The sequence below is a fragment of the Azospirillum sp. TSH100 genome (genome assembly GCF_004923295.1).
In the GTDB taxonomy this organism is placed as follows: domain Bacteria; phylum Pseudomonadota; class Alphaproteobacteria; order Azospirillales; family Azospirillaceae; genus Azospirillum.
This window is the reverse complement of sequence record NZ_CP039638.1, coordinates 504,493-559,618: the sequence shown is the minus strand read 5'-3', so window position 1 is coordinate 559,618 and position 55,126 is coordinate 504,493. Positions and strand designations below refer to the sequence as shown.

52 protein-coding genes (2 of these 52 running past the window's edge) are annotated in these 55,126 nt (G+C 68.8%); 12 read left to right on the top strand and 40 right to left on the bottom strand.

What is annotated here, in order from left to right; translation table 11 throughout:
* On the top strand, positions 1 to 1,623 hold the 3' portion of the coding sequence (locus tag E6C72_RS27965) for a DUF4347 domain-containing protein (RefSeq protein WP_136700862.1). 954 nt of this gene lie to the left of the window's left edge; only the last 1,623 of its 2,577 coding nucleotides appear in the window; the start codon falls outside the window, past its left edge; its stop codon occupies positions 1,621 to 1,623.
* 48 nt (positions 1,624 to 1,671) lie between these two features.
* Here the strand turns inward: E6C72_RS27965 and hydA are convergent, their stop codons facing one another.
* The 5 genes from hydA to E6C72_RS27935 all read right to left on the bottom strand — a co-directional run bounded on the left by hydA (position 1,672) and on the right by E6C72_RS27935 (position 7,951).
* A complete protein-coding gene (gene hydA, locus E6C72_RS27960) occupies positions 1,672 to 3,114 on the bottom strand; it encodes a dihydropyrimidinase (RefSeq protein ID WP_109085867.1) in 1,443 nt (480 codons plus the stop codon).
* A 14-nt stretch (positions 3,115 to 3,128) separates the two neighbouring features.
* A complete protein-coding gene (locus E6C72_RS27955; protein WP_109085868.1) occupies positions 3,129 to 3,839 on the bottom strand; it encodes a TetR/AcrR family transcriptional regulator in 711 nt (236 codons plus the stop codon).
* Between the two features lie 176 nt (positions 3,840 to 4,015).
* Positions 4,016 to 5,299 carry a Zn-dependent hydrolase gene (locus E6C72_RS27945; protein WP_109085869.1) on the bottom strand — a complete coding sequence of 428 codons (1,284 nt, stop codon included), beginning with the start codon at positions 5,297 to 5,299 and terminating at the stop codon, positions 4,016 to 4,018.
* Positions 5,300 to 5,336: 37 nt separating this feature from the next.
* Positions 5,337 to 6,623, bottom strand: coding sequence for an NAD-dependent dihydropyrimidine dehydrogenase subunit PreA (gene preA, locus E6C72_RS27940; RefSeq protein WP_109085870.1), 1,287 nt, complete (start codon positions 6,621 to 6,623; stop codon positions 5,337 to 5,339).
* 17 nt (positions 6,624 to 6,640) lie between these two features.
* Positions 6,641 to 7,951 (bottom strand): NAD(P)-dependent oxidoreductase, encoded by a 1,311-nt coding sequence (locus E6C72_RS27935; RefSeq protein WP_109085871.1) that lies wholly within the window; start codon positions 7,949 to 7,951, stop codon positions 6,641 to 6,643.
* A 344-nt stretch (positions 7,952 to 8,295) separates the two neighbouring features.
* Between E6C72_RS27935 and ogt the strand changes: the two genes are divergently transcribed.
* Positions 8,296 to 8,841 carry a methylated-DNA--[protein]-cysteine S-methyltransferase gene (gene ogt, locus E6C72_RS27930; protein WP_109085872.1) on the top strand — a complete coding sequence of 182 codons (546 nt, stop codon included), beginning with the start codon at positions 8,296 to 8,298 and terminating at the stop codon, positions 8,839 to 8,841.
* Between the two features lie 7 nt (positions 8,842 to 8,848).
* Here the strand turns inward: ogt and bdcA are convergent, their stop codons facing one another.
* Positions 8,849 to 9,562, bottom strand: a complete 714-nt coding sequence (bdcA, locus tag E6C72_RS27925) for an SDR family oxidoreductase (RefSeq protein WP_109085873.1) — start codon at positions 9,560 to 9,562, stop codon at positions 8,849 to 8,851.
* 73 nt (positions 9,563 to 9,635) lie between these two features.
* On the opposite strand from bdcA, the gene E6C72_RS27920 reads away from it, so the two are divergent.
* Entirely contained in the window at positions 9,636 to 10,238 is a 603-nt protein-coding gene (locus E6C72_RS27920) for a TetR/AcrR family transcriptional regulator (protein ID WP_109085874.1), read from the top strand.
* A 22-nt stretch (positions 10,239 to 10,260) separates the two neighbouring features.
* On the opposite strand, the gene E6C72_RS27915 is transcribed toward E6C72_RS27920, so the two are convergent.
* From E6C72_RS27915 to uxaC, 4 genes are all read right to left on the bottom strand, one after another.
* Entirely contained in the window at positions 10,261 to 11,181 is a 921-nt protein-coding gene (locus tag E6C72_RS27915) for a sugar kinase (RefSeq protein ID WP_109085875.1), read from the bottom strand.
* A gap of 43 nt (positions 11,182 to 11,224) precedes the next feature.
* Positions 11,225 to 12,208, bottom strand: coding sequence for a DMT family transporter (locus tag E6C72_RS27910; RefSeq protein ID WP_109085876.1), 984 nt, complete (start codon positions 12,206 to 12,208; stop codon positions 11,225 to 11,227).
* A 42-nt stretch (positions 12,209 to 12,250) separates the two neighbouring features.
* On the bottom strand, positions 12,251 to 13,774 hold the full coding sequence (locus E6C72_RS27905; RefSeq protein WP_109085877.1) for a UxaA family hydrolase: 1,524 nt from the start codon (positions 13,772 to 13,774) through the stop codon (positions 12,251 to 12,253).
* Between the two features lie 63 nt (positions 13,775 to 13,837).
* The gene (gene uxaC / locus E6C72_RS27900) at positions 13,838 to 15,238 is read right to left on the bottom strand and encodes a glucuronate isomerase (RefSeq protein ID WP_109085878.1); all 1,401 of its coding nucleotides are present in this window, start codon (positions 15,236 to 15,238) and stop codon (positions 13,838 to 13,840) included.
* A 304-nt stretch (positions 15,239 to 15,542) separates the two neighbouring features.
* On the opposite strand from uxaC, the gene E6C72_RS27895 reads away from it, so the two are divergent.
* Positions 15,543 to 16,325 (top strand): GntR family transcriptional regulator, encoded by a 783-nt coding sequence (locus tag E6C72_RS27895; protein WP_109085879.1) that lies wholly within the window; start codon positions 15,543 to 15,545, stop codon positions 16,323 to 16,325.
* A gap of 3 nt (positions 16,326 to 16,328) precedes the next feature.
* On the opposite strand, the gene E6C72_RS27890 is transcribed toward E6C72_RS27895, so the two are convergent.
* The 3 genes from E6C72_RS27890 to kduI form a co-directional block, all read right to left on the bottom strand.
* Positions 16,329 to 16,712, bottom strand: coding sequence for a cupin domain-containing protein (locus tag E6C72_RS27890; protein WP_109085880.1), 384 nt, complete (start codon positions 16,710 to 16,712; stop codon positions 16,329 to 16,331).
* 69 nt (positions 16,713 to 16,781) lie between these two features.
* The gene (gene kduD, locus E6C72_RS27885) at positions 16,782 to 17,540 is read right to left on the bottom strand and encodes a 2-dehydro-3-deoxy-D-gluconate 5-dehydrogenase KduD (protein ID WP_109085881.1); all 759 of its coding nucleotides are present in this window, start codon (positions 17,538 to 17,540) and stop codon (positions 16,782 to 16,784) included.
* 45 nt (positions 17,541 to 17,585) lie between these two features.
* On the bottom strand, positions 17,586 to 18,422 hold the full coding sequence (kduI, locus tag E6C72_RS27880) for a 5-dehydro-4-deoxy-D-glucuronate isomerase (RefSeq protein WP_109085882.1): 837 nt from the start codon (positions 18,420 to 18,422) through the stop codon (positions 17,586 to 17,588).
* A 245-nt stretch (positions 18,423 to 18,667) separates the two neighbouring features.
* Here kduI and E6C72_RS27875 point away from each other — a divergent pair, with 245 nt between their 5' ends.
* Positions 18,668 to 19,123 carry a methylglyoxal synthase gene (locus E6C72_RS27875; RefSeq protein ID WP_109085883.1) on the top strand — a complete coding sequence of 152 codons (456 nt, stop codon included), beginning with the start codon at positions 18,668 to 18,670 and terminating at the stop codon, positions 19,121 to 19,123.
* Positions 19,124 to 19,154: 31 nt separating this feature from the next.
* On the opposite strand, the gene E6C72_RS27870 is transcribed toward E6C72_RS27875, so the two are convergent.
* The 5 genes from E6C72_RS27870 to E6C72_RS27850 form a co-directional block, all read right to left on the bottom strand.
* Positions 19,155 to 19,913, bottom strand: coding sequence for a GntR family transcriptional regulator (locus tag E6C72_RS27870; RefSeq protein ID WP_109085884.1), 759 nt, complete (start codon positions 19,911 to 19,913; stop codon positions 19,155 to 19,157).
* A 153-nt stretch (positions 19,914 to 20,066) separates the two neighbouring features.
* Positions 20,067 to 21,083, bottom strand: a complete 1,017-nt coding sequence (locus tag E6C72_RS27865; protein ID WP_109085885.1) for an ABC transporter substrate-binding protein — start codon at positions 21,081 to 21,083, stop codon at positions 20,067 to 20,069.
* A 72-nt stretch (positions 21,084 to 21,155) separates the two neighbouring features.
* A complete protein-coding gene (locus E6C72_RS27860) occupies positions 21,156 to 22,271 on the bottom strand; it encodes an ABC transporter permease (protein WP_109085886.1) in 1,116 nt (371 codons plus the stop codon).
* On the bottom strand, positions 22,268 to 23,140 hold the full coding sequence (locus E6C72_RS27855) for an ABC transporter permease (protein ID WP_109085887.1): 873 nt from the start codon (positions 23,138 to 23,140) through the stop codon (positions 22,268 to 22,270). Before E6C72_RS27855 ends, E6C72_RS27860 begins: the two co-directional genes overlap by 4 nt.
* Positions 23,130 to 23,972, bottom strand: a complete 843-nt coding sequence (locus E6C72_RS27850) for an ABC transporter ATP-binding protein (RefSeq protein WP_109085888.1) — start codon at positions 23,970 to 23,972, stop codon at positions 23,130 to 23,132. The genes E6C72_RS27855 and E6C72_RS27850 overlap by 11 nt, the downstream gene beginning before the upstream one ends.
* Before the next feature lie 354 nt (positions 23,973 to 24,326).
* Between E6C72_RS27850 and E6C72_RS27845 the strand changes: the two genes are divergently transcribed.
* Positions 24,327 to 24,983 carry a MarC family protein gene (locus E6C72_RS27845; protein ID WP_109085889.1) on the top strand — a complete coding sequence of 219 codons (657 nt, stop codon included), beginning with the start codon at positions 24,327 to 24,329 and terminating at the stop codon, positions 24,981 to 24,983.
* Positions 24,984 to 25,132: 149 nt separating this feature from the next.
* Here E6C72_RS27845 and paaK read toward each other — a convergent pair whose 3' ends face one another.
* The 12 genes from paaK to E6C72_RS27785 all read right to left on the bottom strand — a co-directional run bounded on the left by paaK (position 25,133) and on the right by E6C72_RS27785 (position 37,303).
* Positions 25,133 to 26,458, bottom strand: coding sequence for a phenylacetate--CoA ligase PaaK (gene paaK / locus E6C72_RS27840; RefSeq protein ID WP_199228754.1), 1,326 nt, complete (start codon positions 26,456 to 26,458; stop codon positions 25,133 to 25,135).
* Between the two features lie 74 nt (positions 26,459 to 26,532).
* Positions 26,533 to 27,741, bottom strand: a complete 1,209-nt coding sequence (gene pcaF, locus E6C72_RS27835) for a 3-oxoadipyl-CoA thiolase (RefSeq protein ID WP_109085890.1) — start codon at positions 27,739 to 27,741, stop codon at positions 26,533 to 26,535.
* The gene (gene paaI, locus E6C72_RS27830) at positions 27,734 to 28,192 is read right to left on the bottom strand and encodes a hydroxyphenylacetyl-CoA thioesterase PaaI (RefSeq protein ID WP_109085891.1); all 459 of its coding nucleotides are present in this window, start codon (positions 28,190 to 28,192) and stop codon (positions 27,734 to 27,736) included. Before paaI ends, pcaF begins: the two co-directional genes overlap by 8 nt.
* A complete protein-coding gene (paaH, locus tag E6C72_RS27825; protein ID WP_109085892.1) occupies positions 28,189 to 29,853 on the bottom strand; it encodes a 3-hydroxyacyl-CoA dehydrogenase PaaH in 1,665 nt (554 codons plus the stop codon). The genes paaI and paaH overlap by 4 nt, the downstream gene beginning before the upstream one ends.
* Complete coding sequence (gene paaG, locus E6C72_RS27820; protein WP_109085893.1) at positions 29,853 to 30,644, bottom strand: 2-(1,2-epoxy-1,2-dihydrophenyl)acetyl-CoA isomerase PaaG; 792 nt, start codon at positions 30,642 to 30,644, stop codon at positions 29,853 to 29,855. The genes paaH and paaG overlap by 1 nt, the downstream gene beginning before the upstream one ends.
* Complete coding sequence (gene paaN, locus E6C72_RS27815; protein WP_109085894.1) at positions 30,641 to 32,320, bottom strand: phenylacetic acid degradation protein PaaN; 1,680 nt, start codon at positions 32,318 to 32,320, stop codon at positions 30,641 to 30,643. The genes paaG and paaN overlap by 4 nt, the downstream gene beginning before the upstream one ends.
* Positions 32,321 to 32,360: 40 nt before the next feature.
* On the bottom strand, positions 32,361 to 33,440 hold the full coding sequence (paaE, locus tag E6C72_RS27810; protein ID WP_109085895.1) for a 1,2-phenylacetyl-CoA epoxidase subunit PaaE: 1,080 nt from the start codon (positions 33,438 to 33,440) through the stop codon (positions 32,361 to 32,363).
* A gap of 44 nt (positions 33,441 to 33,484) precedes the next feature.
* Entirely contained in the window at positions 33,485 to 34,006 is a 522-nt protein-coding gene (gene paaD, locus E6C72_RS27805) for a 1,2-phenylacetyl-CoA epoxidase subunit PaaD (protein WP_109085896.1), read from the bottom strand.
* Between the two features lie 7 nt (positions 34,007 to 34,013).
* Positions 34,014 to 34,778, bottom strand: a complete 765-nt coding sequence (gene paaC / locus E6C72_RS27800) for a 1,2-phenylacetyl-CoA epoxidase subunit PaaC (RefSeq protein ID WP_109085897.1) — start codon at positions 34,776 to 34,778, stop codon at positions 34,014 to 34,016.
* Between the two features lie 15 nt (positions 34,779 to 34,793).
* On the bottom strand, positions 34,794 to 35,081 hold the full coding sequence (gene paaB / locus E6C72_RS27795; RefSeq protein ID WP_109085898.1) for a 1,2-phenylacetyl-CoA epoxidase subunit PaaB: 288 nt from the start codon (positions 35,079 to 35,081) through the stop codon (positions 34,794 to 34,796).
* Between the two features lie 38 nt (positions 35,082 to 35,119).
* Positions 35,120 to 36,133 carry a 1,2-phenylacetyl-CoA epoxidase subunit PaaA gene (gene paaA, locus E6C72_RS27790; protein WP_109085899.1) on the bottom strand — a complete coding sequence of 338 codons (1,014 nt, stop codon included), beginning with the start codon at positions 36,131 to 36,133 and terminating at the stop codon, positions 35,120 to 35,122.
* A 345-nt stretch (positions 36,134 to 36,478) separates the two neighbouring features.
* Positions 36,479 to 37,303 (bottom strand): Crp/Fnr family transcriptional regulator, encoded by an 825-nt coding sequence (locus E6C72_RS27785; RefSeq protein ID WP_109085900.1) that lies wholly within the window; start codon positions 37,301 to 37,303, stop codon positions 36,479 to 36,481.
* 301 nt (positions 37,304 to 37,604) lie between these two features.
* Between E6C72_RS27785 and E6C72_RS32665 the strand changes: the two genes are divergently transcribed.
* Entirely contained in the window at positions 37,605 to 37,823 is a 219-nt protein-coding gene (locus E6C72_RS32665) for a hypothetical protein (RefSeq protein WP_136700860.1), read from the top strand.
* Positions 37,824 to 37,868: 45 nt separating this feature from the next.
* Here the strand turns inward: E6C72_RS32665 and E6C72_RS27775 are convergent, their stop codons facing one another.
* From E6C72_RS27775 to E6C72_RS27765, 3 genes are all read right to left on the bottom strand, one after another.
* Positions 37,869 to 40,166, bottom strand: a complete 2,298-nt coding sequence (locus tag E6C72_RS27775; protein WP_109085902.1) for an ATP-binding protein — start codon at positions 40,164 to 40,166, stop codon at positions 37,869 to 37,871.
* Between the two features lie 6 nt (positions 40,167 to 40,172).
* A complete protein-coding gene (locus tag E6C72_RS27770) occupies positions 40,173 to 41,267 on the bottom strand; it encodes an ABC transporter substrate-binding protein (protein WP_109086031.1) in 1,095 nt (364 codons plus the stop codon).
* Between the two features lie 373 nt (positions 41,268 to 41,640).
* Positions 41,641 to 42,066, bottom strand: coding sequence for an OsmC family protein (locus E6C72_RS27765; protein WP_109085903.1), 426 nt, complete (start codon positions 42,064 to 42,066; stop codon positions 41,641 to 41,643).
* A gap of 337 nt (positions 42,067 to 42,403) precedes the next feature.
* Here E6C72_RS27765 and E6C72_RS27760 point away from each other — a divergent pair, with 337 nt between their 5' ends.
* Positions 42,404 to 44,404 (top strand): methyl-accepting chemotaxis protein, encoded by a 2,001-nt coding sequence (locus tag E6C72_RS27760; protein WP_109085904.1) that lies wholly within the window; start codon positions 42,404 to 42,406, stop codon positions 44,402 to 44,404.
* Positions 44,405 to 44,422: 18 nt separating this feature from the next.
* On the opposite strand, the gene E6C72_RS27755 is transcribed toward E6C72_RS27760, so the two are convergent.
* From E6C72_RS27755 to rimO, 4 genes are all read right to left on the bottom strand, one after another.
* On the bottom strand, positions 44,423 to 44,674 hold the full coding sequence (locus E6C72_RS27755; RefSeq protein WP_014189516.1) for a hypothetical protein: 252 nt from the start codon (positions 44,672 to 44,674) through the stop codon (positions 44,423 to 44,425).
* 118 nt (positions 44,675 to 44,792) lie between these two features.
* Positions 44,793 to 44,963, bottom strand: a complete 171-nt coding sequence (locus E6C72_RS31910) for a hypothetical protein (RefSeq protein WP_169055308.1) — start codon at positions 44,961 to 44,963, stop codon at positions 44,793 to 44,795.
* A 68-nt stretch (positions 44,964 to 45,031) separates the two neighbouring features.
* Entirely contained in the window at positions 45,032 to 45,379 is a 348-nt protein-coding gene (locus E6C72_RS27750; protein ID WP_109085905.1) for an HNH endonuclease, read from the bottom strand.
* 22 nt (positions 45,380 to 45,401) lie between these two features.
* Complete coding sequence (rimO, locus tag E6C72_RS27745; RefSeq protein ID WP_109086032.1) at positions 45,402 to 46,721, bottom strand: 30S ribosomal protein S12 methylthiotransferase RimO; 1,320 nt, start codon at positions 46,719 to 46,721, stop codon at positions 45,402 to 45,404.
* Positions 46,722 to 47,197: 476 nt separating this feature from the next.
* On the opposite strand from rimO, the gene E6C72_RS27740 reads away from it, so the two are divergent.
* Complete coding sequence (locus tag E6C72_RS27740; protein ID WP_109086033.1) at positions 47,198 to 47,650, top strand: MarR family winged helix-turn-helix transcriptional regulator; 453 nt, start codon at positions 47,198 to 47,200, stop codon at positions 47,648 to 47,650.
* Positions 47,651 to 47,716: 66 nt separating this feature from the next.
* Here the strand turns inward: E6C72_RS27740 and E6C72_RS27735 are convergent, their stop codons facing one another.
* Genes E6C72_RS27735 through dnaE form a run of 3 tightly spaced genes read right to left on the bottom strand, consistent with a single transcriptional unit; the run spans position 47,717 to position 53,060 of the window.
* The gene (locus E6C72_RS27735; protein WP_109085906.1) at positions 47,717 to 48,673 is read right to left on the bottom strand and encodes a DUF1624 domain-containing protein; all 957 of its coding nucleotides are present in this window, start codon (positions 48,671 to 48,673) and stop codon (positions 47,717 to 47,719) included.
* Entirely contained in the window at positions 48,670 to 49,572 is a 903-nt protein-coding gene (locus tag E6C72_RS27730; RefSeq protein ID WP_109085907.1) for a hypothetical protein, read from the bottom strand. Before E6C72_RS27730 ends, E6C72_RS27735 begins: the two co-directional genes overlap by 4 nt.
* A complete protein-coding gene (gene dnaE, locus E6C72_RS27725; protein ID WP_109085908.1) occupies positions 49,569 to 53,060 on the bottom strand; it encodes a DNA polymerase III subunit alpha in 3,492 nt (1,163 codons plus the stop codon). Before dnaE ends, E6C72_RS27730 begins: the two co-directional genes overlap by 4 nt.
* 136 nt (positions 53,061 to 53,196) lie before the next feature.
* On the opposite strand from dnaE, the gene E6C72_RS27720 reads away from it, so the two are divergent.
* The 3 genes from E6C72_RS27720 to E6C72_RS27710 all read left to right on the top strand — a co-directional run.
* Complete coding sequence (locus tag E6C72_RS27720) at positions 53,197 to 53,838, top strand: hypothetical protein (protein WP_109085909.1); 642 nt, start codon at positions 53,197 to 53,199, stop codon at positions 53,836 to 53,838.
* A 46-nt stretch (positions 53,839 to 53,884) separates the two neighbouring features.
* Positions 53,885 to 54,391, top strand: coding sequence for a nuclear transport factor 2 family protein (locus E6C72_RS27715; RefSeq protein ID WP_109085910.1), 507 nt, complete (start codon positions 53,885 to 53,887; stop codon positions 54,389 to 54,391).
* Between the two features lie 88 nt (positions 54,392 to 54,479).
* Positions 54,480 to 55,126 carry the 5' portion of an EamA family transporter gene (locus E6C72_RS27710; RefSeq protein WP_109085911.1) on the top strand. The gene runs 235 nt beyond the window's last position, so 647 of the gene's 882 nt are visible here — the first part of the coding sequence; the start codon lies at positions 54,480 to 54,482; the stop codon falls past the right edge of the window.

Here is a 55,126-nt window from a genome sequence, read left to right as displayed (position 1 = left end):
GACGGCAACGACACCGTCTTCGGCGGCGGCGGCAACGACCTGATGTACGGCCGCGCCGACAACGACCAGCTTCACGGCGAACTCGGCAACGACACGGTGGCCGGCGGCGGCGGGGCCGATCTGATCTATGGCGATGCCGGCAACGACCTGCTGAAGGGTGATTGGGAGCGCGACACCGTCTATGGCGGCGACGGCGACGACACCATCCTCGCCGGCATCGTCAGCTCGGGCAGTTATGCCCAGACGCAGAACGATCTGATCTATGGCGATGCCGGCAACGACCGCTACATCGTGGTCAGCCAGTACGATGCCGGCACCGTCAGCTTCGACGGCGGCGCCGGCACCGACACGCTGGAGCTGCGGTCGGACAATCTGACCAGCTACAACGGCTACAATCTGGAATATTACACCGACGTCGCCTCGCCGAAGATCGACATCAGCGGCATGACGCTGACCAGCGTCGAGACGCTGGCCCTGACCGGCAGCCAGCGCCACACCGTCACGATGACGGCGGCCCAGGGCAACGGCTTCGGCAGCATCACCGGCGCCACCACCGGCGACGCCTTCGCCATTGTCGGCGCGTCACTGTCCGGACCGGTCGGCAGCGGCAACGGCAGCACGCTGACCGCCGGCCATGTCCAGGCGGAGACGGTGAACGGCGTCACGCTGGTCCATGTCGGGCTCGACGCCACCGCCGGGTCGGACCTGACGCTGCGCATTGCCGGCAGCTTTGCCGCGTCCAGCATCAGCCTGTCCGGCAACACCATCACGCTGGGCCAGGGTGGCGGTTCGACCGGCGGCGGCGATACCGGCGGCGGCACCGGAGGCGGGACGGGCAGCACCGGCGGCCAGACGCTGACCGGCACCGACGGCCGCGACTATCTGGCCGGCGGCAGCGGCAACGACACCATCATCAGCAACGCCGGCAACGATTACATGACTGGCGGCGGCGGCAGCGACAGCTTCGTCTTCAAGCCGGGCGACGGCTGGGACTATATCGGCGACTTCCAGGCCGGCAGCGGCGGTGACGTGCTGAACGTCGCGGGCTGGAGCGGGTTCAAGGACTTCGCCTCGGTGATGGCCGTCACCGTGCAGGACGGCGCCAACACCGTCGTGAATTTCGACAACAACAACAGCGCCATCCTGGCCAACGTCAACCGCAGCAGCCTGACCGCCGCCAATTTCTCCTTCACCGCGACCACCGGCAGCACGGGCGGGGGCACCGGCGGCTCCACTGGCGGCTCGACCGGCGGCACGCCGGGCCAGACCATCACCGGCACCTCGGCCGGCGAGTATCTGGCCGGCGGCAGCGGCAACGACACGATCACCGGCAATGCCGGCAACGACTACATGATCGGCGGCGCCGGGCGCGACACCTTCGTCCAGCATGCCAGCGACGGCTGGGACTGCATCGGCGACTTCCAGGCCGGCAGCGGCGGCGACGTGATCGACATCCGCAGCATCAGCGGCTTCACCAGCCTGAACGACGTGCTGACCCACTCGACCCAGGACGGCGCCGACCTGTCGATCGACCTCGGCGCCTTCAACTCGATCAAGCTGATGGGCGTCGACCGCAGCAGCCTGACGTCGGAGAACTTCCTGTTCGCCAGCTCGGTGGGGTGATTGGAGGGAAAGCTCCCTCTCCCGGGACGGGAGAGGGAGCTTTTCTGCTTACCGCTCCACCGCCACCGGGACGTTCAGGGCGTTGCGCTTCGACACCGCCTCGTAGACCGGCGGGAAGGCGGGGCGGTTGATGTAACGGCCGGCGCCGCGCACCGCGCGGCTCTCGCCCAGCGCGTGGACGATGCGGCCCTGGCTCAGCGTGTAGGCCGGGGTGCCGGTGACGGTCATGCCCTCGAAGATGTTCAGGCCCACCTTCTGCATCTGGGTCTTGGCCGAGATGGTCCTGGTCGCCTTCGGATCCCACACCACGAGATCGGCGTCGGCCCCGATGCTGACCGAACCCTTGCGCGGGTAGAGGTTGAAGATCTTGGCGGCGTTGGCGGAGGTGACGGCGACGAACTCGTTCATCGTCAGCCGGCCGGTGTTGACGCCGTGGGTCCACAGCGCCGTCATGCGGTCCTCGATGCCGGCGGTGCCGTTCGGGATCTTGGTGAAGTCGTTGCGGCCCATCGCCTTCTGCTCCGCGCAGAAGCAGCAATGGTCGGTGGCGGTGGTGTGCAGGTGCCCGGCCTGCAGGCCACGCCACAGGGCATCCTGATGCTCCTTCGGGCGGAAGGGCGGGCTCATGACGTGGCCGGCGGCGAAGTCCCAGTCGGGGTTGCGGTAGACCCCGTCGTCGATCAGCAGATGGCCGGCCAGCACCTCGCCGAACACGCGCTGGCCGTCGTTCTGGCCGCGTTCGATGGCGGCCAGCGCCTCCTTGGCCGAGACATGGACGATGTAGACCGGAACGCCGAACACCTTCGCCACCTGGATGGCGCGGTTGGCGGCCTCGCCCTCCACCTCCGGCGGGCGGGAGAGCGGATGGGCCTCGGGTCCGGTCAGGCCCTGGGCCAGCAGCTTCTTCTGGAGCTGGAAGACCAGCTCGCCGTTCTCGGCATGGACGGTGGGGATGGCGCCCAACTCCAGGCAGCGCTGGAAGCTGTTCACCAGCGTCTCGTCATCGGCCATGATGGCGTTCTTGTAGGCCATGAAATGCTTGAAGCTGTTCACGCCATGGTCGGCCACCAGCGTGCCCATGTCCTGCCGCACGCTCTCGTCCCACCAGGTGACGGCGACGTGGAAGCTGTAGTCGCCGGCCGCCTTCTCCGCCCAGCCGCGCCAGGTGTGATAGGCCTCCATCAGGCTCTGCTTGGGGTTGGGGATGACGAAGTCGATGATCATCGTCGTCCCCCCGGCAAAGCCGGCGGCGGTGCCGCTGAAGAAATCCTCCGTCGTCACCGTGCCCATGAAGGGCAGTTCCATGTGGGTGTGCGGATCGATGCCGCCGGGCATGACGTAGCAGCCGCCGGCATCCACCACCTCGGCCCCCGCCGGCACGTCCAGTTTCTCGCCCACCGCGGTGATGATGCCGTCCTGGCAGAGGACGTCGGCGCGGCGGGTATGCTCGGCGGTGACGACGGTGCCGCCGCGGATCAGGATGGTGGACATGCTCGGGCGCTCCCTCAGGAAATGGATGGGACGGAGTGGTCGGGCGTTTCGGACAGGTCGGGTTCGGCCATCTGCGGCTCTGGCAGGCCGGCGGCGCGCAGCACCATGCGCAGGACTTCGACCGTCATGGTTGCGAAGTCCTGGCGGGTCAGGCTGCGGCGGCCCAGCACCTTGCGGATCTGGACGTCGAAGTCGGCGTAATGCTGGGTCACCGCCCAGATCATGAACAGGAACTGGCGGGCATCCACCGGCGCCATGCGGCCGGCGGCGACCCAGCCGTCGATGACGCCTGCCTTGGCGTCGACCAGCGCTTTCAGGTCTTCGGCCAGGAAACGGTCTACCTGGGTGCCGCCATGCAGGATCTCGTTGGCGAAGACCTTGGAGGCGTGCGGGCGGCTGCGCGAGACCTCCATCTTGGCGGTGACATAGGCGGTCAGCGTCGCCGCCGGATCGGCGTCGGGGGTGAAGGAGGCGATCGGCGCCAGCCACATCCGCAGGATATTGTCGAGCACCGCGCGGTAGAGATCGTCCTTGGTGCCGAAATAGTAATGCAGGTTGGCCTTGGGCAGGCCGGCCCGCTCGGCGATGTCGGCCATGGTGGCGCCGGCGAAGCCGGCCTCGGCGAAGACGCGTTCGGCCGCCTTCAGGATGCGCTCGACGTTCTCACGCCGGATGCGGCCCTGGGGCTGGGTGGAGTCTGCTGTGTCGGCAGCCGGTCGCGCCATCGCTTTCGTAACCACTCGTTCATTGCCGGGACTGGTCCCCTCTCCCCCCGCTCACGCGCAAACTTCGTTTGCGCTGACGCGACAGGCGGACCATAGGTCCGCCGATAGCGGGGAGAGGGTCAGGGTGAGGGGGATGCGTTGCGGGATCTTTGTGGAAACCCTGCCGCGCCTCCCCCTCACCCAACCCTCTCCCCGGGGGGGAGAGGGCTAGCTTCGGCCATCGCATTCGCGCGGTCGAGCACGGCGTGCAGCAGCACCTCGCAGCCGGCGGTCGACCATTCAGGGGTCGTCTCCTCGACCTCGTTGTGGCTGATGCCGTCGATGCAGGGGATGAAGACCATGCCTGTCGGCGCGACCTTGGACAGGTAACAGGCGTCGTGGCCGGCGCCCGACACGATGTCGCGGAAGCTGTGGCCGGTGCGCTCCACCCCCTTGCGGACGGCGGCGACGCAGTTCTCGTCGAACCTGATCGGGGCGTAGTACCAGATCTGCTTGAAGTCGCTCTCCAGCCCGATCTCGCCGGCGATGCGCTCCACCTCGACGCGCAGCTCGCCATCCATGGCGGCGAGGATGGCATCGTCCGGGTGGCGGAAATCGACGGTGAAGAAGACGCGGCCGGGGATGACGTTGCGGCTGTTGGGGTGGATCTGCATCAGACCCACCGTGGCGCAGGCGAGCGGGCCGTATTTCATGCCGATGCGGTTGACCGCATCCACCACGCGGGCGGCGCCCAGCAGGGCGTCCTTGCGGCGGACCATCGGGGTCGGGCCGGCATGGGCCTCCTGGCCGGTGAAGGTGATCTCGTACCAGCGCTGGCCCTGACAGTCGGTGACGACGCCGATGGTCTTGCCCTCGGCCTCCAGGATCGGCCCCTGCTCGATGTGGGCCTCGAAATAGGCGCCGACCTTGCGGCCCCCCACCTCCCGGTCGCCGGCATAGCCGATGCGGGCCAATTCCTCGCCCATCGTCTTGCCGTCGAGGTCGGCGCGCGACAGGCCGTACTCCAGGTCGAACACCCCGGCGAAGACGCCGGACGACACCATGGCCGGGGCGAAGCGCGAGCCCTCCTCGTTGGTCCAGACCGCGACCTCCACCGGGGCCTCGGTGACGTAGTTCATGTCGTTCAGGCTGCGCACCACCTCCAGCCCGGCCAGCACGCCATAGACGCCGTCATACTTGCCGCCGGTCGGCTGGCTGTCGAGATGGCTGCCCATGATGACCGGGGGCAGGCTGTCGTCGCGGCCGGGGCGGCGGGCGAAGATGTTGCCCATCCTGTCGACGGAGACCGTGCAGCCGGCCTCCTCGCACCAGCGCACGAACAGGTCGCGGCCCTGTTTGTCGAGGTCGGTCAGCGCCAGCCGGCACACGCCGCCCTTGGGCGTGGCGCCGATCTGCGCCATGTCCATCAGGCTCTGCCACAGGCGCGAGCCGTTCACGGCGACATTCTGCGGGGTGGACATGTTGCTCTCTCCTGAACGTCGTTGTCGTGCAGCGTTCTTATTCGGCGGCGGCTTCTGGGACGCGCATCGGGTTGCGGGCGTCGTTGGGCCAGGTGACGTAGGGCAGGTCGGTCTGCTCCGGCACCATGGTGATGCAGTCCGGCACCGGGCAGACATGGCTGCACAGGTTGCAGCCGACGCACTCCTCGTTGACCACGGTGAAGACGCGGCGGCCCTCTCCCTGGTCGATGCGGATCGCCTGGTGCGAGGTGTCCTCGCAGACGATGTGGCAGCGGCCGCAATCGATGCACAAGGCGGGGTCGATCACCGCCTTGGTCGAGAAGTTCATGTTCAGGTCGTTCCAGTTGACGACGTTGCGCACCGCCCGCCCGCTCAACTCGTCCAGCGTCCGGTATCCCTTCCCGTCCATCCAGTTGGACAGGCCGCCGATCATGTCCTCGACGATCTTGAAGCCGTAGGTCATGGCGGCGGTGCAGACCTGCACGTTGGTGGCGCCCAGCGCCAGGAACTCCGCCGCGTCGCGCCATGTGGTGATGCCGCCGATGCCGCTGACCGGCATGCCATGCGTGTCGGGGTTGCGGGCGATCTCCGCCACCATGTTCAGCGCGATGGGCTTTACCGCCGGGCCGCAATAGCCGCCGTGGCTGCCCTTGCCGTCGACCACCGGAGTCGGGGCCATGGCGTCGAGGTCCACCGCGACGATGGAGTTCACCGTGTTGATCAGCGAGATGGCGTCGGCGCCGCCGCGCCTGGCCGCTTCCGCCGACCACAGGATGTTGGTGATGTTCGGGGTCAGCTTGACGATCACCGGCAGATTGACGGCGTTCTTCACCCAGCGGGTGACCTGCTCCACCATCTCCGGCACCTGACCGATGGCGGAGCCCATGCCGCGCTCGCACATGCCGTGCGGGCAGCCGAGGTTGAGTTCCAGCCCGTCGGCCGCCCCGGTCTCGGCGATGCGGCGGGCGAGACCGGCCCAGGCCGATTCCGTCATGGTGGCCATCAGCGAGACGACCATGGCGCGGTCGGGCCAGTCGCGCTTGACCTCGATGATCTCCTGCAAATTCACGGCGAGCGGCCGGTCGGAGATCAGCTCGATGTTGTTGAAGCCGATCATCCGGCGGTCGGTGTCGAGATGCGCGCCATAGCGGCTGGAGACGTTGACCACCGGCGGGTCCTCGCCCAGCGTCTTCCACACCACGCCGCCCCAGCCCGCCTTGAAGGCGCGGACGACGTTGTAGGCCTTGTCGGTCGGCGGGGCGGAGGCCAGCCAGAAGGGGTTGGGGGAGCGGATGCCGGCGATGGTGCTGCGAAGATCGGCCATGATGTGGCTCCCTTTCCTCAGGCGGTCAGGTGGCTGTGGATGGCGAGGGCGGCGAGCTTGCCGTCCTGCACGGACTGGACCGTCAGATCCTCGCCCGTCGCGACGCAATCGCCGCCGGCCCAGACCTTGGCAAGCGTCGTGCGGTAGGCGCTGTCGATGGCGATCTTGCCGCCGGTGATTTCCAGCCCGGACAGGGCATCGGCCGACAGCTTTTGCCCCACCGCCTTCAGCACCATGTCGGCCTGGAGGGTGAAGGTCTCGCCGGTGCCGGACAGCTTGCCGTCGGTCAGGCGGGTGCGCTCGAAGGTGATGGTGGTGTCGCCGATCTCTTTCGGCGCGGCGAAGGTCTTGAGGACGACGCCCTCGGTCTGGGCCAGCTCCTGCTCCCAGCCGGTGGCGCCCATCTGGGCGCGGCCGCGGCGGTAGACCAGGGTAACGTCCTCGGCACCCAGGCGCTTGGCCTGGATGGCGGCGTCCACCGCGGTGTTTCCGCCGCCGATCACCACGACGCTGCGCCCCACCGCCGGCGGCTGGCCGGGGAGGGCCTGACGGACGCGCTCGATGAAGGCGGTCGCGTCCTCGACGCCCGCGCGCTCCTCGCCGGGGATGCCGAGGCGGTTGTTGGACCCCAGGCCGACGCCGAGGAAGACGGCATCGAAGTCGGCGCGCAGGCTGTGGAGCGACAGGTCGGCGCCCAGCCTGCGGCCATGCTCCACGCTGATGCCGCCGACGCCGAGGATGAAGGCGACTTCGCGCTGGGCGAAATCGTCGGCCATCTTGTAGGGGGCGAGGCCGTATTCGTTGAGGCCGCCGGACTTCGCCTTCGCCTCGAACACCGTCACCTCATGGCCGAGGGTGGCGAGGCGGTGGGCGCAGGACAGGCCCGCCGGACCGGCGCCGACCACGGCGACGCGCTTGCCGGTGGCGGCGGCGCGGGCGAAGGGGTGGGCCGGTTCGCCGTCAATGAGACGGTCGGTGGCGTGGCGTTGCAGCCGGCCGATGGCGACGGGGCGGTCCTCCGCCCGGTTGCGGACGCAGGACTGTTCGCACAGCGTCTCGGTCGGGCAGACGCGGCCGCAGGTGCCGCCCATGATGTTCTCCGACAGGATCGTCGTCGCGGCCCCCTTCAGGTTGCCGGTGGCGATCGAGCGGATGAAGGCCGGAATGTCGATGCCGGTCGGACAGGCCTTGATGCAGGGAGCGTCGTAGCAGAACAGGCAGCGGTTCGACTCGGCCAGCGCCTGCACCGGCGTCATCGCCGGGGTCAGGTCGGTGTAGGGCGAGGCGCGGTCATCTTCGGCGGTGGCAAGCGTAGCGATCAGGGTCATGGCGGATGGCTTCCCTTCGGTCGCAGAGCGGCGTGTCTACCGAAGCATCAGCAACCCGCGTGCCAAGAGAACCAACCAGCACTGCCAACGGCGTTGGGCGGCGGAAAAGCTGACTGTTCGGTCAAGAACTGACGGTATGGACAGGCATGGGCACATCATGCCAGCCATGCTGATTGCACGCAACTCAGCCTTTTGGCGCCTCTTTTCGCGGCGATACGCAAGAAACGCATGGGAATTCGCAAGCGCGGAAACAGGAAATTGCGTTGTATCAAAGGGTTGCGTTGGAGGTGCGCTGCCTTCAAATTTGGCAGCGCACCTATGCGACCGGGATAGGGGGTGCCGTGATGTCCGCCGTCTCCAGACTGCTGATCGACCGCACCGCGACGCCCATCGGCGAGTTGATCGTGGTGGCGGATGAAGACGGCGCCCTGCGCGCCATCGACTGGACCGACCATGAGGACCGGCTGCACCGGCTGCTGCGCCTGCACCATCCCGGCGGCTACGAACTGCGCCTGTCCCGTGATCCGGGCGGGTTCACTCGGGCGATGGATGCCTATTTCGCGGGCGAGCTTGCGGTGATCGACCGGCTGCCGGTGCGCACCGGCGGGACGCCGTTCCAACGGGCGGTGTGGGCGGCGCTGCGCGGGATCCCCTGTGGCGGCACCGTCAGCTATCGCGAGCTTGCCGTGCTGGCCGGGCGGCCGGCGGCGGTGCGGGCGGCGGGGCATGCCAATGGCGCCAACCCGGTCGGCATCGTCGTGCCCTGTCACCGGGTGATCGGATCGGATGGAACGCTGACCGGCTATGGCGGCGGGATGGAGCGCAAGCGCTGGCTGCTGGCCCATGAAGGGGCGTTCCGACCGGACCGCCCCTTCGGCCTCTTCCATTGATTCGCCGTCAGGCGCCGAAGCCGCCGTCGATGGTCTGGAACGAGCCGGTGATCATCGCGGCATGCGGGCCGGCGACATAGGCGGTCAGTTCGGCGACCTCGTCGGCGTCGATGTGGCGCTTGATCGCCATGAAGCCGTGCATGGCGGGCGCCATCGGGCCGTCGGCCGGGTTCATGTCGCTGTGGGTCGGACCCGGCTGGATCGCGTTCACGGTGATGCCGCGGTCGCCGAAATCGCGGGCGAGGCCGCGCACCATGCCCTGGACCGCCGATTTGGTCAGGGCATAGGCGGCCCCGCCGGCAAACGGCATGCGGTCGCCGTTGACCGAGCCGATGACGATGATGCGCCCGCCGTCATTCATGCGCCGGGCCGCTTCGACCGCCGCGTGGTAGGGCGCGCGGACGTTGATGTCGATCATCCGGTCGACGGCGTCGGGATCGAAGGTCAGCGGATCGCCGAGGATCGCCGTGCCGGCATTGACGACCAGCACGTCCAGCGCGCCGCGGTCGGCCACCGTGGCGATCAGGGCGTCGCGGTCGGCGCTGTCGGTTTGGATGGCCTCCGCGCCGGTTTCGGCGGCCAGCGCCTCGGCGGCGTCCTTCGACCCGGCATAGGTGAAGGCGACCGCACCGCCGGCCTTGGCGAAGCGGCGGACGATGGCCTTGCCGATGCCGCGGCTGCCGCCGAGGACCAGGATCTTGCGGCCGGTGAACTCACCCATGATGTGCTCCTTGAGAAAATGTAGTGAGCGCTATATAAATGCGGGCGAGGGATTTGCGCAAGGAGAAAATATAGTGGTCGCTACAGAATCCTCCGGATCGCGGGGACGGCGGCGGTCCTTCGACGTGGACGAGGCGGTCGAGACCGCGATGAGGCTGTTCCACGCGCGCGGCTACGACGCCGTGGGCGTCGCCGAACTGGGCACCGAACTGGGGATCAAGCCGCCGAGCTTCTATGCGGCCTTCGGCAGCAAGGCCGGGCTGTTCGAGCGGGCGCTTCAGCGCTATGCGGCGGGGGAGGCCAACATCTTCGCCCGGGCGCGGGCGGAGGGCGGCGGCGTGGCTGAGGTGATCGAACGCACGCTGCTGCTGGCGGCGCGCCTCTATCCGGAGCGCAACGGCGTGGCCGGCTGCCTCGTGCTCGACGGCGCGCGCAACAGCGCCGATGCGGAGGCCTGTGCGCTGGCCGGGGCGATGCGCAAGGCCGGCGTGTCGGCGATCCGCGACTTCATCGCCGGGGAGGCGCCGGAGCGGGCCGACACGCTGGCGGATTTCGTGACGATGACGATGCGGGGAATGTCGGCGGCGGCGCGTGACGGCGCGGACGAGGCGGCGCTCACCGCCGTCGCGCAGATGGCGGGCCGTGCCTTCCGCCGCGAACTGGCGGCGGAAGGCTGATATGTCGGCTTGAAACCGGCGCTCAGGCCGGCATGGCGTCGCGCGGGATGATGGCGCCGCGGTGCTGGATGACGGCGGCGGCCAGCTTGTGGGCGGCGCGGGCGGCGTCGGCCGGACCCTCGCCGCGCAGGCGGGATGCCAGATAGCCGGCGCTGAAGCTGTCGCCGGCCGCCGTGGTGTCGACCACGGTGGCGACCTTCAGGGCGGGCACCTCGATCGCTTCGCCATTCTCGATCACGATGCAGCCGGGCTGTTCCAGCTTCAGGACGATCTCGGCCACACCGGCCTTGCGGACGCGGGCCAGAACGGCGTCGGCATCGGCATCCCCATAGAGGTCGCGCAGGTCGGTGACGCCGGGCAGCGCGATGTCGGTCAGCGCAAGCATGCGGTCGAAGGCGGCGCGGGCGGTCTCGATGTCCGGCCACAGGCGCGGGCGCCAGTTGGTGTCGAAGGCGACCTTGCCGCCCTGCGCACGGACCCGCTCCAGCAGCTCGAACAGGCGCTCGCGGCCCTGCTCGCCCAGGATGGCGATGCTGATGCCGGACAGATAGACGATGCCGTAGCCCTCCAGTGCCCTGGACAGCTCCGGCGTCTGGGGCAGGGCGAACAGTTCGCGGGCCGGCGCCCGGTCGCGCCAGTAGAGAAAGCGGCGCTCGCCGCTGGGATCGGTCTCGATCATGTAGAGGCCGGGCAGGCGGTTCGGCACGCGCAGGACGTGGCCGGTGCCCACCCCTTCGGCCGCCCAGGCCTTCACCATGTCGTCGCTGATGCTGTCGTCGCCGAGAGCGGTGACATAGTCGACCGGCGTGCCCAGACGCGCCAGATAGACCGCGGTGTTCAGCGTGTCGCCGCCGAAGCCCATGGTCAGCGACCCGTCCGGCCGCCGGAACATCTCGATCATGCATTCGCCGAGCGCGGCGACGCGGTTGGGCGTGTCGGTCATGCTTCTTCTCCACAAGCCGGGGATCGCCCCGGCGACTTCCTGTTCATGACGCTGCGGAGCGGCGCAGCTGTGCCCGCATCCGTTCGCGGTGGGCGGTGTAGAGGCCGCTGGCGATGATCACGCCGGTGCCGACGAAGGTCCACTGGTCGGGCACCGCGCCGAAGACGAGGTATCCCAGCGCCGTCGACCAGATCAGCTGCACATAGGTGAAGGGCGCCAGCACCGATGCCTCGCCCTGGCGGTAGGCCAGGATCAGCAGCCATTGCGATGCGGTGTAGACCAGCCCGATGAAGGCCCCCAGCAGCATCTCCCACGGCGTCGGCCATGCCGCATGCAGGGGAAGCAGGGCGGTCAGCACGATCAGGCCGGTGAGCGCGCTCCACACCATGGTGGTCAGCGGGTTTTCCTGCACCGTCATCCTGCGCGTCACCACCAGACCGAGCGCCCAGCTGAAGGCGGTCAGGATCGGCAGCAGCGAGGCGGGCTGGAAACCGTCCTCTCCCGGCCGGATGACGATCAGCACGCCGGCCAGCCCGACCAGCAGCGCCGCCCAGCGGCGGATGCCGACCTTCTCGGCCAACAGCAGGATCGACAGCACGGTGACGAAGACGGGGGAGACGAAGCTGATCGCCGCGGCTTCGGCCAGCGGCAGATGCTGCATCGCCATGATGAAGAACAGGGCCGAGCCGAGCATGCCCAGGCCGCGCACCACCTGAAGCCCCGGCCGCGTCGTCTTCAGCACGCTGAGCGAGCCGCCGCGCAGGGCCAGCGGCATCACCAGCGCGGTGAAGACGACATAGCGCATCCAGGCGATCTCGGCCGGCGGCAGGGTGCGGCCGAGATATTTCGCCGTGGCGTCGGAGCAGGACAGGCAGGCCACCGCCAGCACCACCAGCAGGATCGCCCGCATCGGCTCCGTGCCCTTGACCCCCGGTCCAGTTGGCTGGATCGGGGTCTGCGGCGCGTTCACCGGTTCGGGACCGGCGTCGGTGCGGGAGCCAGGGAGAGGGGGGGAACTGTCGGGCATGGCGCCGGCTCGTCTACGGTTTCCGATAAGGGGCAGGACCCCTTACATGACCGCTCCCATCTGCCAAGGGGCGAATTCGTCGGCGCCGACGCCGAGCTCCTCGCTCTTGGTCTTGCGGCCCGACGCGGTGTCGAGCACCAGCTGGAAGATCGCGCGGCCGACCTCCTCGATCGAGGCGTCGCCGGTGGCGATGGCGCCGCAATCGATGTCCATGTCGTCCGGCATCCGGCGGAACAGCGCGCTGTTGGTCGCCAGCTTCAGGCTGGGCGTCGGCTTGCAGCCGAAGACGGAGCCGCGGCCGGTGGTGAAGCACAGAACGTTGGCGCCGCCCGCCACCTGCCCCGTCGCCGACACCGGATCGTAGCCGGGGGTGTCCATGAAGACGAAGCCCTTGTCGGTGATCGGCTCGGCATAGCGGTAGACGGCGGTCATCGGGGTGGTGCCGCCCTTGGCGACCGCGCCCAGCGACTTCTCCAGGATGGTGGTCAGGCCACCCTTCTTGTTGCCGGGCGACGGGTTGTTGTTCATCTCGCCGCCGGTGCGGCTGGTGTACTCCTCCCACCAGCCGATGCGCTCGACCAGCGCCTCGCCCACCTCGCGGCGGACGGCGCGGCGGGTCAGCAGATGCTCGGCGCCATAGACCTCCGGCGTCTCGCTCAGCACGGCGGTGCCGCCGTTGCGCACCAGCAGGTCGACGGCATAGCCCAGCGCCGGGTTGGCGGTGATGCCCGAATAGCCGTCGGAGCCGCCGCATTGCAGCGCCAGCGTCAGGTGGCTGGCCGGCAGGGTCTGGCGGGTGACGTCGTTGATCTCCGGCAGCAGCGCCTCGATCCGGCGGATGCCCTCGCGGGCCGCCGCGGCGGTGCCGCCCATGTCCTGGATGCCGATGGGGATGACGCGGGCGCCCTCCTCAAGGCCGGTGGCCTCCATCAGCTTGTCGATCTGGTTCACCTCGCAGCCGAGACCCAGCAGGATGACGGCGGCGAAGTTCGGGTGGCGGGCGTAGCCGGCGATGGTCCGGCGCAGCGTGTCCATCACCTCGCCGCTGCCGGCCATGCCGCAGCCGTAGCCGTGGGTCAGGGCGACGACGCCGTCGATGTTGGGATAGGCGGCGAGCGCGGGACCGCGGAAATGGTCGGCGATCATCCGCGCCGCGGTGGCGGAGCAGTTCACCGAGGTCAGCACGCCGATATAGTTGCGGGTGGCGACGCGGCCGTCCGGGCGAAGGATGCCCTGGAAGGTGGCGCGCTCGGCCTCCGGGATCGGTTCGACCGGATGGACGTCGGCGCCGAAGGCGTAATCGCGCTCGAAATCGCTGCCCATGCCCATGTTGTGGACGTGGACATGGTCGCCCGGCTGGATCGCCGTGGTGGCGAAGCCGATGACCTGATTGTACTTGCGCACCGGCTCGCCCGGCGCGATGGCGCGCACCGCGACCTTGTGCCCGGCCGGCACCGGCCCGGTGGTCGCCACTTCAGTGCCGGGCAGGGTGGTGCCGGGCTCCAGGTCGGCGCCGGCGACGACGACGTTGTCGGCGGGGTGCAGGCGGATGGTCAGCGATGCCATGGGAAGATGTCCTTGAGGAGTAAGCTGGGCCGCGCCGGAACGGGGTCCGGCGCGGCCGGGCAATCACAGCTTGTAGGCGTTCTTGGCGAGGCGGTAAGCGAGGTCGACGGCCAGGTCCGCGGCCTCGTCCTCTTCCATCCGGTGCTCGGCGACCAGACGGGCGAGGAAGCTGCAATCGACGCGGCGCGACACGTCGTGGCGGGCCGGGATCGAGCAGAAGGCGCGGGTGTCGTCGTTGAAGCCGACCGTGTTGTAGAAGCCGGCGGTCTCCGTGATCATCTCGCGGTAGCGGCGCATGCCCTCGGGGCTGTCGTGGAACCACCAGGCCGGGCCGACGCGCAGCGCCGGGTAATGGCCGGCCAGCGGCGCCAGCTCGCGGGAATAGCTGTCCTCATCCAGCGTGAACAGGATGATGGTCAGGTCGCGCTCGTTGCCGAAGCGGTCGAGCAGCGGCTTCAGCGCCCGCACATACTCGGTGCCGCTCGGGATGTCCGCACCCTTGTCGCGGCCGAAACGCTCGAACACGAGGGTGTTGTGGTTGCGGAAGGAACCGGGGTGGATCTGCATGACCAGACCGTCCTCCAGGCTCATCCGCGCCATTTCGGTCAGCATCTGGGCACGGAACAGCTCGGCCTCCTCGGCCGTCGCACCGCCGCGGCGCACGATGTCGAACAGCTTCTCGGCCTCGGCGCGCGGCAGATCGGCGGTCGCCGCCGTCGGGTGGCCGTGGTCGGTCGAGGTGGCGCCATAGCTCTTGAAATAGAGGCGGCGGTCGGCGAGTGCCGCGAGATAGCCGTCCCAGGTCGCGGTGTCCTGGCCGGTGATGCGGGCCAGCTCGGCGAGATTGTCGCGGAAGCCCTCGAACTCCGGATCGACGACCGGGTCGGGACGGAAGGCGGTGATGACCCGGCCCTTCCAGCCGCTCTCGCGGATCGCCTTGTGGTGCACCAGCGGGTCGAGCGGCGATTCGGTGGTCGCCAGCACTTCGAGGTTGAAGCGCTCGAACAGGGCGCGCGGGCGGAATTCCGGCTTGCGCAGGCAGTCTTCGATCTGGTCGTAGATGCGGTCGGCGCTGGCGGCGCTCAGGCGCTCGGTGACGCCGAACACCGTCTCGAAGGCGTGGGTCAGCCACATCGAGGTCGGCGTGCCGCGGAACAGGTGCCAGTTGCTGGCCAGCAGGCGCCAGATGGCGCGCGAGTCGGTCGAGGTCTCCCCGCCGTCCCTGCGCGGAACGCCCAGCTGCTCCAGCGGAATTCCCTGGCTGTAGAGCATGCGGAATGCATAATGGTCGGGCTTGACGAACAGGCTGGCCGGATCGGGGAACGCCTCGTTCTGGGCGAACCAGGACGGATCGGTGTGGCCGTGCGGGCTGACGATCGGCAGGGCGGCGACTTCGCCGTACAGGCGGCGCGCGATGGCACGTTGCGTCGGGTCGCTCGGGAAAAGACGGTCGGGGTGAAGCATCGGAAGCCTCTACGCTGCAAGAGAAGGGCAAAAGCAGGGTGGGGAAAAGGCGGGGTCCGTGCGGGGGACCGTCCCTACCGGCTGGCTGTATAATATTAATATATCAGATCTGATTGCAAGCCCAATCGTTCCGCAGATCGGGCATCGGCGGCTGTGAAGGCTGCGCCCAGTCGCCGCACCCGATCCACAAGAGAAGCTGGCGATGGATTTGACGTTGACGAAGAGGGATGGGTAGATTGCTGGGGATGAGGAACATCTCGCGTATGGCGGACCGCCGCCCCACGACATCTGCATGCCTGCCGGAATGGAGCCATTGGTGAAGAAGGTCGCGACGACAGAGGATGAGGGCGGCCTGGCTTCCGCAACCGTGCGCCGCGCGGCGGCCCCGGTGGCGGCGGTCCGCCCGCCGCGCCGCGCCGCGACCGTGGCGTCGCGCATCTACCGCGACCTGCGGGCGGAGATCGTCTCGCTGAAGCGCAAGCCCGGCGACGCCATCGCCGAAAAGCAGATCGCCGAGACCTACGGCGTCAGCCGCACCCCGGTGCGCGAGGCGGTGCTGAAGCTGGCCGACGAGGGGCTGATCGAGATTTTCCCGCAATCCGGCACCTTCGTGTCGCGCATCCCCCTGGACGCCCTGCCGGAAGCCTTCGCCATCCGCAAGGCGCTGGAGGAGGCGACGGTGCGCTATGCCGCGGCGCGGGCCAGCCGCAGCCAGATCGCGGCACTCCGCGCCAATCTGGAATTGCAGCGCGAGATGCAGGAAGCCGCCAATTACGAAGGCTTCCACCAGGCCGACGAGTCGTTCCACGCGCTGATCGCGGAGATCGCCGGCTATCCCGGATTCTGGACGCTGATCCAGCAGACCAAGGTGCAGATCGACCGTTACCGCCTGCTGACCCTGCCGGTGCGCGGCCGCATCACCGAGGTGATCGCGGAGCATGCCGCCATCCTCGATGCGGTGGCGGCCAACGATCCCGCGGCCGCCATCAAGGCGCTGGACGACCATCTGGACGATCTGCAGATTTCGGTCGCCGACATCCGCCGCGACTATCCGCGCTATTTCACCGCGCCGGGCGACCCGGTCTAGACCTTACTTCGCGTCGTCCGCGGCGGCATAGGCCACCGGCTCGCCCAGGAAGTCCTCGCGGATCGGCGTGAAGATGTCGAGCAGCACGCCCGGCTCCAGCGCCACCACGCCATGCAGGACGTTGGACGGCACCATATAGCCGTCGCCCGCGTTCAGCCGCCTGGTGCGGCCGTCGATGGTGACATCGAAGGATCCCTTCTCCACCACGGCGCACTGGACATGGGGATGGCGATGCTGCGCGCCGATGGCGCCGGCCTCGAACTCCACCCGCACCATCATCATCGTGTCGTTGTAGCCCAGGATCTTGCGGCGCACGCCGTCGCCCAGATCCTGCCAAGGGATGTCGCCTGCGGTCACGAACACGTCGGTCGCCGTTGCGGTGGTCATTGTCCGGTTTCCTCCCCCCAAAGAGAAAGCCCTCCACCGCCCGTCAGGGGCGGGGAGGGCCGTTTTCCGTCAGCGCGCCAGCCAGCCGCCGTCGACCGGCAGGATGGTGCCGTGGATGTAGTCGGCCGCGTCCGACGCCAGGAACACCGCCGGGCCGCCGATGTCGGACGGCACGCTCCAGCGGCCGGCCGGGATGCGGCCGAGGATCTCGGCGCTGCGGTTCTCGTCGGCGCGCAGAGCCGCGGTGTTGTTGGTGGCGACATAGCCCGGCGCGATGGCATTCACGTTGATGCCCTTGCCGGCCCACTCGCAGGCCAACAGCTTGGTGATGCCGGCGACGCCGCTCTTGGAGGCGGTGTAGGACGGCACGCGGATGCCGCCCTGGAAGGACAGCATCGAGGCGATGTTGATGATCTTGCCCTTGCGGCCTTCGTTGATGGCGTAGCGGCCGAAGGCCTGGCAGAGGAAGAACACCGTCTTGATGTTGATGTTCATCACGAGGTCCCAGTCGGCCTCGGTGAAATCGACGGCGTCGGCGCGGCGGATCAGCCCGGCGTTGTTGACCAGGATGTCCAGCTTGCCGAATTTGCCGACCGTCTCCTCCACCAGCCCCTGGACCGGGGCGATGGAGGTCAGGTCGGCATGGATGCCGTGGAACTTGCGGCCGGCCGCCTCGACCAGACCCTTGGTCTCGTCCAGCGACACCACGTCGACGGCGGCGATGTCGGCGCCGGCCTGGGCCAGCGCCACGGCGATGCCCTGGCCGATGCCGGTGTTGGCCCCGGTGACGAGCGCCACCTTGCCGGTCAGGTCGAACGAAATGCTCATGGTCGGTTTCCGTTCTTATAAGTTGGCTTCAAATCTGGGGGAGCGTCAGCGCAGGCGGTCCATGGCGACGAAGTCCATGTCCGTGAAGTCCTGGTTGTCGCCGCCCATCGCCCAGATGAAGGTGTAGTTGCGGGTGCCGACGCCGGAATGGATCGACCAGGGCGGCGAGATCACCGCCTGCTCGTTGGCGACCACGATGTGGCGGGTCTGCTCCGGCTCGCCCATCAGGTGGATGACGCGCGCCTCTTCCGGCAGGTCGAAGTAGAAATAGACCTCGCAGCGCCGGTCATGGGTGTGGCACGGCATCGTGTTCCACATGTTGTTCGGCTTCAGCACCGTCATGCCCAGAACCAGCTGCGCGGTGCGGACGACGTCCGGGTGGATCATCTGGTAGATGGTGCGCTCGTTCGACTGGGCCGGGTCGCCGAGATGCACGGCCTTGGCCTGGCCGATCGAGATCTTCATCGTCTCGAAGCGGGCATGGGCGGGGGTGCTGTTCAGGTAGAACTTGGCCGGCTCGCGGCGGTCCAGGCTCTCGAAGACGACGTCCTTGCTGCCCATCGCGACATAGAGCGCGTCGCGCGGCGCCAGTTCGTAGACGGCGCCGTCGACGGTCACCCGGCCGGCGCCGCCGACATTGACAACACCCAGTTCGCGCCGGTCGAGGAAGTTGGGCGAGCCGATCTCCTTGGAGGACTCCAGCTTCAGCGGGCCGGCCACCGGCATGGCGCCGCCGACGACGAAACGGTCGATGTGGCTGTAGGTGAAGACGGTCTCGTCCGCCTCGAACAGGGTCGGGACCAGGAAATGATCGCGCAGCGTCTCGGTGTCGAAGCCGCGGACCGCGTCGGGGTGGGAGGCGTGCCGGACGGAGATTTTCATGGGGTGGTTCCTTTTAAATCTGTGCAGCCGGCGTCCCGGCGGGTCTGGCGCCATCATACTAATATACTAGTAAGCCGGGCAAGCTCTAATGATGGAGTGCCGGACATTTCAGACGGCGGAGGGTGCGACAAAGTCGCAAGGACAAAGGGGAATTGCGGCAGCGCAAGCGGCAGGGGTTGGGGCCGCGTTGCGTCGGCTTCAAAGGTAATATATTAGTGATCGGTCTTCGTCAGGAGTGCCCAGCCATGACCGCCCAACAGTCCGCCCAGCCCCGCAAGCGCATCGCCCTCGTCGCCCACGACGCCCGCAAGGCGGACCTGATCGCCTGGATCGGCGCCAACATCGCGGCATTGGACGGCCATGCCTTCTGGGCGACCGGCACGACCGGCCAGAAGGTGCGCGACGCCCATCCCCGCCTGGACGTGACCCCGCTGAAGAGCGGTCCGCTGGGCGGCGACCAGCAGATCGGCGCGATGATCGCGGAGGGGCGGATCGATCTGCTGGTCTTCTTCGTCGATCCGATGACCGCCCAGCCGCACGATGTCGACGTGAAGGCGCTGACCCGGCTTGCGACGCTCTACAACATCCCGATGGCCTGCAACGAGGCGACGGCCGACATGATCGTCTCCTCCGCCCATTTCGCCAGCGGCTACGCCCCGCGCGCCGCCAGCTTCACCGCCTACGAGACGCGCAAGGTGTGAGCGCCGGCCTGCCGGCTCACTCCGGGCCGGCTCACTCCGTGAAATATTGCGGATAGCTGCGCCGGACGTCGGCGATGCCCAGTTGCAGGTCGGTCAGGTGGTGGCGCAGCTCGGCGACGGCGCGGTCGGGATCGCGGGCGGCGATCGCCTCGACGACGGCGCCATGTTCGGTCAGCGCCTTGTCCATCCGGCCGGTCGCCGGCAGGGTCAGGTGGCGGTAGCGGTCGACCTGCCGCTTCACCTGCTGGGTCACCGCCCAGAAGCCGGGATAGCCGGAGATTTCCGCCAGCAGGGCATGGAAGGCCTCGTCGGCCTCGTGGAAGCCGTCGAAATCGCCGGCCTCCTTCATCTCGCGCTGGAGTTCCAGGTTGGCGCGCAGCCGGGCCACCTGGCTGCCGCTCGCCTGTTCGGCGGCGTAGCGCACGGTGGCCTCCTCCAGCGCGCGGCGGATGGCGATGGCCTCCGGCAGGGCGCCGATCGGGATGCGGGCGACGAAGGTGCCGGACTGCGGGAACACCTCCACCAGCCCCTCGTCGGCGAGCTTCAGCATCGCCTCGCGCACGGGGGTGCGGCTGACGCCATAGGTGTCCGCCACCTCCTTCTCGATCACCGGCTCGCCCGGCTTGCGCCGCAGGGACACGATGTCGTCGCGCAGGTCGCGGTAGATGGTGCCCGACACGGTGGCGCCACGGTGGGCGGGCCTTGCGGTGGCGCTGGCGGGCCGGCGGCGGCGGCGGCGGGCCGGTGCGGCCACGGCCACCATGTTCGTATCGCCCGCGTTGGAGTCCATGCTCGTCCCATTCAATTCAGCGGCGGCCAATGCCAAGAGGCCGCGCTTACTAATATATCGCTGCGTGTCCGCGGGCGGAAAGTCTTTTGCCGAGAGAAATTCATGGGTGGGGAGCGGGCAAAGCGCAGCGCCCGCTCCCCAGTGCCAACGCCCTTACAGCTTGGCCGCCGCGTCGAACACCGCGTGGCTGTAGGCGCCTTCCGGCTTCTTGGAGATCACCGGGGCCGAGGCGCCGGACATCAGGATGCCGACGGTGCGGTCGAAATCGGCCGGGTCGAGATAGCCGGTGCCCTTGGCGCCGCCCTCGATCAGCTTGGCGACCTCCTGCATCATGGTGGTCTGGTGCTCCTCGGTCTGGGCGCCGGTGGTGTCGTTCTCCAGCACGATCTTCACCGCCTCGGCCTGATTCTTCGCGGCATATTCCCAGCCCTTGGCCGAGGCCTTGACGAACTTCGCCAGCTTCTCGACGATCTTCGGATCGGACAGCGACTTCTCGGTTGCGTAGAGGCCGTCCTCCAGCGTGGCGACGCCCTGGTCCTGATACTTGAAGACGGTCAGCTCGTCGGCCTTCATGCCGGCCTCGATCAGCTGCCAATATTCGTTGTAGGTCATGGTGGAGATGCAGGCCGCCTGCTTCTGCAAAAGCGGGTCGACGTTGAAGCCCTGCTTCAGCACCTTCACGTCCGGGCTGGAGCCGGAGGTGGAATAGCCCAGCTTGCTCATCCAGGACAGGAACGGATATTCGTTGCCGGAGAACCAGACGCCCAGCGTGTTGCCCTTGAAGTCCTTTGGATCCTTGATGTTGGCGTCCTTGCGGCAGGTCAGCATCATGCCCGACTTCTGGAACATCTGGGCGATGTTGACCAGCGGCACGCCCTTTTCCCGGCTGGCCAGCGCCGACGGCATCCAGTCGACGATCACGTCGGCGCCGCCGGCGGCGATGACCTGGGTCGGGTTGATGTCGGGGCCGCCGGCCTTGATGGTGACGTCCAGCCCGGCATCCTTGTAGAAGCCCTTGGCCGCCGCGACGTAATAGCCGGCGAACTGGGCCTGGGTGACCCATTTCAGCTGGAGCGTCAGTGGATCGGCGGCGGCGGCCGGCGCGCCCCAGCCGGCGAGGCCGGTGAGCGCGGTGGCGGCGAGCAGGACGGCGGAGGCAAGGGTCTTCATCGCGTTCGATCCTCTTCTGGCTGGGCTTGGTTTGGCTTGAAGGGCATTTGAGCTTGAAGGACGGAAAGTCGGTCAGCGTTTGCGGAAGGACGGGTGCCAGGCGGTGACATGCCGCTCCGCCAGTGCCAGCGCACCGTAGAGCAGCGACCCGGTCAGGGCGGCGACGGCGATCGTCGCCCAGACCACGTCCAGATTCATCCGGGCGACCTGGGTGGAGATGCGGAAGCCCATCCCCACCACCGGCGTCCCGAAGAACTCGGCGACGATGGCCCCGATCAGGGCCAGGGTGGAGTTGATCTTCAGTCCGTTGAACAAAAAGGGCAAGGCGCAGGGAAGCCGCAGCATCGCCAGCGTGCGCCAATAGCCGGCGCCGTAGGATCGCATCAGGTCGAGTTGGATGCGCTCCGCGCTCTGTAGTCCGGCCAGCGTGTTGATCAGCATGGGGAAGAAGGTCATCACCACGATGACGGCCGCCTTCGATTGCCAGTCGAAGCCGAACCACATCACCATGATCGGCGCGATGCCCACCACCGGCACGGCGCTGGCGAGGTTGCCGAGCGGCAGCAGTCCGCGCGCCAGGAAGGGCACCCGGTCGGCCAGGATCGCGACGAGGAAGCCGGCGCCGCAGCCGATCAGATAGCCGCGCAGCACGGAGATCAGCACCGTCTGGCGGAAATCGTCCCATAGGTCGGCGGCATTGGCGGCGAAGGCGGTCAGCACGAGACTCGGCGGCGGCAGCAGGATGGTCGGGACCTGGAAGCCGCGGGTCAGGACCTCCCACAGCAGCACCAGCGCCAGCCCGAACAATGCGGGGCCGGCCAGCCGCACCGGACCGCTGACCCCCGCCAGCAGGGCCAGCACCCGCCACAGCAGCAGGGTGGCGCCGGCCACATACAGCCAAAGCCCGCCGGCCTGGGCGAGAGGGTGGCCCTGGTTCAGCAGGACCAGCGGGGCGGCATAGGCGGCGGCGACTCCTGCGAGCAGGAGCAGGGCCTCGCCCAGGGCGGAGCCGGGCAGCCGGTGGGCGAGGATCGTCGCGACGGTCAGGGCGTAAAGGGCCAGGGCAACGGGAAGCTGCGGCAGATACAGGGCGGTGCCGTCGGGCGTGGCGAAGGGCAGCAGCGGGGCGGCCAGCATCACCAGCGGCCAGGGCGCCATGTTGGGGCGTGCCATATTGGACCGGCTCATCGCGCACCTCCCCGGCCGCCCGGCACCAGCGCCCGTTCGGCGAGACCGACGGCGGCGACCAGCGTGACGCTCAGCAATGCCGCCATCACCAGCGCGCTCCAGATCTGCACGGTCTGGCCATAGTAGGAGCCGGACAGCAGCCGGGCTCCCAGCCCCGCCTGCCCGCCGGTCGGCAGCTCGGCGACGATGGCGCCGACGACGCTGGCGGCGACCGCGATCTTCAGGCTGGTGAACAAATAGGGCAGGGAGGCCGGCAGGCGCAGCAGGCGGAAGGTCTGGGCGGTGCCGGCGCTGTAGGTGCGCATCAGGTCGAGCGTCAGCGGATCGGCGGAGCGCAGCCCCTTCACCATGCCGATGGTGATCGGGAAGAAGCACAGATACATGGCGATGATCGCCTTGGGCAGCAGGCCGGTGAAGCCTATGTTGCCGAGGATCACCACGATCATCGGCGCGATCGCCAGGATCGGCACGGTCTGCGAGGCGATGACCCAGGGCAGCAGGCTCGATTCCAGCGTGCGCGCCTGGACGATCCCCGCCGCCAGCGCCACACCAAGAACCACGCCCATGCCGAAGCCGGCCAGCGCCGCCCCGGCGGTGACGCCGGTGTGGTAGAGCAGGTTGCGGATGCTGGTCACCGGATAGCCGGTCAGGGAGGTGTAGAGGTCGAGCGCCACCTGATCCGGCGTCGGCAGGATCGGGCGCTTCATCGCCAGCGTGGCGCGGATCAGGTCGGCGGTGGTCCAGCCGGGACCGGCGCGGTTCAGCGCATCGGTCGCCGTCGGCGCGTTCAGCCAGACCGCGCCCAAATACCACAGCACCAGCACCGCCAGCGCCATCACGGCGACGGGCAGCGTGTTCCTAGTCGTCATAGCTGTGGCCCTCCATCAGCCCTTCGCGGACGCGGTGGGCGATGCGCTGGAATTCGGGGCTTTCGCGGATGTCCAGCGTGCGCTCGCGCGGCAGCTCGCGGTCGCAGTCGATGACGTCGAGGATGCGGCCGGGGCGCGGGCTCATCACCACGATGCGGGTGGAGAGGAAAACCGCCTCGGCAATGGAGTGGGTGACGAAGATGCAGGTCTTGCGGGTGCCGAGCCACAGGCGGGTTAGCTGCAAATTCAGATGGTCGCGGGTGATCTCGTCGAGCGCGCCGAACGGTTCGTCCATCAAAAGCAGGTCGGGGTTGAAGGCCAGAGCGCGGGCGATCGACACGCGCTGCTGCATGCCGCCCGACAGCTGCCAAGGGAACTTGCGCTCGAAGCCGGACAGGCCGACGAGGTCGAGCTGCTCGCGGGCGCGCTGCTGCCGCTCGGCCTTGGGCAGCCCCATGATCTCCAGCGGCAGCATGACGTTGCGTTCGACCGTCCGCCACGGGTAGAGCGCCGGGGCCTGGAAGACATAGCCGTAGGCGCGTTTCAGCCGTGCCTGTTCCGGCGTCATGCCGTTGACCGTCACCTCGCCGGAGGTCGGCTGTTCGAGGTCGGCGACGACCCGCATCAGCGTGGTCTTGCCGCAGCCGCTGGGGCCGATCAGCGAGATGAAATCGCCCTTGGCGATCGACAGGCTGACGTCGCTCAGCGCATAGACCGGATGGTCGGCGGTCTGATAGGTCAGGGTCAGGTTGCGGACATCGACGATGGTGCGCGGCACGGGGTCTGCGGCCGGCGGAACCAGAGTGAGCGGTGCGGGCTGGGCGGCTGGCACGGCGTTCGTCCCTTCGCGTTGGCGTCTGTCGGCGGGAATGAGAGCAAGAAGCGAGCCAGAGGCTGTGCGGTCGTGGAGTCTGTCGAGTAGTGCGTTGTTATTGCGAATGGAAAACTTGTCCGTAAGGACAGGAACTGACGGAATGGACAGCGTTCGGGCGCATGCGCCTTATAGGGTGCGCACAATTTTCGGGCTGAGGCTGTGTGGGTGGTGAAATTTCGGGCAGGGAGCCGGAATTCCCCTTCTTCCGGGGGGAAAGGGGATTGGGCGGCGGGAGAGGGAAACAACGGCGCCCTTGCCAGTCCTGCCCAGTCCCCGCTAACTGTTTGGACGGCCGACAAACGCGCGGATGCCATGTTCGACAGTTTCCTGCTCGCCTTCACCGCCCTGTTTTCCATCGTCAATCCGCTGGCGATGGCGCTGATCTTCAGCCAGGTGACGGCGGACAGCAGTCCGCGTGACCGGGCGCGGCTGGCCGGGCTGGTCAGCGTCTATTCGGCCATCGTCATGCTGACCGCGCTGTGGGCGGGTGCCTATGTGCTGAACTTCTTCGGCGTGTCGATGGCGGCGCTGCGGATCGCCGGCGGCTTCGTGGTGGCGGAGCGCGCCTGGGCGCTGCTGACGGCGCCGGAACGGCACGAGGCGCGCAAGCAGGAACAGGCCGCCGGCGACGGCGACCGGCTGGCCGAATCGGCCTTCTTCCCGATGACGATCCCCTTCACCACCGGGCCGGGCACCATCTCGGTTGCCATCGCGCTCGGCTCCACCCGCCCGACGCATGGCGCTGGCGGGCTGATGGAGTTCTTTTTGGGAATGTCGGGGGCGGCGCTGGCGATCGCCGCGCTGATCTGGCTGTCCTACCGCTCCGCCGACCGCATCGTCGCCTTCCTGGGGCCGACGCGGGTGCGGGTGCTGACGCGGCTGTTCGCCTTCCTGCTGTTCTGCGTCGGCGTCCAGATCCTGCTGACCGGTGTTCTGGACGCCTTCCCGCTGCTGTCGCAGAAGGGCTGAGCCTTCTTATCGAGCGTAAAGCCTGACATGTCAGGCTTTACGCTCGCCCTCAAACGGCGGGCGCGGCCGTCCGGCCGCTTGCCTTCGCAGGCATGGGCCTGCGGGGCCGCAGTCGCGGCCCTTACCGCCGAGCGTACGGCTCGGCGGTATCAGCCCTTCGGACGCAGGTCCTGCACGCGCTTGGCCTTGCCGATCGACCGCGCGATGCCGCCGGGCTCGACCACCTCGACGCGGGTGCTGATGCCGATCAGCGACTTGATCGAGTGTTGCAGATGCTTGGCGTGGCCGTCCCACTCCGACGGGTGGATGTCCTCGTGCATCTCGACCCGGACGGCGAGGTTGTCCATGTGGCCGTCGCGGCTCACCACCAGCTCATAATGGGGAGCGAGCGCCGGGATCTTGCAGATCAGCTCCTCGACCTGGGTCGGGAAGACGTTCACGCCGCGGATGATGAGCATGTCGTCGGAGCGGCCGGTGATCTTGTCCATCCGCCGCATGCCGCGCGCCGTCGGCGGCAGCAGCCGGGTCAGGTCGCGGGTGCGGTAGCGGATGACCGGCATGCCCTGCTTGGTCAGCGTGGTGAAAACCAGCTCGCCGTATGAGCCGTCGGGCAGCACCTCGCCGGTGTCAGGGTCGATGATCTCGGGATAGAAATGGTCCTCCCAGATCACCGGGCCGTCCTTGGTCTCGACGCATTCCGACGCCACGCCCGGCCCCATCACCTCCGACAGGCCGTAGATGTCGACCGCGTGGATGTTGAAGGTGCGCTCGATCTCCTCGCGCAGCGCGCCGGTCCAGGGCTCGGCGCCGAAGATGCCGACGCGCAGGCTGGTGCTGCGCGGGTCGATGCCCTGGCGGCGCATCTCGTCGGCGATGTTCAGCATGTAGGACGGCGTGACCATGATGATGGTCGGCTTGAAATCCTGGATCAGCTGGACCTGCTTCTCGGTCTGGCCGCCCGACATCGGCACCACGGCGCAGCCCAGCCGCTCCGCCCCGTAATGGGCGCCGAGGCCGCCGGTGAACAGGCCGTAGCCATAGGCGATGTGCACGATGTCGCTGCGGGTTCCGCCCGCAGCCCGGATGGAGCGGGCGACGACCTCCGACCACACGTCGATGTCGCCCTTGGTGTAGCCGACCACCGTCGGCCGCCCGGTGGTGCCGCTGGAGGCATGGACGCGGACGATGTCCTCCATCGGCACGGCGAACATGCCGTAGGGGTAGGCGCGGCGCAGATCGTCCTTCACGGTGAAGGGGAACAGCGCCAAGTCCTTCAATTCCTTGAAGTCGTCGGGATGGACGCCCTTCGCCTCGCACTTGGCGCGGAAAGAGGCGACGTTGGCGTAGGAATGGCGGAGCGACCATGCCAGCCGCTCCGTCTGCATCGCCGTGATCTCGTCGCGGCTGGCGAACTCGTAGCGGTCCATGCCGGCTTTCGCGCCCTGGTTAACGCCGGTATCGGTCATGATGGACATGGTGCGCTTCTCCCTTCGTACTGATGCCCGGCGCTTGGCGGCCAGTGTTGCCTTTGTTTGTTGGCCCTATCCGTTCAGACCCGCTCCACCATCATGGCGATGCCCTGGCCGACGCCGATGCACATGGTGCAGAGCGCGCGGGTCGCCTTGCGGTCCTCCAGCTCCATCACCGCGCTGGCGACCAGACGGGTGCCGCTGGCGCCCAGCGGATGGCCGAGCGCGATGGCGCCGCCGTTGGGGTTCACATGCTCGGCATCGTCGGGCAGGCCCAGCATGCGCAGCACGGCGAGACCCTGGGCGGCGAAGGCCTCGTTCAGCTCGATCACGTCGACGTCGCCGATGGACAGGCCGAGGCGGGCCAGCAGCTTCTGCGTCGCCGGGGCCGGGCCGATGCCCATCACGCGCGGCGCCACGCCGGCCACCGCGGTGCCGACGACGCGCGCGCGCGGGGTCAGGCCGTAGCGCTTCACGGCCTCGGCCGATGCCACGATCACCGCGGCGGCGCCGTCATTGACGCCCGAGGCATTGCCGGCGGTGACGCTGCCGCCCTCCTTGCGGAAGGGGGTGGAGAGCTTGGCCAGCGCCTCCAGCGTGGTGTCGGGGCGCAGATGCTCATCGGCGGCGATCACCGTCGGCTCGCCCTTGCGGAGCGGGATGGCGACCGGGACGATCTCGCGGGCGAGGCGGCCGGACTCCTGGGCACGGCCGGCGCGCTGCTGGCTGCGGACGGCGAAGGCGTCCTGGTCGGCGCGGGAGATGCCGTAGTCGGCGGCGACGTTCTCCGCCGTCTCCGGCATGCTGTCGATGCCGAACCTCGCCTTCATCAGCGGATTGACGAAGCGCCAGCCGATGGTGGTGTCGAAGATCTCGGCCTGACGGGAGAAGGCGCTGTCGGACTTGCCCATGACGAAGGGGGCGCGGGTCATGCTCTCGACGCCGCCGGCGACGATCAGGTCGGCCTCGCCCGCCTTGATGGCGCGGGCGGCCATGCCGATGCTGTCCATGCCGGAGCCGCACAGGCGGTTGACCGTGGTGCCGGGCACCGTCTCGGGCAGGCCCGCCAGCAGGGCCGCCATGCGGGCGACGTTGCGGTTGTCCTCGCCAGCCTGGTTGGCGCAGCCGAGGATCACGTCGTCGACGGCGGACCATTCGACGCCGGGGTTGCGCTCCATCAAGGCGCGGAGCGGCACGGCGGCGAGGTCGTCCGGGCGCACCGGGGCCAGCCCGCCGCCGTAGCGGCCGAAGGGGGTGCGGACGGCGTCGCAGATGTAGGCTTCACGCATGGGAGGCTCCGGGAACGGGGATGACGCTGCCGGCGAGGCGCGCCGACTGGCCGCGGAACAGGCCGACCACCGTGCCGTCCTGGTTGGTGACGGTGACGTCGTAGACGCCGGAGCGGCCGCGCTTGTGCACCTCGCGGCATTCGGCGGTCAGCAGATCGCCCAGCCTGGCCGGAGCCGGGAAGGTGATGGAGCAGCCGGCCGCCACCGTCACCTCGTTGGCCGCGTTGCAGGCATAGGCGAAGGCGGTGTCGGCCAGGGTGAAGGTCATGCCGCCATGGCCGATGTCGTGGCCGTTGACCATGTCCTTGCGCACGGTCATCGCCATGCGGGCATAGCCGGGGGCGATCTCCAGCAGCTCGATGCCGTGGGCCTGGGCGCAATGGTCGCGCTCGTACATGCCGCGGCCGACCGCTTCGGCGAGGGATTGGGGGGTGTCGGGAGCGGTGGTCATGCGGAAAGCTCCTTACCCCCTCTCCCCCCCGGGGAGAGGGTTGGGGTGAGGGGGATGCGCGGCGTGGAGTCGGTGGTGGCGCCGGGGTTTCCGCTGCTTGGGAAGCCACGCGGTGGGACCCCCTCACCCTGACCCTCTCCCCGGGGGGGAGAGGGGATACGGGATGCGGCGATGCGGCGACGCAAAAGCGCCGACGCGCGGTAACGGTCCTCACCATAGGTGCGGGCCAGCGCGTCGAGCACGGCCAGCACATGGGGCAGGCCGATGCGGTCGGCCCAGGCCAGCGGCCCCAGCGGGTAGTTCACGCCCTTGGTCATCGCGATGTCGATGTCGGCGGCGCTGGCGACCCCCTGCATCGCCGCGTCCGCCGCCTCGCTGGCGAGCATGGCGACGGTGCGCATCACCACCAGACCAGGGGCGTCGTCGATCACCGACACCGTCTTGCCAAGCGCCTGGAACAGCCCGGCGGCAACCGCGACCGCGTCCGCAGGCGTGCCGTCGGCGGGGGCCAACGCCATGCGGGTCGCCTTGGCGTAATCCAGCGCGAGGTCGAACAGCACCAAGGGCGCGATGCCGTCCTCCGCCGCGCGGGCGGTGGCGGTACGGCCGTCGGTCAGGGCGAGCGTGACGCCGTCCACCAGCAGCACGCCGCTGCCGGCGGTCTCCTCCACCGCGATGCCGGCCTCGCGCAGCAGCCCGATCAGCGCCGCGGCAGGGCCGAGGTCGCCTTGCACCAGCACGCGATCAGGTTTGGCTGCCGGTTCGGCGTTGCGCGGCATCGGCTTGGCGGCGCCGGGGCTATGGTCGTAGAAGCCGCGGCCGGTCTTGCGGCCGAGACGGCCGGCCTCGACCAGCTCCTGCTGGATCAGCGAGGGCTGGAAGCGCGGGTCGCCGAAATAGGCGGCGTGGACCAAGCGGGTGACGGCGAAGTTCACGTCATGGCCGATCAGGTCCATCAGCTCGAACGGCCCCATGCGGAAGCCGCCGGCCTCGCGGGCGACGGCGTCGATGGTGGCGGGATCGGCGGCCTGCTCCTGCACCAGACGCAGCCCTTCGGCGTAGAAGGGGCGGGCGACCCGGTTGACGATGAAGCCGGGGGTGGAGCGGCAGCGCACCGGACTCTTGCCCCACGCCTTGGCCGTGTCGAACAGCGTATCGAGCACCGCCGCATCGGTGGCGAGGCCGCTGACGATCTCCACCAGCGCCATCAGCGGCGCCGGATTGAAGAAATGCAGCCCGGCCAGCCGCTCCGGCCGCCGCACCCCGGCGCCGATGGCGGTGACCGACAGCGACGAGGTGTTGGTGGCGAGGATGGCGTCCTCGTCGACGATGCCTTCCAGCTCGGCGAACAGGCGGCGCTTGACGTCGAGATCCTCGACGATGGCCTCCACCACCAGACCGGCGGGGGCGAGGTCGGACAGGCCGTTCACCGCGCGCAGCCGGTCGACGGTGGCGTCGCGTTCCGCCGCCGTGCGCTTGCCCTTCTCGACCAGCGCGGTCAGCGCCCGGGCGATGGACTCGACGGCGGCCTGCGCGGCACCGGGACGGGTGTCGACCAGCAGGACCGGGTGGCCGGCCTGCGCCGCGACCTGGGCGATGCCCTGGCCCATGGCGCCGGCCCCTACCACCGCGACGGTGACGGAAGGATCGAGCGCCGCCATCACCGCCCCTCGAACTTCGGTGCGCGCTTGCCGACGAAGGCGGCGACGCCCTCGCGATAGTCCTGCGTGCGGCCGGCTTCGCGCTGGAGGTCGCGTTCCAGGTCGAGCTGGGTGTCGAGGTCGTTGTCCAGCGAGACGTTCAGCGCCCGCTTGATAAGGGCAAGGCCGTGCGTCGGCTGGGTGGCGAGCTGGCGGGCCAGCGCCCCGGCCTCCGCCGCCAGCTTGTCGTCATCGACCGCCTTCCAGATCATGCCCCAGGCTTCCGCCTGCTCGGCCGAAAGCTTGTCGCCCAGCATGGCGAGGCCCATGGCGCGGGCATGGCCCACCAGACGCGGCAGGGTCCAGGTGCCGCCGCTGTCGGGGATCAGCCCGATCTTGCAGAAGGCCTGGATGAAGCTGGCCGACCGCGCCGCCAGCACGATGTCGCAGGCCAGCGCGATGTTGGCCCCGGCCCCGGCGGCGACGCCGTTCACCGCGCAGATCACCGGCATCGGCAGCTCGCGGAGCGTGCGGACGAGCGGGTTGTAGTTGGTCTCGATGGACGCGCCGAGGTCCGGCGCCTCCTGCCCCGGCGCCACCGCGCGGTCGGACAAGTCCTGCCCGGCGCAGAAGCCGCGGCCGGCGCCGGTCAGCAGCAGGCAGCGGACGGACTTGTCCTCGCGCACGGCGGCCAGGGCGCCGCGCAGCTCTTCATGCATCGCCGCGGTGAAGCTGTTCAGCCGGTCCGGCCGGTTCAGCGTGACGGTGGCGACGCCGTCGGCGATCTCCAGGAGGATCGTTTTGTCGCTCATTGGGCGGCCTCCAGAACCGGAACGCGGCTCTGCACCACGCGGAAGCGGTTGGCGACGAAGGCGAGGTCGCACAGCGCCGCGTTGGCCGCCGGGTTGGCGCCGGTGCCGTGGAAGTCGCTGAAGGCTGCCGACTGGTTGACGAAGACGCCGCCGGTGAGGTTCACCGACAGGGCGACGCCGGCCTCGACGAACAGGTCGGTCGCCTGCTCGATCAGCTGCGGGTCGGTGCTGTAGAGGCCGGTGGTCAGGGCGCCCTTGGTGCGGGTCAGGCGGGCGGCGCGCTCCAGGCTGTCGGCGGTGCTGTCGGTCTTCACGATGATGGAGATCGGGCCGAACAGCTCATGGCCGTACTTGTCCTCGTCGGCCGCGTCCATGGTCAGGATCAGCGGGGTGCGGATGCGGGCGTCGGGGAATTTCGGATGGGTGATGGCGCGCGAGGGCAGCACGACGGTGCCGAGCTTGGCGGCTTCGTCGATGCGGGCGAGCGTCGCGTCGGACTGGATGGCGCCCAGCACCTCCACCGCACGCTCCGGGTCGGAGAGGAACTTGTCGACGCCGCCGGCCAGCGCCGAGACCACCTGATCGAAGCTCATGCGCTCCGGGCCGGCCTGGATGCCGTCCTTCGGCACGAAGATGACCTGCGTCGTCGTGCACATCTGGCCGGAATAGAGGCTGAGCGTGAAGGCGAGGTTGCGCACCATGCCCTTGGGATCGTCGGTGCTATCGATGACCACCGTGTTGACGCCGGCCTTCTCGGTGTAGACCTGGGCCTGCCGGGCGTTCTGCTCCAGCCAGTCGCCGAAGCCGGTCGAGCCGGTGTAGTCGATCACCGCCACCTCGGGCCGCAGCGCCAGATCCTTGGCGACGGTGTCGCCGATGGCGAGCGTGACGAGGTTGGGGTCGAGCCCGCACTCCGCCAGCACCTCGCGCGCGATCTTCACGGTGATGGCGAGCGGCAGGATGGCGGTCGGGCCGGGCTTCACGATCACCGCATTGCCGGTGACGAGGCTGGCGAACAGGCCGGGATAGCCGTTCCAGGTCGGGAAGGTGGCGCAGCCGATGACCAGCCCGACGCCGCGGCCGACCACCTCGAAGCGCTTGTCCATCACCAGCGGCGGGTTCTTGCCCTGCGGCTTCTCCCAGCGCGCCGCCGGGGACTGGTCGGTCATCGCCTTCCAGCCATAGGCGACAGCCTCCAGCCCGCGGTCCTGGGCGTGCGGGGCGCCGGCCTGGAAAGCCATCATGAAGGCCTGACCGGTGGTGTGCATCACCGCGTTGGCGATCTCGAAGCTGCGCGCGTTGAGCCGCTTCAGGATTTCCAGGCAGACGCCGGCGCGGCCGTTCGGCCCGGCCTTGCGCCAGCCCGGCATCGCCGCCTTGGCAGCATGCACCAGCGCTTCGACGTCCGACACCGGATAGGTGATGCCGAGGTCGAAGCCGAAGGGCGAGCGCTCGCCCCCCGCCGTGCCGGTCACGCCCGGCTGGTCCAGCTCGAAGGGCTTGTCGCGGCAGGCCGCGAAGGCCGCCTCGCCATCCGCCGCCGCCGTCTCGCCATAGGCGCGCGGGCTCGGCATTTCGGGGAAGGCCGACCAATAGACGCGGCTGCGGCAGGCCTCGACGGCCTTCTGCAGCGTCGCCTCGTGCGTCTCGAACAGGCTCTGCGGGGTGCTGGTCATGGCGGGGCGTTCCCTCGTTGTCGTTGTTGGCTGTCTTTGCTCAGGCGGCGTCGAAGTCGATGACGACCCGCTCGGTCAGCGGGCGCGACTGGCAGGTCAGGACATAGCCGGCCTCGACCTCCCACGGCTCCAGCGAGTAGTTCTCGGCCATCTCGACCTTGCCTTCGCGCACCTTGGCGCGGCAGGTGCAGCAGACGCCGGACTTGCAGGAATAGGGCAGGTCGGCCCCATGCCGGTGGGCGGCGTCGAGGATGCTCTCGCCGTCGTAAGGCAGGGTGAATTCCTTGCGCTTGCCGTCCTGGAGGATGGCGATGGTGGCGGCATCGGTGGGGGTGTCGGTCGCCACCTTCCTGACGGCCGGGCGCGCGGCGGTCGTGGTGCCGAACAGCTCGACATGGATGTTGGCGGCCGGCGTGCCGCAGGCGGCCAGCGCGTCGCGCACCTCCTCCACCATCGGCTGGGGGCCGCAGAGGAAGGCGGCGTCGATGTCCTCGGCTTTCAGGGGACCGGCGCACAGCTCGCGCACCAGGGCGGCGCCGATGCGCCCGCCCAGCAGCCCGGCCTCTTCCGGCTCGCGGCTCAGCACATGGTGGATGACCAGCCGGCCGATATAGCGGTTCTTCAAATCCTCCAGCTCTTCCCGGAAGATGATGGAGGAGACGGTGCGGTTGCCGTAGACCAGCACGAAGCGGCTCTTCGGTTCCTGCGCCAGCACGGTCTTCAGGATCGACATCACCGGGGTGATGCCGCTGCCGGCGGCGAAGGCGACGTAGGTGCGGGTGGCCGCCGGGTCGATGGGGGTGTGGAAGCGCCCCATCGGCGTCATCACCTCCAGCACCGCGCCCGGCGCCAACGACTGGTTGGCGTGGGTGGAGAACAGGCCGCCATCGACCTTCTTCACCGCCACGCGCAGCTCGCCGTCCCCAACGCCGGAGCAGATGGAGTAGGAGCGCCGCACCTCCTCGTCGCCGATGCGGGTCTTGAGGGTGAGATACTGGCCCTGGACGAAGCGGAAGCGGTCGGCGAGATCGGCCGGCACGTCGAAGGCGATCGACACGGTGTCCGCGGTCTCCCGCCGGCACTCGCGGATGGTCAGCGGGTGGAAGCTGGGGCTGGTCATGGGGTCCGTCCTTGCGGCGCGGAGGGGTGCTCCGCCGAAGCCGCTCAATGGCATTTGAACACGTCGAACGGTTCGAGGCAGGCGTTGCAGGCGTGCAGCGCCTTGCAGGCGGTGGAGCCGAAGCGGCTGATCTGGCGGGTGTCCTGCGATCCGCAGCGCGGGCAGGCGATCACCTCGTCCGGTGCGGTCAGGGCGCGCTTGCCGGACGCCGGCGGCGGGACGATGCCGACCTCGGCCAGCTTTTCCCGGCCGGCGTCGCTGATCCAGTCGGTTGTCCAGGGCGGGGCGATCACCACCGACACCCGGGCGTCGAGGCGCGCGCGGGCCAGCGCGGTTTCCGCCTCCAGCACGATGACGTTGGTGGCGGGGCAGCCGGAATAGGTCGGGGTCAGCGCCACCGACAGCCGGCCTTCCGCGTCCGCCGAGACGGCGCGGACGATGCCGAGATCGACGATGCTCAGCACCGGGATCTCCGGATCCATCACCCCGGCCAGCGCATCCCAGGCGGCCTTCACGACCGCATCGGCGCCCGGTTCCGGTCCCCAGCAGCCCGCTGCATCCGGCATGGCATCCTCACCAGGTCGCGTCGGGATAGGCGCGCGGCAGGAACTGCATCTCGGCCAGCAGATAGCCCAGATGCTCGCTGTGCTCGCCCCGGCGGCCGCCCTTCTGCATCCAGCCGTCGGCCGGACGGTCGAGCGTGGCGTCATTCAGCACCGCCTCGACGCGGGCGGTCCAGGCCGCCTTCAGTTCGGCCGGGTCGGGGACGATGCCGGCGGCGACCAGCGCCTGTTCGGCCTCGTCACGCTCGAACATTTCGCCAGTGTAGGGCCAGAGCCGGCCCAGCGCGTCTGCGACCTTGGCGTGGCTGACGTCGGTGCCGTCGCCCAGCCGCACCAGCCAGTCGCCGCTGTGGCGGAAATGGTAGCGCACCTCCTTCACCGCCTTGGCGGCGATGCCGGCCAGCGTCTCGTCCTTGGAGGCGCAGAGCCGCTCATACAGCTCCACCGCACAGGCGTCGTGCAGGAACTGGCGGACGATGGTGTGACCGAAGTCGCGGTTGGGCTGCTCGACCAGCAGGTGGTTGCGGTAGTCGAAGACGTCGCGCCGGTAGGCGAGGCGGTCCTCGTCACGGCCCTTGCCCTCCAGCTCGCCGGCATAGGTCAGCAGCATACGGGCATGGCCGACGAGGTCGAGCGCGACGTTGGTCAGCGCGATGTCCTCTTCCAGCTCCGGCGCATGGCCGCACCATTCCGACAGCCGGTGCCCCAGCACCAGCGAGGTGTCGCCCAGCCGCAGCGCGTAGCCGAACAGGGCCTCCTTGAGATCCGTGCTCATCAGATGTTCTTCCGGCTAGATATTTTTGACGTCTGCGGGGATGTCGTAGAAGGTTGGATGGCGGTAGATTTTGTCGTCGGCCGGGTCGAACAGGCTGGCCTTTTCCGCCGGGTCGGACGCGGCGATGCTGGATGCTGGGACCGCCCAGATGCTGACGCCCTCGCCGCGACGGGTGTAGACGTCGCGGGCATTGTCCAGCGCCATGCGGGCATCGGCGGCGTGCAGGCTGCCGACATGCTTGTGCGACAACCCGTTCTTCGGCCGGATGAAGATCTCGAACAGCGGCCAGTCCTTGCGGTCCATAGTCGGATCCTTCACGTCTCTTCCCTCGGATTCTTTGGTCAGCCGGCCTTCTTCAGGGCGCGCTGCTTGCGTTTGGCGGCATGGGCGACGGCGGCCTCGCGCACCCAGGCGCCGTCGTCCCACGCCTTGCGGCGGGCCTCGATGCGCTCGCGGTTGCAGGGGCCGTTGCCCTTCAGGATCTCGTTGAACTCGGTCCAGTCGATGGCGCCGAATTCGTAATGGCCGGTCCCGGCGTTGAAGCGCAGTTCGGGGTCCGGGATGGTCAGGCCGAGGAACTCGGCCTGCGGGACCGTGGCGTCGACGAAGCGCTGGCGCAGCTCGTCATTGGAGAAGCGCTTGATCTTCCAGGCCATGTTTTGTGCGGAGTGGGCCGACTGCTCGTCCGACGGGCCGAACATCATCAGCGACGGCCACCACCAGCGGTTCAGCGCGTCCTGCGCCATCCGCTTCTGCTCCGCGGTGCCCTGTGCCAGCGCGAGCATCAGCTCGTAGCCCTGGCGCTGGTGGAAGCTCTCCTCACGGCAGATGCGGACCATGGCGCGGGCGTAGGGCCCGTAGGAGCAGCGGCAGAGCGGCACCTGATTCATGATCGCCGCGCCGTCGACCAGCCAGCCGATGGCGCCGATGTCTGCCCAGGTCGGGGTCGGATAGTTGAAGATGCTGGAATATTTGGCCTTGCCCGACAGCAGCTGGCCGATCAGCTCGTCGCGCGACACGCCCAATGTCTCGGCGGCGCTGTAGAGATAGAGGCCGTGCCCGCCCTCGTCCTGCACCTTCGCCAGCAGGGCCACCTTGCGGCGCAGCGTCGGCGCGCGGGTGATCCAGTTCCCTTCCGGCAGCATGCCGACGATTTCCGAATGGGCGTGCTGCGAGATCTGGCGGACCAGCGTGCGGCGGTAGCCCTCCGGCATCCAGTCGCGCGGCTCGATCTTCTCCTCGGCGTCGACGCGCTCCTGGAAGCGGCCCTGGAGAGCGGCTTCCTGCTCCGTCACCAGCCGGGGAGACGGTTGAGCGCCCTGCTCGGTCTTGGCATCCAAACCCTGCGTGTACATCGGCATCCCCGAGATGGATTGCGCGTCCAGCGAACATTTGCTGAGGGAAAAATATGATACAGATCAAAGACTGTAAAGCAGAATTATGTGTCGCTTTCCGGATGAAGCGGCGGATCTCGTGAATGTTTAATTAAAACAATGGATTGTGCTGACAGGCCCGTGCCAATGTCCGCGTGGGTGTCCCCTGGAAACGGACATGCCAAGGCTTTCGCCGATACACGGGCGGCGCGGTTTTGCGGAATTTGTGCAACGCGGAAATGGTGGAGAGACGGGGGAGAGGCGCTGCCGCAGGGATGACTGACAGGAGCGGTCAGAGAATCCTCTCACCCTCTGGGGAAAGGGGTCCTACGCCTTCGCGCGGCCTTCGCCGTCGCGGCTGGTGCCGTTCTGGTGGTGGGCGACCGAGAAGGCGCGTTCCAGGCGGCGGGGCGCACGGATCAGATGCAGGTACAGCTCGTCGAACTGGCCGACGGAGGCGAGCTGGCGCACGTCGTTGACGGTGATGCGCTGGCCGTTCAGCTCGATCAGCCCGCTGTCACGCAGGCGCCGCAGGGTGCGGTTGATGTGGACGATGCTGAGCCCCAGCGCGTCGGCAAGGATCTCCTGCGTCACCGGCAGCACGAAATGGCCGTCGGTCACCATGTTGACGATGCTGAGGCGGCGCAGAAGTTCGACCAGCAGATGGGCGGTGCGCTCCAGCGCGGTGCGGCGGCCCAGGCTGAGCAGCCGTTCGGCGACGATCGCCTCCTCCCGCGCGCCGGACCAGGCCAGTGCCGCGGCAAGGCGGGGGAAGGAGCGGAACAGTTCGCCGATCCGTTCGGGCGGAAAGCTCGCCACCTCGACCGGGGTCAGGGTGGTGACGCTGTGGTCGGCGGATTCGAACAATGTGCAATACATGCCGATGATGTCGCCGGGCAGGACGAAGTTCACGACCTGACGCCGGCCGTCGGGCAAGGCCTTGTGACGGATCGCCCAGCCTTCCCGCATGATCCGCACGTCCCGATATCTTTCACCCTGTTGGAGAAGATCGGTGCGCGGTGGCTCGCGAGCGATCGTCCTTTCCAGATCGGCAAGGTACATCTTTTCCTCATCCGACAGGACGAGGTAGCTGCTCAATTTGAGCCACAATGGAGTGGGGTCGAGGGCGCGGCTCGCCGGGGCGCGAGTCATGGTCGTCTCTTTGCCTTCTTTGTCCTAATATTGGCGTTTCGATAAACGCGCGCGCCGTTGAACCGGTTCCGCATGGTCTCGAACGTTTAGGGTTTTCGGCGAAGGCGGCCACAACATAGGTTAATTGACTAAACTTTTTTCTCGAACGGCCTGTGACGCGCGGCCGAGCTTCGTGTTGTTCCCTATGCAATTGGGCTTATCGGCAAGACGGCTCCGGCAGGAGCCGGGCCAGCAGTTGCCGGGCGTAACGGACATCCAGTAAGCGGGGGGCATGATGACGGCGGAGGATGGGGCGGCGGGTATGGCCGCTCTTTCGATTTGTGAGTCGCTGGTGATCGCCATGGTCGAAAAGGGCCTCCTCACGGCGGAGGAGGCGCGGGGCGTGCTGGAGGATGCGGCGGCTGCCCATCTGCGTCAGGAAACGCCGGGATTGGTGAACGGGCGTCAGGAGCTGGCGGTGCGCGCCATCGAACGGCTGGTCCTGCAGGTGGATGCCGCCGGACAAGTCAGCCGCGGGTAACCTGAACGGCGGGCCGGATTGCGCCGGCTCGCTGTCGCTTTCGCGTCAGGTCCGTTCCAGCAGGGCTTCGCTCAACAGCTGCGCCACCTCCTTGGCGGCGATCGGCTTGTGCAGGATGCGATAGCCGCTGGCCTCGGCATCGGCGATGCGTTCCGGCGCGGTGTCGCCGGTCAGCACCACGCTGGTCGGAACCGCGAAGCCGCGGTCGCGCAGGGCGGCCTCGACCGCATGGATGGCTTCCAGGCCGGTGGCCCCGGCCTCCAGCCGGTAATCGGCGATCACCAGATCGGGCGGACGGTCCTGGTCGCGCAGCAGGCGCAGCGCATGGCCGGCGCTGTCGGCCGGCGTCGCCCGCCAGCCGAAATCCTCGATCAGCAGGGTCAGCCCTTCGCGGACCAGCGGGTCGTCATCGATGACCAGAGCGGTGCCGCGCCCCGGTTCCGGCGCCTGTTCCGCCGGCATGGATGCCGCCGGCGCCTCGATGGCCGTCAGCGCCGGAGTGGGGATTTCCAGCGTGAAGCAGGACCCCTTGTTCGGCCGGGAGGCGACATGCACGCGGTATCCCAGCAGCCGCGCCAGCCGGTCGACGATGGCCAGCCCCAGCCCCAGCCCCTTGCCGCGGTCGCGGGTGGGGTTGGAGACCTGATAGAATTCGTGGAAGATCCGCTCCAGATGTTCGGGCGGGATGCCGATGCCGGTGTCGTAGACCTGGATGCGCAGGACCCCGCGGGCATGGCGGCAGCCCAGCAGGATGCGGCCATGGTCGGTGTAGCGCAGCGCGTTCTCCACCAGATTGCGGATGATCCGCTCCAGCAATGCCGCGTCGGCGTTCAGGGTCATGCCGGTGGGAACGCTGCGGAAGGCCACCCCCTTTTCCGCCGCGCGCAGGCGGTATTCGCCCTCCAGCCGCGCGAAGATGGTGCCGAGCGATACGGCCTGGACGTTGGGCGACACCGTGCCGGCATCCAGCTTCGAGATGTCGAGGATGGCGTCGAGCAGGCGGCAGAGCGCGTCCATCGACGCCTCGATGCTGCCGACCAGCGCTGCCGCGGGGTGGTCGCCCAGCCGGATCGCCAGTGCCGAGGTCAGCAGGACCAGCGACTGCACCGGCTGGCGCAGGTCATGGCTGGCCGCGGCCAGGAAATGCGTCTTGGCGGCGTTGGCGCGCTCCGCCACCATCAGCGCCATCACCGCCTCCTGGCGCGAGCGTTCCGCCTCGTTGCGGGCGCTTTCCGCCTCGGCGCGGGCCTGTTCGGCGCGTTCGGCCAGCGTGCGCTGGATGGTGATCTCCTCCGCCGCGCGCATCTCGCGCTCGCGCTGGATGGCGGCGATGTGGTCCAGCATGGCGTTGAAGCCGCGGGCAAGCGCCGAGACCTCGTCGTTGCCGCGCACCTTGGCGCGCTGGCCGGTGAAGCCGTCGGTGGCGATGGCGCCGGCCAGCCGCTCCAGCTCGCGCAGGGAACGCGTCATGTGGTTGCCGACGGCGCGGCTGCCGACATAGATCGCCAGCAGGGCGGCGAGCCCCACCATGCCATAGGCGGGCAGCATCCAGGACAGCAGCGCCGTGGTCGGCGTTCCCGGCGCCTCCAGCCGCAGGGTCAATCCCAGCCGCGCCAGCCGTTCCGGCACGGTCAGCGGCACCGTCACCGCCATCATGTCGGGCGGCACCGGCTGGGGCGGCTCGCTGGCGTAGAGAAGCTCCGCCTCCGGATGCAGGACCAGGGAGTCGAGCGGCACCTTGTAGAGCAGCGCCCCCTCCGGCGAGGGGGTGCGGGAGTAGGCCAGCATTTCCGCCGCCAGCAGGAACTGCGTGTCGCCCTGTCGCACCACGCGGGCCGCCGGCTTGCCGGCGGCGATGGCGGCGCGCAGCCAGGCCATGTCGGCGGGCGCGATGGCGAGCGGGGCGGCATGGCGGCCGTTGTCGGCGATCGGCTCCCCTTCAAAATCGGTGAAGACCAGGGCGACCGGCACGCTGGCGATGTGGTTGAAGCTGCCCAGGAAGGGGATCAGGTAGGTTTCCTTGCCGGCGGAATCGACCAGGGCGGTGGCAAGCACGCTGTTGTTCGCCAGTTCGCGCACCGTCGTGACCAGCGTGTTCAGCAGTCCCTCGGTCTGGCGGGCGGCGAGGCTGGCGTTCGCCTCCACATTGGCATGGTGCTGGCGGGCCAGATGGCGGCTGGACACGACATACAGGCTGGCGCCGATCAGGATGGCGATCAGCACGCCCAGCATCAGCGACACCAGCGCGAAGCGGCGGGCCAGCCGGCCGGAGGTCAGCATCCGCTGGGCGGTGCGCGGGATGGCGCCGTAGGCCGGCGGATCGATGCGGGTGGGATCGGTCATCTGTTCTCAATCCACCGGGACCAGCACGCCGTCGGGGCGGAAGCGGGCCATCAGCAGGTCGTCGGGGCCAAGCGCCTCGTGCCGGCCGGGGGCGAAGGGGTGGTCGAAGTCGCGGGTCACACCCTGATAGGGGCCGACCTGTTCCAGCGCGTCGCGCACGGCGGCGCGGTCGGTGGTGCCGGCGCGGTCGATGGCCAGCGCCAGGATGCGGGTCAGGTCGTAGGCGTGCAGGAAGCCGACCGGCGACACGATGTCCTCCGGCCGGCGGATGCCGAACAGGCGCCCGGCGGTCTCCAGCACCGGGGCCAGCCGGTCCGGCGGGATCCGGAAGGGGCTGACCGTCTGGATCACGGTGAAATCGACCTCCTGCAGGGCCGGTCCGGCCTGTCCGACGAAATCGCCGCCGGTGACGCCCCAATGGCTGAGGATCGGCAGCCGGCGCTGCGGCGGCAGGGCCGCCACCTCGCGCACCAGCACGGCGGCCTCATCGTCGTTGGCGACCAGCAGGATCGCCTGGGCGCCAGCCTCGGCCAGCGCCTGATACTTGTCGATCAGCGAGCGGTCGCGCCAGTTGTACCAGGCGGTGCCGGCCAGTTCCGGAAGCTTGCGGCCGGCGAGATAGCGGTTGGCGGCCTCCAGGTTGGAGCGGCCCCATGCGGTGTTGGTCAGCAGGAGCCCGACGCGGGTCAGGCCGCGGTCGGCGGCGCGTTGCAGCAGGAAGGGCATCGCCAGACCGTCGCGCAGCGACAGGCGGAAGATGTAGTTGGGCTCCATCCCGTTGTTGACGATGGCGTCGGCCGACGACCACGGGGCCAGGAACAGAGTGCGGGTCTGTTCCAGCACCGGCAGCTCCTCGATCACCACCGGACTGAAGCGGCCGCCGAACACGGCGATCAGGTCGGGGATGGTCGCCAGTTCCCGGATGTTCTTGATGCCGCGGGCGGAGATCGAGCGGTGTTCGCGCGTGATCAGCTCCAGCGGCCGGCCGCCCAGCACGCCGCCCTGGCGGTTGATGTCGTCGATGGCGGTCAGGATGCCGCGCTCGATCGCTTCGGCCGAGGTGCTGTTGGTCAGGCCGAATTCCCCGTCCAGCGCCAGCACGACGAACTCCTTGGCGGGCTCCCTGGCGGCTTGCGCGGCAGCCGGCGACGCCGCAAGCGGAAGCGCTGCGGCAATCAGGAAAAGGACCGGCCGGAGGAGGCGAAGGACTGCGAGTGGCATTGACCGTCGTTCGATGGGATCGGCGGACGGAAGAGGGGCTCCCGCGCACGCAACGCGGCACTATGGGTGGGTGGAAGCGGCGGGGTCAATCTGCCCTTCGGCAGAGCAAACCGCGCGGAGGACATGGCCCATGACGGCAGTGGAATGGCCGTTGGGACATGTTGTTATCTGCACCGGCACCCTTGCCGCCGCAGGGGGGCGCCGCCCGGTGGCGGACGGCGTCTCCTGCCTGGACAAAATCAGAGCATCTCGTTCAGAGCAGCTTGGCGGTCAGGCTGATCTGGGTGCCGGCCAGCGCCTTCGACACCGGGCAGTTGGCCTTGGCGCCATTCGCCTGCTCCTGGAAGGTGGCCTCGTCGATGCCGGGGATTTCGGCCTCGCACTCCAGCTCGATCCGGGTGATGGCGAAGCCGGCGCCGGCCTTCTCCAGATGCACCCTGGCGGTGGTGTGGACGCGGGTCGGCGCGTGGCCGGCCTGGGCGAGCCCGGCCGACAGCGCCATCGAGTAGCAGCCGGCATGGGCCGCCGCGATCAGCTCCTCCGGGTTGGTGCCCTGGCCGTTCTCGAAGCGCGACGGGAAGGAATAGCTGCCCTCGAAGGCGCCACTGCCCAGCCGCATCCTGCCGCTGCCCGATTTCAGGTCGCCGCGCCATTCGGCGTCCGATTGCCGCATCGCCATGCCGATGTCTCCTCATTGCCGGTCGGTATCCCTCCGGCCGCCCTTGGCTGACCGGGTTGGTGATGACCTAGGGCCGTGACCGCTGGCCGCCAGCGGCATAGCCGTTTGGGGGGCTGCTTGGGGGCTGTCTGGAAGAGAGGCGCTCATCCGGGGTGCTCCTGCCTATCTATGCGCCAACCGGCCCAGAGCTTGGACAGGCGGGTGCTGAAACTCATCCTTTCATCCTGTCATTTCAGCCGATCGGATGTCGGCCCGCATTTTGCGTCTCGGTCCCTCGGGAGAGGGCTGACTCCAAAGGACCGGCCCTTCCGACTGATTTCCGTGCAGGAGGGCAGCAATGGCCGGGACCGTCTCGAACCGCGATCAGTACGCAGCCGCGCGTTTCGTGCTGGTGACGCGCTTTCGGCGCATGCGGGAGCTGGAACAGCTGCGTGCCGTCTGCGGCATCGTTTCCGCCGTGTCCGGCTTCGTCCATGAGCTCCAGAAGGAGCGGGGATTGTGGAATCTGCGGCTGACCGGCGGCGATGGGCGCGCCGATTCGCAGATCGAGGGCCAGATGGTGCAGTGCCGGCAGCGCCAGCAGGAGATGCTTGCCGCCATGGGCGGGCTCGACCGCATCGCCCATGGTCCGTCCCTGTTCGGCGCCATCCGGCAGGCCCTGGCGGAGGTGGACGCGCTGCCAAGCTTGCGGGAGCGCGCCGGCCGCGGTGAATTGTCGGCACGGGAGATGTTCGCCGCGCTGTGCGTGCTGGTCGGACGACTGCTCGCCATCGTGTCGGCGGCGGCCGAGGCGGTGACCGACCCGGTCGTCTCGCAGGCGCTGATTGCCACCTTCAACCTGATGCAGGGCAAGGAGCAGGCCGGGCAGGAGCGGGCGACCGGCGCCGGCGGGCTGTCGGTCGGCCGGTTCGAGCCGGCGCAGCACCGGCGCTTCCTCGCCCTGATCGCCGCGCAGGAGCGCTGCTTCGGGACGGTGTTCCAGACCGCGACGCCGGTCCGTGCCGCCGCGCTGCGGGGCCTGCTGGCGGATCAGCCCGAGTTCGAGCGGATGCGCATGGCGATCCGCAAGGATGGATTGGCAGGGACCGTCGCCGGGTTTGAGGCGCCGTCCTGGTTCGCCGCCGCCACCCGGCGGATCGACGGGTTGAAAGCCGTGGAGGACGCGCTGGTCGCCGATCTGGAGGCGATCTGCGGGACGGCGCTGGCGGAGGCGCGGCGGGAGTTCGTCCGCCCCTTCGACGGCATGGCGGTGCCGGTGCGGCTGATGATCTGGTGGACGCGCCGCGCTCTGCTGACGGAGGCGCGGCGGGCGGAACGGGTCGGCCGCGCCATGGCGCCGGTGGCCGGCCGGCTGCTGGATTTGCCGGTCACCGGGCCGGCCAACGTGCCGGCCTGGGTGCTGGAGGCCGCGCGGCGCTTTCGCGACGGGCCGGCGGCCACCGCCTCGCTCGCCGATCAGCAGCAGCGCGAGCGGGCGCTGGCCGAGGAGCGGCAGAGCAGCATGGAGGATGCCCTGCACAGCTTCGGCAGCAGCAGCGACGGGGCACTCTCCACCATGACGGCGATGGCCGCCCGCATGCATGACAGTGCAAGCCGGATGTCCGATCTGGCGGGCGAGAACAGCCAGCGGTCACTGAGCATGGCGGGGGCGTCGCGCCAGTCGCTGGACGGTGTGCGGACCGTCGCCACCGCGGCGGAGGAGTTGAGCGCCGCCATCCGCGACATCAACCGCCAGACCGAGGAAAGCCTGCGCATCACCGGTGCCGCGGTGGCGGAGGTGGAAAGCACCGGCGCCATCATCGGCGGCCTTCAGGACGCCGCCAACCAGATCGGCAAGGTGGTGGAACTGATCGCCGGCATCGCCGGCCAGACCAACCTGCTGGCGTTGAACGCCACCATCGAGGCGGCGCGGGCGGGTGAGGCCGGCAAGGGCTTTTCGGTCGTGGCGGGCGAGGTGAAGACGCTGGCCAGCCAGACCGCGCGGGCGACGGAACAGATCGCCGGTCAGGTGACCGGCATCCAGAACGCCGCCCTGGCGGCGGTGGGCACGATCGGCACCATCCGCGGGACCGTCGGCAGCATGAGGGACATCGCCGCCCGCGTCGCCGCCGCGCTGGCCCAGCAGGAGGCGGCCACCGACCGCATCGCCACCACGATCCAGCAGGTCGCAGCGGGCGCTGAAACGGTGTCCGTCATCGTCGACGGCGTCGCCGCGGCGGCCGACGACACCGGTTCCATGGCCGGTCAGGTGCTGGAAGCCGCCCGCGATCTGGACCTGCTGGCGCGCAGCCTGCGCGATGACCTGACGGGGTTCATCGCCACGGTGCGGGCGGCCTGAAGGGGACGGCGTGGCGGCTCACGCCTCCTGCACGGTTTCGATTTCCGACAGGTCGGACAGGCGGCGGGCCAGCCGTTCGGTGCAGCGGACCTCGAGGATGCCGAAGCCGGCGTTGGGGGCGATGGCGTGGAGGTCGCCGGCCATGCCGTTCTCGCTGGCCAGCCGCCGCACCCGTTCCACCATCGCGTCGCGTTCCGGCCGGCCGGGACGCAGCCCCGGCAGCGGGCGGGTGAAGTGCAGCTTGTAGCGCTTGAAGATCGAGGGGGCCATCAGCTCACGGGTGCGAAGTGGGGGCGGTCCCAGGGTCTATGGTCTGTGGGCGCCGTCCCCCGGATCTCGCACAGGCCGGCGGTGCGATGCCAGCCCGAAAAGGCCGTATTCCAGCAGCCTATTTCTTGGGCTCGACATTCTCCGCACCGGCGCGGGTGCCGCCGAAGCGGTCGGCGCCCTTGGCGTCGGGGGCGTCCGGCTTCTTGTGGTTGCCGGTGTTCTGCTCGCCGTCGGTGTGACGGATGGTTTGTTCGGTGTGGGGCTGCTTGTTGTTCCGCTGGCCGGTCATCGGGGACTCTCCCGTTATATAAGGTGTCCCCTGTCAACCGGATCGGCCGGGATTGGTTTCGCCCGCGCTTACCGTTGCCGTGCGATGGCCTGGGCCACCGCCATCCACAGCCCGTCCTCGTCCGCCGCCCCGTCCGCGTCGCGCAGGGCGCGCAAGGGGGGCCAGACGCCGAGCCGGCTGGAGCGGCGCAGCGCGAAGAAGCGGTCGAGTTCCTCGCGGGTCGGCAGCCGGTCTCCCTTGCGCTGGTTGCAGCGGCGGTGCGCCAGCACGACGTTGGCCGGATCATCGATCCCGCCATAGGCCTGGGGGATCAGGTGGTCGAAGGTGGCCTTCTCCCCCACCGGCCCGTCGCAGAAGAAGCAGCGCCCGCCCTGCTGGACGTCCATCAGTCTGGTGTCGTCCGGCGTGACGGGCATGGCGCTCTCCGGGAAATCAGGGTTACAGGTCGCGCTCGACGCTGCCCCACAAATCATACTCGTCGGCATGCTCGATTGTGACGTCGACCATGTCGCCCGGCTTCAGGCCGGTTTCGCCGTTCAGGAAGACGTTGCCGTCGATTTCCGGCGCGTCGGCGTAGGAGCGGCCGATGGCGCCGTCCTCGTCGACCTCGTCGATCAGCACGCCCAGCGTGTAGCCGACCTTCTGCTGGAGCCGTTCGGCGCTGATCGCCTTCTGCGTCTCCATGAAGCGCTCCCAGCGCTCCTGCTTGACCTCTTCCGGGACGGCGCCGGGCAGGTCGTTGGCGGTCGCACCCTCCACCGGCTCGTACTTGAAGCAGCCGACGCGGTCGAGCTGGGCTTCCTTCAGCCAGTCCAGCATGAACTGGAAGTCCTCCTCCGTTTCGCCGGGGAAGCCGGTGATGAAGGTGGAGCGCAGCACCAGATGCGGGCACTCGTCGCGCCATTTGCGGATGCGGTCCAGCTGCTTTTCCTGGGCGGCCGGGCGGCGCATCGCCTTCAAGACGGTGGGCGAGGCATGCTGGAACGGGATGTCGAGATAGGGCAGGATCCTGCCCTCCGCCATCAGCGGGATGACCTCGTCGACATGCGGGTAGGGGTAGACGTAATGCAGGCGGACCCACAGGTCGAAGTTCGCCAGCTCGTTGCACAGGTCGAAGAAGCGGGTGCGGACCTCGCGGTCGTACCATTTCTCCGTCTTGTACTTGACGTCGACGCCGTAGGCGCTGGTGTCCTGGGAGATGACCAGCAGTTCCTTGACGCCGGCGACCGCCAGCTTTTCCGCCTCGCGCAGGACCGAATGGATCGGCCGGCTGACCAGATCGCCGCGCAGGGACGGGATGATGCAGAAGCTGCAGCGGTTGTTGCAGCCTTCGGAAATCTTCAGATACGCGTAGTGGCGCGGGGTCAGCCGCAGGCCTTCCGGCGGCACCAGATCGGTGAAGGGGTTGTGTGTCGGCGGCACGGCGTCATGCACCGCGCTGACCACCTGTTCATACTGGTGCGGACCGGTCACGGCCAGCACGTCGGGGTGGATCTGCCGGATCATGTCCGATTCCACGCCCATGCAGCCGGTGACGATGACCCGCCCGTTCTCCTTGATCGCCTCGCCGATGGCGTCCAGCGACTCCTTCTTGGCGCTGTCGAGGAAGCCGCAGGTGTTGACCAGCACGACGTCCGCGCCGTCGTAGCTGGGGGAGATCTCGTACCCCTCCGCGCGCAGGCGGGTCAGGATACGCTCTGAATCGACGAGCGCCTTCGGGCAGCCGAGGCTGACGATGCCGACCTTCGGGGCGCCCATGGTCTGGGCGGCGGCCGGCGATGCGGACTTCGGAACGGGGGATGTGGTCATCGCGCGCGTATACCGCCGAATCGAGGATGACGCCAGTGAAAGATGGCGACGACGTGAATCGGCATGGCCGCCATGCCGGTTCCGCCTGGGGATGCCGGACCTGCGAGATCTTGCTCTCCCTTTGTCATCCCTTTGCCAAGCTCAAGCCAATGCGACAATTTGCAACAAAAGGATGAAGTGTTCGAGGTTCCGTTTTCTGTTCGATCCCGCTATTGTATGTGACGGTCTCATGATCGAAGTGGCTGCCGCCTTACAGCGATAGCCGCCAGCCTTTTGATGCGCCCATCGTATAGCCACTAAACTTTATAGAGTGGAAAAAAATGGACTTCGCAAAAGTGCGCGGCGTTGCTGCGGGCCGGATGTCGGTCCGGAACAACGGGGCGTTGGATCGGACGTCGATCGGAGCCGGATCCATCGGAGCCGCCATGGACTTCGCCGAACCGCATCTTGCGGGTGCCGCCTCGCCGCAGGCGATTGCCGACGTGATGCTGCAGATCGCGCACATCGCCGACAGCCTGGGCTATACCCATGGGCTGAAGCCGTCGCAGTGGACGGCGTTGCGCTATTTCGCCGGCGCCAACAACAGCCAGCGCACCGTGTCGGCCTTCGCCGATTTCCATGCCACCACCCGCGGGGCCGCCTCGCAGATGGTCGAGGTGCTGGTCGGCAAGGAGCTGCTGGTCCGCGTGCCGGTTCCGGAGGACCGCCGCGTCACCCAGCTGCACCCGACGCCGAAGGCGCTGGAACTGCTGCGCCATGATCCGCTGAACGATTTCGCCGGCGTCATCGCCGAACTGCCGGGCGACGACCAGTACAAGCTGGCGGAAACGCTGACCAGCCTGCTGCGCGGCCTGCTCGAAAAGCGGCAGTCGGTCTGAACCGGTTCGGTCTGAACCGGTTCGGGCTGACTTGGTTCGGGCCGCCCTCATTCGGTCCGGCCGCCGTCAAGGCTTTCGGCACATCGCGACCGCCTCCTCCAGCCCGCGCTGACCGCGCTCGCTGACCCGGTTGGCGGCGAAGTCCTCCCACAAACCGTTCCGCGCCAGTTCCGACTGCACGCAGCCGCAGTTGGCGGTGCAGGTGGCCCTCGCCACTCCGGCGCGTTCGCAACTCGCCACGCAGGATGCCTGGAAGTCGCGAATGGCGGGCGTCTGCGCCGGCATCAGCTGTGCCGCCGTCCAGGCGATGCCGAACAGCAGCGGCTGGTGCAGCAGATAGACGGCAAGGCTGTGCCGCCCGGCCAAGGCCAGCAGCCGCCCGGCGGGGCCGCTCACCGCCACCCCCTCGCCCAGTCCCGGCCACAGCCGCCCCACCCCGATTCCGGCCAGGACACCGCCGATCCAGGGCAGCAGCGGCACGAAATCGTTGGAGTCCGGCTCCATACTGGTCAGCCCGATCCAGCGCAGCCATGGGCTGTCGAACGGCGCAAAGCCCTGCGTCGTCCCGACCAGAACCGCCGCGGCCGCCACCGCCAGCGTCACCGGGGCGGGCAGGCGGACGAAGGCGAGGCCGATGACGCTCGCCACCGCGATGTGGTGCAGCACGCCGAAGAAGATCGGGCTGTCGGGGAACAGGGCATAGGAGGCCGCCGACACCGCCGCGGCCCCCGCCGCCACCCGCCCCAGCCGGCGCAGGAAGCGCCCCGGATGGAAGCCGTCGCGGGTCGCCAGCACCAGCCCGATGCCGGCCAGCAGCAGGAAGCTCGACAGGATCACCGTGCGGGCGGCCAGCCACAGCGGGTCGCCCAGCAGATCGAAGCCGGCAAGGCCGAAATAGGTGGCGTCCCAGCTGGCGTGATAGGCCGCCATCGCCAGCAGAGCGAGCCCGCGCGCCACGTCGATCGCCGGGCGTCGTGAGGTCCGCGCGAGGCCCTGTTCCGGCGTGATGCCGATTGCGCTCATGATCCGCTCATCCCCACCCCGAAAATCCACCCCTCCTGCCGCCTTGCGGTGTCGTCAAGCCCCGGCGGCGCCCAGATGCGCGGGGTGCCGGCGAGCCAGCGCAGGCCGGCGGCCGACACCAGCGCGTCGCTGTCATGGTCGCTGACCGGCCCCGCCACCTTCAACGGTTGCGAGCCCAGCCGGCGCAGCGCCTCGTCCATCTCGGCGCCGTCACGGATCTTGCGCTGGCCGATGCCGGTGTGCTTCAGGAACAGGCGGGGGTAGATCTCCACCATCACGCTGCGGCCCGGCGCCGGTTCCTCGAACGGCCAGACCGCCAGCCGGCCGGGCAGGGCGACGCGCAGGGCGCGCAGCACCCGCATGCCGGCCAGCGCCCCCTTCCCGACCTGTCTTGACCCGATCAGCTTGTAGGGGCTCTGCGGATGGCCCAGCCCGTCGGCACGGCAGGCCCATTCGGTGGCGCGGTGCGGATCCTCGTACCAGTCCGGCTGCGGCCCGCCATGCCAGAAGCCAACCCCGTGGAGCGGATGGCTGGCGAAGGGGCCGCCGCCGAAGTCGGGCTCCGCGGCGCAGACCTCCTCCACTGCGTCCCACAGGTCGAAGACGGTCGCCTCCCGGCCGGCAAATCCGAGCGCCGCCACCGCGAAAGGCAGGGAGAAGGCGCAGTCGATGCCGACCAATGTTGGTCCGACCGGGGCCGGTTCGCGCGCCAGTTCCGCGCGCAGCCAGTCGAACACCGCCGTCCGTGACCACCAGCCGCCCGGTCCCTCCACCAGCCGGGGAGGGGTATCGCCCGTCCCGCACTCCGCCACCGCGATGCCGGCGTAACGCTTGCCGCGGGCCCCGGACCAGTCGATGGCGATGAAGCGCCCGAAGGCGGGCACCGCCGCTTTGCTCACAGCTCCGCCACCTCCACCACACCCGGCACCGCCTTCAGGGCGGAGCGGCTCTGGGCGGTGATGGTGTAGCTGCCGGGCAGCTCGATCTCGATCTCCTTCAGCGGATCGACCTCCACCAGCACGTTGATGCGGCTCTTGCCGCGCGACAGCCGGTCGAGCGTGGCGCGCAGATGCTCGATCGGGCCGGGGTCGCGCAGGACGACGCGCAGGCCTGCGCTGACCGAGGCGACGGCCTCCTCCAGCGGCCTGATCTCCTGGCAGGTCAGGCGGACCTCTTCGCCGTTCAGCTGGGCGTCCACCGTCATCAGCACCGGGCGGCCGGGCTCCAGCAGGTCGCGGTTGGCGGCCAGCACCTCGGAGAACAGCGTCACCTCATAGCCGCCGGTGGCGTCCGACAGCTCGACGAAGGCGAAGCGGTTGCCGGACTTGGCGGTCTTCTCCTTCTTCGACACCACGATGCCGGCCATCTTGTAGCGGGTGGAACCGCCCTTCGCGATGGCGGTCTGGAGTTCGGCCGAGCGCACCACCTTCATGCGGCCGAGCGGGCCGGAATAGGCGTCGAGCGGGTGGGCCGACAGGTAGAAGCCGATGGCGCCGAACTCGTGCTTCAGCTTCTCCAGCGGTTCCCAGTCCTTGACCTTGGGCATCTCGGGTTCGGGCAGTCCCCCGCCCCCGCCGCCAAAGAGGTTGCCGATGCCGCTGTCGCGCTCCGCCGCCTCCGCCTGGGCATAGCGGATGATGGTCTCCAGCGCGGCATGGACCTGGGCGCGGTTGGGGTTCAGCCCGTCGAAGGCGCCGGCGCAGGCGAGATTCTCCAACTGGCGCTTGTTGATGGTCTTCAGATCCAGGCGGCGGGCGAAGTCGAACAGGCTCTTGAACGGGCCGTTCTTCCGCCGCTCCTCGACCACCGCCTTCATGGCGGGCAGGCCGACGCCCTTGACGGCGGCCAGCGCGTAGCGCACCGCCTTGGTCCCGTCGGCCAGCTGCTCCACCCCGAAGATGGAGTCGGACCTGTTGATGTCCGGCGTCAGCAGCCTGATGCGCAGGCGGGCGAGTTCCTGGCGGAAGACGTTCAGCTTGTCGGTGTTGCCGAGGTCGAGCGTCATCGACGCCGCCATGAACTCCACCGGGTGGTTCGCCTTCAGATAGGCGGTGTGGTAGGCGACCAGGGCATAGGCGGCGGCGTGGCTCTTGTTGAAGCCGTAGCCGGCGAACTTCATGACCTGATCGAAGATCATGCTGGCCAGATCGGCCTTGACGCCGCGCGCCTCGGCGCCGTCGCAGAAGATCTTGCGCTGGTTGTCCATCTCCTCCTTGATCTTCTTGCCCATGGCGCGGCGCAGAAGATCGGCGCCGCCCAGCGAATAGCCGGACAGCACCTGGGCGATCTGCATGACCTGTTCCTGGTAGATCATGATCCCGAAGGTCTCCTTCAGGATGCCTTCCAGGCTGTCATGCATGTAGTCGGCTTTTTCCTCGCCGTTCTTCACCCGGATGTATTTCGGGATGTTGTCCATCGGGCCGGGACGGTAGAGCGACACCAGCGCGATGATGTCCTCCAGCCGGTTCGGCTTCAGCCGGCGCAGCACGTCGCGCATGCCCGAGCTTTCCAGCTGGAACACGCCGGTCGCCTCGGCGCGGCTGAGCAGCTGGTAGCTCTTCTCGTCGTCGAGCGGGACGGTGGTCAGGTCCGGCTTCTCGGGGATCAGGTCGACCGCCGTCTTCAGCACGGTCAGCGTCTTCAATCCCAGGAAGTCGAACTTCACCAGACCGGCCTGTTCGACATATTTCATGTTGAACTGGGTGACCGGCATGTCGGAGCGCGGGTCGCGGTAGAGCGGCACCAGCTCCTGCAAGGGGCGGTCGCCGATCACCACGCCGGCGGCATGGGTCGAGGCGTGGCGGTAGAGGCCCTCCAGCTTCAGCGCGATGTCGATCAGGTGACGCACGGTCTCGTCGCCGTCGCGCGCCTGCCGCAGCATCTCCTCGCTGTCCAGCGCCTGCTGCAAGGTCACCGGATTGGCCGGGTTGTTCGGCACCATCTTGCAGATCTTGTCGACCTGCCCGTAGGGCATCTGCAGGACGCGGCCGACGTCGCGCAGCACGGCGCGCGCCTGGAGCTTACCGAAGGTGATGATCTGGGCGACGCGGTCGTAGCCGTACTTGTTCTGGACGTAGCGGATGACCTCTTCGCGGCGATCCTGGCAGAAGTCGATGTCGAAGTCGGGCATCGACACGCGTTCGGGGTTCAGGAAGCGCTCGAACAGCAGGCCGAAGCGCAGCGGGTCGAGGTCGGTGATGGTCAGCGCCCAGGCGACGACGGAGCCGGCGCCCGATCCGCGGCCCGGACCGACGGGGATATCGTGGTTCTTCGCCCATTTGATGAAGTCCGACACGATCAGGAAGTAGCCGGGGAACTTCATCTTGACGATGACGTCCAGCTCGAACTCCAGCCGCTCGAAATAGGTCTTGCGGGTCTCCGCCCGCTGCTCCGGCGTCATCTCCGGGGTGTAGACGACCTTCTCCAGCCGCTCTTCCAGGCCGGCGCGCGACTGGGCGCGCAGCTCGTCGTCCTCGGTCCGGCCGCCTTCGCAGGCGAACGGCGGCAGGATCGGCTTGATCGGCTTCAGCAGGAAGGAGCAGCGCCGGGCGATGGCGACGGTGTTGTCCAGCGCCTCCGGCAGGTCGGCGAACAGCAGCCGCATCTCCTCCGCCGACTTGAAGCGGTGGTCCGGGGTCAGGCGGCGGCGGTCCTCCTGGCTGAGATAGGCGCCCTCGGCGATGCAGAGCAGCGCGTCGTGCGCCTCGTACATGTCCTCGGTGGCGAAATAGCAGTCGTTGGTGGCGACCAGCGGCAGGTCGTGCGCGTAGGCGAGGTCGATCAGCGCCGGCTCGACGGCGTTCTCCACCGTGGCGAAATGGCCGCGCCCGCCCTCGTGCCGCTGCAATTCGACATAGAGGCGGCCGGGGAACAGCCGTTTCAGCCGCTCCAGAACGTCGAGCGCCAGATCCTTCTGCCCCTCGTGCAGGAGCCGGCCGAGGGAGCCGGCGGGGCCGCCGGTGAGCGCGATCAGCCCGGCGGAGCGCCCCTCCAGCGCGTCGAGCGTCACCTGCGGGCCGGCCAGCGGGTCCGATTCCAGGAAGGCCTTGGACACCAGCGCGGTCAGGTTGCGGTAGCCCTCCTCGTTCTGGCAGAGCAGGACGAGCTGGTCGGGAGTGGCCGCCGCCTTGCCGGGCAGGCCCGGCTTCGTCTGGGCCGGGCCGACGCGGGTGATGCCCAGCACGGTGCCGATGATCGGCTGCACGCCGGCATCGGATGCCGCCAGCGCGAATTCCAGCGCGCCGAACAGGTTGCCGGTGTCGGTGACCGCGACGGCCGGCATCTGCTGCTTCAGGCAGAGCTTGACCAGCTCCTTCACCTTGATCGCACCTTCCGACAGCGAATAGGCGGAATGGACGCGCAGGTGGATGAAGTCGGCGTGGGGCATGGCAACCGGGGGTCTCGCTGCGACAGGGCCCCTGGTTCTAGCACAGCCGGGACGGTTCCCGCGACGGTCGCGCGGGGGCATGCGAACGTGGTATGGAAGTCGCCGCATCACGTTCAGGGATGGGGAGGACGCCGCGATGGATCGGCCGCACCTTGCACCCGTCGTCCGACTGCGGCCGGCCCTGCGGGGCCGCCGTGACGTCCGGGCGGCGACGCCTTTGGCCCTTCTGGCATGCTTGGCGCTGGCGCTGTCCGCCTGCGAGACCGTGCCGCCGCCGCCGGCCGCAGCCCCATCCGCGGCCGCTCTGCCGGATGGGCCGGTCAGGCCCTTCAGCTCCGGCAAGGGTTGGACCGTCACCATCCACACGCCCCCGGGCGACAAGAGCTTCTGCGTCGCCGAACGCGGAATCGCGGTCGGGCAGAACGCCGCGCCGCGCCTGACCTTCCGCACCGCCGCCGCCGAATCCGGTTTCATCCTGTCCGGCTTCACCCCGTCGGACAGCGGGGCGACGGTGAAGCCCGGCGAACGCTATGACCTGACCGTCACCTCCGACCTGGGCTCGCGCCTGTCCCTGAGCGCCCGCGGGCTGCCCAACGGCAGCCTCTATGTCGCGGTGCCGACCAAGGGGTATCTGGAGGAGATGGAGCCGCTGGCCCGCGCCCACCGCGTCAGCTTCCGCAGCAGCGGCCTGGGGGAGATCGGCACGATGCTGCTGTCGGGATCGTCCTGGGCGATCAACGCATCGGACGAATGCCGGATCCTGCACGCGGAGTCGTGACCGGCGGATGCGCGGCCACGCGTCTATCGAAGGGAGGAACAGGACGATGAAGAGAGCTTTCGTCGCTGCGGTGGCTTTGGCCGCCGTGCTGACCCAGCCGCTGGCGGCCCGACCGGCGGCGGCGCAGGAGGCGGTCGTGCCCGTCGGCGATGCCGAGGCGCTGTTCACCAGCCCCGACCCGGCCCTGAACGCCAACAAGCAGGTGGTTTACGGCATCATCCGCGATCTGCTGGAGGCGGGGCATTGGGAGATGGCCGACCGCTATCTCAGCGAGGACTACATCCAGCACAATCCCAACGCCGCCAGTGGCCGGGCCGCCGTGGTGGAGTATTTCACCAAGGTGCGTCAGGTGAAGCCGCAGCCGATCCCCGCCAAGCTGAAGACGCCGATCGTCAGCGTGACGGCCGAGGGCGATCTGGTCGTCGTCGCCTATCCCCGTCAGGTCACGGATCCCAAGCATCCGGCCGGCGGCTACAGCACCACCTGGTTCGACATGTGGCGGATCCGGGACGGCAAGGCGGTCGAACATTGGGATCCGGCCCTGTTGCCATAGGCCGTGCCGGTCGTCGCGCGGCTGCCCTGCGGCCGGCGCAGGGTCGATGGATTGACCCTTCCATCGGCCAGCCGTTAGCCTTCCGATCATGCGCGCTTCCCACATTCTGCTCGCCGTGGCGGTCGCCGCGGTCTGGGGCTTCAACTTCGTCGCGATCAAGGTCGGATTGCGCGATTTCCCGCCGCTGCTCTTCTCCTGCCTGCGCTTCGCGCTGGCGGCGCTGCCGGTGGTGGTGCTGGGCTGGGGCAAGGGGCCGCCGGTGCCCTGGCGCTATGTGGTCGGCATCGGCGTGATGCTGGGCGTGGTCAAGTTCCCGCTGCTGTTCCTCGGCATCGATGTCGGCATGCCGGCCGGGCTGGCTTCGCTGGTGTTGCAGGCGCAGGCCTTCTTCACCGCCATCTTCGCCGCCTTCATGCTGGGCGACCGGCCGGGGCCGCGGCAGGTCGGCGGCATGGCGGTGGCCTTCGCCGGCGTCGGGCTGATCGCGCTGGAGATGCCGGCCGGCGATTCGCTGCTCGGCCTCGGCCTGACGCTCGCGGCGGCGGCGGCCTGGGGCGTGTCGAACATCGTGATGAAGCAGGCCAAGGCGCCCGACCTGTTCAGCCTGATGGTCTGGGTCAGCCTGATCCCGCCCTTGCCGCTGCTGGCGATGTCGCTGGCGCTGGAAGGGCCGGACCGCATCGTCCACGCCTTCACCACCCTGACCTTCGTCGGGGGCGGCTCGCTGGTCTACAT

What these genes read in the sequence shown, in the direction of transcription:
- hydA (WP_109085867.1), bottom strand. Translation starts at nt 3,114, where the DNA reads ATGTCCACCATCCTGATCCGCGGCGGCACCGTCGTCACCGCCGAGCAT.
- E6C72_RS27955 (WP_109085868.1), bottom strand. Translation starts at nt 3,839, where the DNA reads ATGGCGCGACCGGCTGCCGACACAGCAGACTCCACCCAGCCCCAGGGC.
- E6C72_RS27945 (WP_109085869.1), bottom strand. Translation starts at nt 5,299, where the DNA reads ATGTCCACCCCGCAGAATGTCGCCGTGAACGGCTCGCGCCTGTGGCAG.
- preA (WP_109085870.1), bottom strand. Translation starts at nt 6,623, where the DNA reads ATGGCCGATCTTCGCAGCACCATCGCCGGCATCCGCTCCCCCAACCCC.
- E6C72_RS27935 (WP_109085871.1), bottom strand. Translation starts at nt 7,951, where the DNA reads ATGACCCTGATCGCTACGCTTGCCACCGCCGAAGATGACCGCGCCTCG.
- ogt (WP_109085872.1), top strand. Translation starts at nt 8,296, where the DNA reads ATGTCCGCCGTCTCCAGACTGCTGATCGACCGCACCGCGACGCCCATC.
- bdcA (WP_109085873.1), bottom strand. Translation starts at nt 9,562, where the DNA reads ATGGGTGAGTTCACCGGCCGCAAGATCCTGGTCCTCGGCGGCAGCCGC.
- E6C72_RS27915 (WP_109085875.1), bottom strand. Translation starts at nt 11,181, where the DNA reads ATGACCGACACGCCCAACCGCGTCGCCGCGCTCGGCGAATGCATGATC.
- E6C72_RS27910 (WP_109085876.1), bottom strand. Translation starts at nt 12,208, where the DNA reads ATGCCCGACAGTTCCCCCCCTCTCCCTGGCTCCCGCACCGACGCCGGT.
- E6C72_RS27905 (WP_109085877.1), bottom strand. Translation starts at nt 13,774, where the DNA reads ATGGCATCGCTGACCATCCGCCTGCACCCCGCCGACAACGTCGTCGTC.
- uxaC (WP_109085878.1), bottom strand. Translation starts at nt 15,238, where the DNA reads ATGCTTCACCCCGACCGTCTTTTCCCGAGCGACCCGACGCAACGTGCC.
- E6C72_RS27895 (WP_109085879.1), top strand. Translation starts at nt 15,543, where the DNA reads ATGGAGCCATTGGTGAAGAAGGTCGCGACGACAGAGGATGAGGGCGGC.
- E6C72_RS27890 (WP_109085880.1), bottom strand. Translation starts at nt 16,712, where the DNA reads ATGACCACCGCAACGGCGACCGACGTGTTCGTGACCGCAGGCGACATC.
- kduD (WP_109085881.1), bottom strand. Translation starts at nt 17,540, where the DNA reads ATGAGCATTTCGTTCGACCTGACCGGCAAGGTGGCGCTCGTCACCGGG.
- kduI (WP_109085882.1), bottom strand. Translation starts at nt 18,422, where the DNA reads ATGAAAATCTCCGTCCGGCACGCCTCCCACCCCGACGCGGTCCGCGGC.
- E6C72_RS27875 (WP_109085883.1), top strand. Translation starts at nt 18,668, where the DNA reads ATGACCGCCCAACAGTCCGCCCAGCCCCGCAAGCGCATCGCCCTCGTC.
- E6C72_RS27870 (WP_109085884.1), bottom strand. Translation starts at nt 19,913, where the DNA reads ATGGACTCCAACGCGGGCGATACGAACATGGTGGCCGTGGCCGCACCG.
- E6C72_RS27865 (WP_109085885.1), bottom strand. Translation starts at nt 21,083, where the DNA reads ATGAAGACCCTTGCCTCCGCCGTCCTGCTCGCCGCCACCGCGCTCACC.
- E6C72_RS27860 (WP_109085886.1), bottom strand. Translation starts at nt 22,271, where the DNA reads ATGAGCCGGTCCAATATGGCACGCCCCAACATGGCGCCCTGGCCGCTG.
- E6C72_RS27855 (WP_109085887.1), bottom strand. Translation starts at nt 23,140, where the DNA reads ATGACGACTAGGAACACGCTGCCCGTCGCCGTGATGGCGCTGGCGGTG.
- E6C72_RS27845 (WP_109085889.1), top strand. Translation starts at nt 24,327, where the DNA reads ATGTTCGACAGTTTCCTGCTCGCCTTCACCGCCCTGTTTTCCATCGTC.
- paaK (WP_199228754.1), bottom strand. Translation starts at nt 26,458, where the DNA reads ATGTCCATCATGACCGATACCGGCGTTAACCAGGGCGCGAAAGCCGGC.
- pcaF (WP_109085890.1), bottom strand. Translation starts at nt 27,741, where the DNA reads ATGCGTGAAGCCTACATCTGCGACGCCGTCCGCACCCCCTTCGGCCGC.
- paaI (WP_109085891.1), bottom strand. Translation starts at nt 28,192, where the DNA reads ATGACCACCGCTCCCGACACCCCCCAATCCCTCGCCGAAGCGGTCGGC.
- paaH (WP_109085892.1), bottom strand. Translation starts at nt 29,853, where the DNA reads ATGGCGGCGCTCGATCCTTCCGTCACCGTCGCGGTGGTAGGGGCCGGC.
- paaG (WP_109085893.1), bottom strand. Translation starts at nt 30,644, where the DNA reads ATGAGCGACAAAACGATCCTCCTGGAGATCGCCGACGGCGTCGCCACC.
- paaN (WP_109085894.1), bottom strand. Translation starts at nt 32,320, where the DNA reads ATGACCAGCACCCCGCAGAGCCTGTTCGAGACGCACGAGGCGACGCTG.
- paaE (WP_109085895.1), bottom strand. Translation starts at nt 33,440, where the DNA reads ATGACCAGCCCCAGCTTCCACCCGCTGACCATCCGCGAGTGCCGGCGG.
- paaD (WP_109085896.1), bottom strand. Translation starts at nt 34,006, where the DNA reads ATGCCGGATGCAGCGGGCTGCTGGGGACCGGAACCGGGCGCCGATGCG.
- paaC (WP_109085897.1), bottom strand. Translation starts at nt 34,778, where the DNA reads ATGAGCACGGATCTCAAGGAGGCCCTGTTCGGCTACGCGCTGCGGCTG.
- paaB (WP_109085898.1), bottom strand. Translation starts at nt 35,081, where the DNA reads ATGGACCGCAAGGACTGGCCGCTGTTCGAGATCTTCATCCGGCCGAAG.
- paaA (WP_109085899.1), bottom strand. Translation starts at nt 36,133, where the DNA reads ATGTACACGCAGGGTTTGGATGCCAAGACCGAGCAGGGCGCTCAACCG.
- E6C72_RS27785 (WP_109085900.1), bottom strand. Translation starts at nt 37,303, where the DNA reads ATGACTCGCGCCCCGGCGAGCCGCGCCCTCGACCCCACTCCATTGTGG.
- E6C72_RS32665 (WP_136700860.1), top strand. Translation starts at nt 37,605, where the DNA reads ATGGCCGCTCTTTCGATTTGTGAGTCGCTGGTGATCGCCATGGTCGAA.
- E6C72_RS27775 (WP_109085902.1), bottom strand. Translation starts at nt 40,166, where the DNA reads ATGACCGATCCCACCCGCATCGATCCGCCGGCCTACGGCGCCATCCCG.
- E6C72_RS27765 (WP_109085903.1), bottom strand. Translation starts at nt 42,066, where the DNA reads ATGGCGATGCGGCAATCGGACGCCGAATGGCGCGGCGACCTGAAATCG.
- E6C72_RS27760 (WP_109085904.1), top strand. Translation starts at nt 42,404, where the DNA reads ATGGCCGGGACCGTCTCGAACCGCGATCAGTACGCAGCCGCGCGTTTC.
- E6C72_RS27755 (WP_014189516.1), bottom strand. Translation starts at nt 44,674, where the DNA reads ATGGCCCCCTCGATCTTCAAGCGCTACAAGCTGCACTTCACCCGCCCG.
- E6C72_RS31910 (WP_169055308.1), bottom strand. Translation starts at nt 44,963, where the DNA reads ATGACCGGCCAGCGGAACAACAAGCAGCCCCACACCGAACAAACCATC.
- E6C72_RS27750 (WP_109085905.1), bottom strand. Translation starts at nt 45,379, where the DNA reads ATGCCCGTCACGCCGGACGACACCAGACTGATGGACGTCCAGCAGGGC.
- rimO (WP_109086032.1), bottom strand. Translation starts at nt 46,721, where the DNA reads ATGGGCGCCCCGAAGGTCGGCATCGTCAGCCTCGGCTGCCCGAAGGCG.
- E6C72_RS27740 (WP_109086033.1), top strand. Translation starts at nt 47,198, where the DNA reads ATGGACTTCGCCGAACCGCATCTTGCGGGTGCCGCCTCGCCGCAGGCG.
- E6C72_RS27735 (WP_109085906.1), bottom strand. Translation starts at nt 48,673, where the DNA reads ATGAGCGCAATCGGCATCACGCCGGAACAGGGCCTCGCGCGGACCTCA.
- dnaE (WP_109085908.1), bottom strand. Translation starts at nt 53,060, where the DNA reads ATGCCCCACGCCGACTTCATCCACCTGCGCGTCCATTCCGCCTATTCG.
- E6C72_RS27720 (WP_109085909.1), top strand. Translation starts at nt 53,197, where the DNA reads ATGGATCGGCCGCACCTTGCACCCGTCGTCCGACTGCGGCCGGCCCTG.
- E6C72_RS27715 (WP_109085910.1), top strand. Translation starts at nt 53,885, where the DNA reads ATGAAGAGAGCTTTCGTCGCTGCGGTGGCTTTGGCCGCCGTGCTGACC.